The sequence below is a fragment of the uncultured Bacteroides sp. genome, assembly GCF_902491285.1.
Lineage (GTDB): Bacteria > Bacteroidota > Bacteroidia > Bacteroidales > Bacteroidaceae > Bacteroides.
Genome location: NZ_CABUHK010000029.1, coordinates 1 through 55,212 on the forward strand (window position 1 = coordinate 1; position 55,212 = coordinate 55,212).

The following is a 55,212-nucleotide window of genomic DNA, read 5'->3' on the forward strand; positions in this document are numbered from 1 at the left end:
CTCCCTACGTATTGAAAGCTGATGGCCTTTGTGCCGGAAAAGGAGTTCTCATCCTTCCTACGCTCGATGAAGCCAAGAAAGAACTGAAAGAAATGCTCGGCGGCATGTTCGGTTCCGCATCGGCAACCGTTGTGATTGAAGAGTTCTTGAGCGGCATCGAATGCTCTGTATTCGTACTGACAGACGGAGAAAACTATAAAGTCCTCCCCGTAGCCAAAGACTACAAACGTATCGGTGAAGGCGACAAAGGCCTCAACACAGGCGGTATGGGTAGCGTGACTCCGGTTCCGTTTGCTGACGAAGTGTTTATGGAGAAAGTACGCACACGCATCATCGAACCGACCATCCATGGTCTGAAAGAAGAAAAGATCACCTACAAAGGTTTCATTTTCCTTGGTCTTATCAAGGTGAAAGATGAACCGATGGTTATCGAATACAACGTCCGCATGGGCGACCCGGAAACAGAAAGCGTGATGCTCCGCATCCAGAGCGACCTCGTCGAACTGCTTGAAGGCACAGCCGCAGGTAACCTAAACGAGAAAACACTGGTGATGGACCCGCGTTCGGCCGGTTGCGTCATTCTTGTCAGCGGCGGTTATCCCGAAGCATACGAAAAAGGATTCCCTATCAGTGGACTGGAACAGGCTGCCGCTACGGACAGCATCATCTTCCATGCCGGAACAGCCCTGAAAGACGGTGAGGTAGTCACAAACGGCGGACGTGTCATTGCCGTCTGCTCTTACGGCGCAACGAAAGAAGAAGCGCTGGCACAGAGTTACAAAGTGGCGGACATGATTGATTTCGACAAGAAATACTTCCGTCGTGACATCGGGTTCGATTTGTAAGAAGCAAAATAATTAAGCACGGATTACACGGATTTCACAGTTGTTTTATGGCAACCATTGTTCCAACCGGTGTAATCCGCGTAATCCGTGCCTAAATTTAGTATAATTTCATGAGAAATAAAAAGCTGCAAAACCAAGTAACGGCAGGACGGCTCACCCTACCTGTTGTTGTCCTTATCTGCACCCTCTGCTGGGTGTCGACCTACTTTTTATTTCCCAACCTCATAACCGCTGCCACACAAGAAAGTTTATCCTCGTTCTGGCAATCTGCCCGTGACTTCCTGTTCGCAGACTGGACAGAGCGAATCGTCAGCTTTTTTGTGTACGCCATCATCGGTTATTTCCTGATAGAGCTCAACAACCAGTTCGGCATTATCCGCATGAGGGCCTCCATGCAGACAGCCATTTACTTTCTGCTGGTCACCGCCTGTCCGGAGATGCACCTGTTATATGCAGGTGACATTGCTGCCTTGGCTTTCCTCATTTCCATTTATTTCTTATTCAAAAGCTATCAGCAATCACACTCGGCAGGTTATCTGTTCTATTCCTTCCTCTTCATCGGGGCGGGAAGCATCCTTTTCCCCCAGCTCACCGTTTTATCGGTGCTTTGGCTGCTCGAAGCCTACCGGTTTCAGGCACTTACACCACGCAGCTTCTGCGGCGCGCTGGTAGGATGGACACTCCCCTACTGGATGCTGTTCGGACACGCCTTCTTCTACAATGAAATGGAACTGTTCTACCGTCCTTTCATCGAACTGACAACCTTTGGCGAAGTCTTTAACTTACAGACTCTTCAGCCCTGGGAACTGGCGGTACTCGGTTATCTGTTCGTACTGTTCATTGTCAGCGCCGTTCATTGTATCGCTGCCGGTTTTGAGGACAAGATACGTACACGCGCCTATCTGCAATTCCTGATAGACCTCACCATCTTCCTCTTCCTGCTGATAGCCATCCAGCCGAACTATTGCAGCGATTTGCTGCCGCTGCTTATGATAAGTTGCAGCATCCTGATCGGGCACTTTTTCGTACTGACCAACAGTAAAAGCTCCAATGTGTTTTTCATTGTCTCACTGGTCAGTCTCATCCTCTTATTTGCATTTAATATATGGACGCTTTTATAGATTCGATAGTACAACTCCTCATAGAGTGGGGACTTCCGGGATTATTCATCTCGGCATTGCTGGCAGGAAGCATCGTGCCTTTCAGTTCCGAACTGGTGCTGGTGGCATTGGTGAAACTCGGCCTTCCCCCCGTCGCCTGCCTGCTGTCCGCCACCTTAGGCAACACGGCAGGTGGAATGACCTGTTATTATATGGGGCGTCTGGGCAAAATAAGCTGGATTGAAAAATATTTCAAAGTAAAGAAAGAAAAAGTCGACAAAATGGTGAACTTCCTGCAAGGAAAGGGAGCATTGATGGCATTCTTCGCCTTTCTTCCCGCCATTGGAGAAGTAATCGCCATCGCACTGGGCTTTATGCGAAGCAATACATGGCTTACCGTAGGCTCCATGTTTGTCGGCAAGTTAGTACGCTATATCCTTCTTCTGTATGTGCTCGAAAGCGCCTGGGATGCAGTAGCAGGATAAAGTTTCTTTCAAGTAATAGGTATAAAGTATTAGATATCAAATATTATCAGGTATCAGAGATTGCGTAATGGAAAGAATTATTGAGAAAACCGAAGACGGGAGTGCCACCCTGTTTGTACCGGAATTGAATGAACATTATCATTCAACGAAGGGAGCACGCACGGAATCCCAACATATCTTCATTGATATGGGGCTGAAAGCATCTGCCGCCACTTCTCCACGTGTCCTTGAGATAGGCTTCGGAACAGGACTAAACGCCTGGCTCACACTCGAAGAAGCAGAAAGAAGCGGACGAAACGTACACTATACAGGACTGGAACTGTATCCTTTGGAATGGCAGATGATAGAGCAACTGAACTACGTCACAAACGATGAACAAGTAACGGTGAACGGCGGACAGCAAACAGCTATCGAACTGTTTAAACAGTTCCACACGTCTCCCTGGGAAGAAGAAATACACTTAACCCCGCACTTCACTCTACGGAAAGTACAGGCGGACTTTAATAAACTGAGGATAGAGAATGGAGAGTTGAAAGAGAACATTACCAATGACAGCGCAGCCATTTCTCAATTCTCAATTCTCAACTCTCAATTTAACCTCGTCTACTTCGACGCTTTCGCCCCGGAAAAGCAGCCGGAAATGTGGTCGCAAGAACTATTCAACCGCCTTTATGTTTTATTAGCTAAAGACGGTATCCTCACCACCTACTGTGCCAAAGGCATTGTACGACGAATGTTGCAGACAGCCGGATTCATCGTAGAACGTCTTCCGGGGCCTCCGGGTGGTAAACGGGAGATTTTACGCGCCCGTAAACAAGAGTAAAAACAAGAATAAGATAAAAAGAAACCCTCGAAATAAAAGAAAAACCATGAGAAAGCAACTAAAAGATATAAGAACGCTCCTTTTCCTCGGTTCCTGCCTGCTATTGGCAGCCTGCACAGGACGTGCGTCCAAAAATAATAACGGGGATGAAGAAAAGCCGGTGATTACCGTCACACTCGAACCCCAACGTTATTTCACCGAAGCCATCGCAGGAGACAAGTTCAAGGTAGTCAGCATGGTGCCCAAAGGTTCCAGCCCAGAGACATACGACCCTGTCCCCCAGCAGCTTGTTTCCCTGGGAGATAGTAAAGCATATTTCCGTATCGGATACATCGGCTTCGAACAGACCTGGATGGAACGTTTGATGAACAACACACCCCACATTCAAGTATTTGACACTTCTAAAGGCATCGACCTTATTCTGAATAATGGCAACCATGACCACAACCACGGACATGGCACTCACGATGGTCATATCCACGCCGTAGAGCCGCATGTATGGAATTCTACCGCCAATGCATTAATCATCGCCGGAAACACCTACAAAGCCCTCAGCCAACTGGATAAAGCCAATGACGCTTACTATATGGCGCGTTACGACTCTCTCTGCCAACGTATCCAGCATACCGACAGTCTGATTCGCCAACAGCTCTCCGCACCGGAAGCTGCCAAATCCTTTATGATTTATCACCCCGCCCTCTCCTACTTCGCCCGCGACTACGGATTGCATCAGATTTCTATTGAAGAAGGCGGAAAAGAGCCTTCTCCCGCCCATCTGAAAAAGCTGATAGACCTCTGTAAAGCGGAAGATGTGCGTGTAATCTTCGTCCAACCCGAATTTGACAAACGCAATGCGGAAACCATCGCGCAGCAGACCGGAACGAAGGTTGTCCCCATCAATCCGCTCAGCTACGACTGGGAAGAAGAGATGCTGGATGTAGCCAAAGCCCTCGCTCCTGCCGGAACCCCCAAATAAACGATTAGAAAATACTATCAGAGAAAGCCCAATGACAAAGCCAATTATCGAAATAAAGAATCTTTCTGCCGGATACGACGGCCGTAACGTTCTCCATGACATTAACCTTACTGTCTACGAACGGGATTTTCTGGGTATTATCGGCCCGAACGGCGGTGGAAAGACAACGCTTATAAAATGTATCCTGGGACTGCTAAAGCCCACCGGCGGGGAGATTGCATTCAATTGCAAGCCTTCACTGGGCTATCTGCCCCAATACAGCACCATCGACCGGAAGTTTCCCATCTCGGTAGAAGAAGTTATCCTCTCCGGACTGAGCATACAGAAGTCACTGGCATCCCGATTCACACCCGAACAGAGGGAGAAAGGCGGACAAGTCATCGCCCGCATGGGACTCGAAGGGCTCGAACACCGTGCCATCGGACAATTAAGCGGCGGACAGTTGCAACGTGCCCTCTTAGGACGCGCCATTATCTCCGACCCCTCAGTGCTTATTCTGGATGAGCCCAGCACATATATCGACAAGCGTTTTGAAGCACGTCTCTATGAGTTACTGGCTGAAATCAATAAAGAGTGTGCCATTATCCTCGTCAGCCACGATATCGGCACCGTGCTGCAACAAGTGAAATCTATCGCCTGTGTCAACGAAACACTGGATTACCATCCGGACACCGGTGTCACTACGGAATGGTTGGAAAGGAACTTCAACTGCCCAATCGAACTGCTCGGACACGGGACATTGCCACACCGTATCTTGGGAGAGCATCACCATCATAAAGGATGCAATACCTGACAACCTTATCGGTTAATACCTGTCGGAAGATTTAGATTTATTATCACCCAAAGCGTCTCCTTATACTTAATAAATCTTACTTTCTTCTGCATTATGCAGTTAAATCATTATCTTTGCGCCCGTATAACGCGTTTTTAACGAATAAACTACCATAGTGCTAATGAAACAGTACAGAACCGTAAACAACCTCATGGGTTGGCTTACATTCATCATTGCGGCAACGGTTTATTGCCTGACAATAGAACCGACTGCAAGTTTCTGGGATTGCCCCGAGTTTATAACTACCGGCTACAAACTGGAAGTCGGTCACCCGCCCGGCGCACCTTTTTTCATGCTGATGGCGAACTTGTTTACCCAATTTGCTTCCGATGTGACCACCGTAGCGAAAATGGTAAACTATATGAGTGCCCTGATGAGCGGTGCCTGTATCCTGTTCCTCTTCTGGAGCATCACCCACCTGGTTCGCAAACTGATTATCACCGATGAAAATAACATCACCAAAGGACAGCTTGTCACCATCATGGGCAGCGGACTGGTCGGTGCACTGGTCTACACGTTCAGTGACACATTCTGGTTCTCGGCTGTAGAGGGTGAAGTATATGCCTTCTCCTCCCTGTTCACCGCAGTCGTTTTCTGGCTGATTCTGAAGTGGGAAGACGTAGCCGACCAGCCTCATAGCGACCGCTGGATCATCCTCATTGCCTACCTTACCGGATTGAGTATCGGTGTGCACTTGCTAAACTTGCTTTGTCTGCCCGCCATCGTGCTGGTTTACTATTATAAGAAAACTCCGAACGCCACTGCGAAAGGCTCGCTGCTGGCACTCATCGGTTCCGGCGTATTGGTAGCCGCCGTTCTCTACGGCATCGTGCCGGGCATTGTGAAGGTAGGCGGCTGGTTCGAGCTGCTGTTTGTCAACGGACTCGGCATGTCATTCAACTCCGGCGTAGTAGTTTATATCTTCCTCCTTGCAGCCGCCCTTATCTGGGGTGTGTACGAAAGCTACACCGAGAAGAACAAGATGCGCATGGCTATCTCCTTTATCGTGACAATCGCCCTGCTCGGTATCCCGTTCTACGGTCACGGAGCAAGCAGCATCGTTATCGGTATTCTGGTTATTGCCGCATTGGGACTTTATCTTGCTCCGGGCGTACAGGCCAAGATTAAAGAGAAATGGCGCATTTCCGCCCGCACCATGAATACGGCCCTGCTGTGCACCATGATGATTGTCATCGGATATTCTTCTTACGCACTAATCGTCATCCGTTCCACCGCCAACACTCCGATGGATCAGAACTCACCGGAAGATATATTCACGCTGGGTGAATACCTCGGTCGTGAACAATATGGAACCCGTCCGCTTTTCTACGGCCCCGCCTTCTCCTCGAAAGTGGCACTCGACGTAAAAGACGGTTATTGCATCCCGCGCCAATCGGAAACGGGAAGCAAGTACGTCCGCAAGGAAAAGACTTCGCCGGACGAAAAGGACTCTTATATCGAACTCCCCGGACGTATCGAATACGAATACGCACAGAATATGCTTTTCCCGCGTATGTACAGCTCGTCACATGCCCCGCTCTACAAGCAATGGGTGGACATCAAAGGCTATAACGTGCCTTACGACCAGTGCGGGGAAATGGTGATGGTAAATATGCCTACCCAATGGGAGAATATCAAGTTCTTCTTCTCCTACCAGTTGAATTTTATGTACTGGCGTTACTTCATGTGGAACTTTGCCGGACGGCAGAACGACATACAAAGCACTGGGGAGATAGAACATGGCAACTGGATTACCGGTATTCCGTTCATCGACAACCTGCTGGTAGGTAATCAGGAACTGCTTCCACAGGATCTCAAGAATAACAAGGGACACAACGTGTTCTACTGTCTGCCGTTGATTCTCGGTCTGATAGGGCTCTTCTGGCAGGCTTATCACAGCCAGCGGGGTATCCAGCAATTCTGGGTGGTATTCTTCCTGTTCTTCATGACGGGTATCGCCATCGTGCTCTACCTCAACCAGACGCCTGCACAGCCGCGTGAGCGAGACTACGCGTATGCCGGCTCGTTCTATGCCTTTGCCATCTGGGTAGGTATGGGAGTGGCAGGCATCATCCGCATGCTGCGTGAATACTGCAAAATGCAGGAACTTCCGGCAGCCGCCCTGGCATCTGTCCTCTGTCTGCTTGTCCCCATCCAAATGGCGGGACAAACCTGGGACGACCACGACCGCAGCGGACGTTTCGTAGCCCGTGACTTCGGTCAGAACTACCTGATGACTTTGCAGGAAGAGGGCAACCCGATTATCTACACCAACGGTGACAACGATACCTTCCCCTTGTGGTACAACCAGGAAACGGAAGGTTTCCGTACGGATGCCCGCACCTGTAACCTGAGCTACCTGCAAACCGACTGGTATATCGACCAGATGAAGCGTCCGGCTTACGACTCTCCGTCGCTGCCTATCACCTGGGACCGCGTACAGTACGTGGAAGGACAGAATGAGTATATCTCTATCCGTCCGGAAATGAAAACCCTTATCGACAGCTACTTCAAGCAGGCAAATGAACTGGCTGCACAGGGAGACACGACCATACTGTCGCTCGTCCACTCCATCTTCGGCGAGAACCCTTATGAACTGAAGGAAATCATCAACCGCTGGATGCTTGGCAAGAACGACCAGTTGAAGGAGCTTCTCAAGAAGTCCGGCAAGGATATACAATTACCGCTTATCCCTACGGACAGCATCGTAATGAAGATAGACAAGGAAGCCGTACGCCGCTCCGGCATGAAGATACCGGAAGCATTGGGCGACTCCATCCCCGAATACATGACTATCACCCTGAGAGACGCCAACGGCAACCCGAAACGCGCCCTCTACAAGAGTGAGTTGATGATGCTCGAAATGCTTGCCAACGCTAACTGGGAACGTCCTATCTATATGGCAATCACCGTAGGCAGCGAGAATCATCTCGGCATGGGCAACCACTTCACGCAGGAAGGTCTTGCCTACCGCTTCACTCCGTTCGATACGGACAAGCTCGACAGCAAGATAGACAGCGAAAAGATGTACGACAACCTGATGAACAAGTTCAAGTTCGGCGGCATCGACAAACCGGGTATCTACATTGACGAGAACGTGATGCGTATGTGCTACACGCACCGTCGTATCTTCACACAGCTTGTAGGGCAGCTCATCAAGGAAGGCAAAAAGGACAAGGCGCTTGCCGCACTGGACTATGCCGAAAAGATGATTCCGGCCTACAACGTACCGTACGACTGGGCAAACGGCGCCTTCCAGATGGCAGAGTCTTACTACCAACTGGGAGAAAACGAGAAAGCCAACAAGATTATCGACGAGCTTGCCAACAAGTCGCTTGAGTACATGCTCTGGTATCTCAGTCTGAGTGACAACCAGCTTTCCATCGCCGGCGAGAATTTCGTATATAACGCCAGCCTGCTTGACGCTGAAATCCGCCTGATGGAGAAATATAAATCAGAAGAACTCGCAAAACACTACTCCGAACAGCTCGACCAATTATATAACGAGTATGTGACGAGAATGAAAGGGAGTAAGTAGTGACTAACCACTAACCGCTACACAAAATGTTTATAGAACAACCACCCTGGCTTTTACGGGCGTTGTATCCACAGGCTATTTTCCGGATGGACCCGAACGAACGGGCAGTCTATCTGACTTTTGACGACGGTCCTATCCCCGAAGTAACTCCTTGGGTACTGGATGTACTGGAAAAGCATGCTATCAAGGCCACCTTCTTCATGGTAGGCGACAATATACGGAAACATCCGGACGAATACCGGATGGTGGTAGAGCACGGACACCGCATCGGCAACCATACTTTCAACCACATCCGCGGATTTGAATATTCCAACCCGGATTATCTGGCAAATGCCAGAAAGGTGGACGAAATTATTCACTCGAATCTCTTCCGCCCACCACACGGACATATGGGATTCCGGCAGTATTATACGCTGCGTAATCATTACCGCATCATCATGTGGGATCTTGTCACCCGTGACTACAGTAAGCGGATGCGTCCGGAACAGGTGCTGAACAACGTAAAGCGGTATGTACGCAACGGTTCTATCATCACTTTCCACGACTCGTTGAAGTCCTGGAACAACGGGAACCTGCAATATGCACTTCCCCGTTCCATCGAGTTCCTGAAAGCGGAAGGGTATGAGTTTAAAGTATTGTAGCCTATAAGAATAAAGACTTACCCGAAGAAGAAATTTCGAGAAAATATAAAGGGGATGTGTCAAAATGCTGACACACCCTCTTTTTCATATTTTATAGTCCTGGTATATTCTCTTTTTTCTATGCCGCGTTTTTTTGATTCATTTGGTAACAAGTTGCTATATTCCAATTGTCCTTTGTTACCAATAGCCCAATAAACATAAATTTACCAGCTTTGATGAGCCGCTTTCCTTCTTTTATCAGTTTAGCACACATCTTTTTGATATTAAAAGCTATAGCAAAGAATGCCAAGTCCATTGTAACCATTTCTTCTCCAATATGCCGGAACCGGCGGTATGCCATGTTGTATTTCATTTGTCCAAACACAGCTTCGGGCTCTATACACCTCCTGCCTCTATGCTTGAGACCTTCTTCTGAGAGCAATCTTTCCCGTGCCTGCTGTTTATATTGGTTTAATCTGTAGTTGACTTCTATAATACGATTCCCCCGTGCTTTAAAGCAACTACCGCGCAAAGGACATCCTTGACATCTTTGTGCTTTATACCGGCCGCTTTCTGTGATGTATCCGCTTGCAGTTTTGTCATGTTTGGTCCCTATACGGTTCATATGCTGCCCATAGGGCAAACGTAATAATCCTCTTCTGCATTGTAATAGAGACTTTCCGCATGGAACGGGTTGGGAGTATAACGGGGACGCTGTTCTTTATGGAAGAAGTTGTACTTAACAAAAGCTTCTATCCCGTTCTCCTGCATGAACCGGTAATTTTCTTCCGAACCGTAACCGGAGTCTGCCACACAGATATTCGGTAAACGGTTATAGCGGTACTGGAAAGAGTGGAAAAAAGGTATGAGGGTCAGTGTATCGGTAGGGTTGGGAAACAGACGGAAGTCTGTGATGAATTGGTTTTCAGTACCTATTTGCAGATTATATCCGGGTTTGGTCTGCCCGTTCTTCATGGCATCTTCTTTCATGCGCATGAATGTGGCACCAGGATCGGTCTTGGAATAGGAGTTACGTTCTCCAAGGGTATCAAGGTGATTGTCGTATTCTATCAGCTTGTCACGATACCCTTCAAGTTCCATGACCTGCTTCTTCTTTTTGCGCAGGGCTTTCTTTTCTTCCTTATCCTTTGTTGCAGGCTGGCGTTCCAGGGCTTCTTTAAGTTCATCCACTATGTCAGAGAGCCTGCAGGGAGTAAACTCCACGGATGTGTCTTTTATAGAGTTCTCCTGTGCAATGGCTTCATCCACCTGTTCCAAGAGAATACGGATTTTATCCATTAGTCTCGTACGGTTCCGTTCGACTGTCTTGCGCCAGACAAAAGTATATTTGTTGGCTTTGGATTCAATCTTGGTGCCGTCGATATACTCCACATCAAGGCTGATGAAACCTTTATCGGCAAGGACAAGAACCAACTGGGTAAATACATTATTTATTTCCTCCTTTACACGGTTACGAAAACGGTTGATCGTGATAAAATCCGGATGCTCATTACCGGCAAGCCAAATATAATGAATGTCACGAAGGAGGTGCTTCTCTATTTTACGGCAAGAATAGATATTATTCATGTAGGCGTAGATTATCACCTTAAGCATCATTTTAGGATGATAAGGACAACGGCCCGTTTCCTTATAAAGCTTCTTGAAACTCTCAAGATTGAGATTGTCAATAACAGCATTCACGATGCGGACCGGGTCGGTCGCAGCTATGTTTTCATCAATTCTTTGTGGAAAAAGAACGGTTTGGTTGGGAATGTAAGGACGAAAATGTAACTTTGCCATAACGAAAAACTTTATACCTAAAGATACGAAAACTTTGGGTAATAACAAAGCCCGGGCTTGAGAAAGTCTGGGCTTTGCGCATAAAAAAAGGTTGTGTCAGCATTTTGACACAACCCCTTTCTTCATTTAAAGCCACTTTCCGGCTCAAAATCGGCAGTTTTCTTTATAGTCTATCATTTGGGTATTGCAAGACAGATTTGCCCGATAAAGGGCAAAAAACAACTTAAACAGTATATTCCAGAAAGTTTATTGCTCATTATTACCATCGTCAAACTTATTTTTATAATTTTGCAACGGACTCTTCCGCAGAAAGCCTTCGGGTGTTGGTGGAGAGATCTGTTTATATTGAGAAGACGTTTACAAGCGTTTGTCATTCGTATTCAAAACTTCGCACACTTTGACCCCGGAATGATGAACAGCAACCAAGACGTCCTCCTGATGTGTATTTATATACATCCGTGCCCCGCTTTGACCAAACAAAGAGGGGCTGCGGATGTTGTACATATCGGCGTGGGCTTTCTGCGTTGCTCGTTCTCGGGGTAGGGCATTGCGAAGGCCTTGAATTCGGAGCGAGCGAAGGTGAGAGATTTCCCACGCCTTTTCTATATATCCCTATCATCTATAGCAACCACGTCCGTCAAGGGAAATCAAAGGGACGAATATAGCAAAGACAGACATGATTCATGCGGGACAACTTATCGAACGCACACTTCACGAGCAAGGACGTACAGTGACTTGGTTCGCTACCCAGCTATGCTGTACACGTCCCAACGTCTATAAAATATTCAAAAAAGAAAATATTGACATTCATCTGCTCTGGCGTATCTCCTGCATACTTCATCACAATTTTTTTCAGGATATTTCCGACACAATAGGAGCAAAAGAAAAGCCCTAAATCAACTATTAGAAATTAAGCCGCTTACTTATTTGCAACATTACTGTTGCCAAAAACGATACACATTCGTAAAACATCCGGAACTATCGTTCAACGAACCCACCCTGCTTATTTACATATCTTTGCAAACAAAAATATATCACAATGAGAAAACTATTAACTACAGTATTGCTGCTCTTGCTAACAATTAGCATAGAAGCCTCCAAGAAACCCAAATTTGATTATTCGCTTGTCGTCGTTCCCGAAGAAGGAGGTATCAAGTTTGAAAGAATCACAGAAGACGCTGATGGAATATTCTCAGAGTTTTTAGTAGGTAAGAACTCAAGTTTTCTGGGTTCAATGAAAAAATCAACTTTAGATTGGTGGGTCAACCCACAGATAGCCATTTCACCGGACGGCAAGAAAATCGGTTATATTAATTACAAAAACAAGACTTCGAATATCATGATTAAAAGTGCCTCAAAAGGTGGGTCAAGCGTTCAACGTACTTTTCGAACCAACGTAGAAGACTTCACATGGAGCCATGATGGAAAAACTCTATGCTTCACAGAAATTCGCGGCGGGCATCACGGCATCTACCTTGTGAATGCAGATCAGGGATCCGTTGTACAACAAATCTCCAATGGAAACGAAAATGATTTGGGAGGAGTACTCAGCAGAGATGGAAAAACAATATTTTTTCATCGCGGAGAAGGTCTGGCCAGTTACACTTTATGGAGCTACGACAGAGACAGCAATCTATTTTCGAACTACTCACGCGGCATGACTCCGTGTCTGATACCTGACAATCCCCACACCATATATTGCGGCAGATTTACCGACAAGAAAGAAAGTGAAATCTGGCGAATCAACTTCGAGACAGGCGTAGAAGAAGTGATACTTGCCCAACCCGGTAAAAGCTTTACTACACCACAACTCTCGCCCGACGGAAAGTGGCTCCTTTGTACCGGCAGTAGCATATCTGAAAAAGAACAAATAAACAACACTGACATTTTTGTGATACGTACAGACGGAACCGGTTTCACGCAACTGACTTATCATCCTGGAAATGACTTGTCCGCCATTTGGGCACCTGACGGGAAAAGCATTCTTTTCCTTTCACAACGTGGTTCGGCAGATAGAATATACAATGTTTGGAAAATGAACTTCAACTTACAATAGTTGCAACCTTGATTTCTTTTAGTAATAATATAAAGTGCAAAAACAATGAAAAAGATTTTATTTATTTTAGTATGCATAGTATGTGCATTCACTGCCTCTGCACAAAGAGCAAGCAGTTCTTCCACCACCTTCTTCTCCACAGAAAAGGCTGAGCAGAGCGTAACATTCGGAATTCGTGTCGGCATGAACTCTTCAAACATGAAATTCTCCGGAGAGGATGACAGTGATTCCCCTGATAACAAAATAGGATTTAACGCAGGCGTCAGTGTAGATATCCCAATGTTGCAAAGTTTATATCTGCAAACCGGCTTATATTACACCACCAAAGGTTACAAAGTCGAAGAAAATGACGGAGATGAAAAATATACCACAAAAGCAACTCCTTCATATCTTGAAATCCCAGTTATGGCATCGTATCGCTATGACTTCAGCGACAATGCGCAATTACAAGTAAACTTCGGTCCTTACTTTGCTTACGGCATAGGTGGCAAGTACAAGGAAGAATGGAGCTATAAGGGAGAAAAAGAAGAAGAAAAAGAAGACTTGTTCGGTAAAGATAAATACCTCAACAGATTTGATGCCGGCCTTGGCATAGGCGCAGGATTCACCTATAGTAAGTTCTTCTTTGGTCTGAATTATCAATTCGGCCTGTCAAACATTCTCCAAGACGCAAAAGACGGTTATTCTGTAAAGAACAAGAATCTATCTATCAGCATAGGATATAACTTCTAGCAAACATGTCCAGACGCATCATTCTGGTATCTGTGAATCAGTAGAAGAATAAAATCAAACCTTTTCAATATCATTCATGCGGTGTCTATGTTTTCAGATTTTATAGAATAAACATAGATACCGCTTCTCTGGATGATGATTAAAATAATATTAATGATATGAAAACAATCTGGAAACTAGCTACTTGTGTAGCTATCGCATTGACATCATTGTCTTTTTACTCCTGTGGAGATGACGACGAAGACTCCATAGGCTCAGTAGACGAGTTGACAGGTATGTGGGAAGTCATCGAACATACCGGATATGAAATAGAAGACGGAGTACGTGAAGATGACAATTCATCATACAACGTCGGCAAACGATACGAACTCAAATCCGACATGACTTTCAACATCTACTCCAAAGGAGCAAGTACTCCCGGTGAAACAGGTAAATGGGAATTGAAAAATGGTGCCGTCCACCTCATCTTTTATTATCCTAATGATGGGGGATACGATTATGAAGACCCCGATATCATGAAAATCCTAGAGATTTCTTCCGCCACACTTGTATGGGAATACCACTGGAAAGAGCCTGGATGGGAATTATACGAAAAAGACTCTCTAAAAAAAATCACTCAATAAGCAATTCACTATAATCCCCATAATTTATATCAGTCAGAGGGTACCACAATCAATATGGTACCCTCAACCCAGCATTCATTTCCAAGCTGGCAACACACGAATCAGCATATCCTGTTCTTTCCACTCGGCCTCTGTCTCCATTGTGACAATAACGAGTTCCTGACAATTTGTCGCCCGGGCAGCTTCCAATAACCCGTCTATTTCCCTCTTGCGGGTTTCCTCATCACCCATCTGATAACTTACTTGTATCAATCGCGTCACTTTATCAAATTCTGTAACCACAAAATCACACTCCTTTTTGCCTTTATAATAATGCAACTCTTCCTGAATCCGTAACGTTCTTCTCAAATAAAGGAAAACAGCATTTTCCAACAATTTTCCATTATCCTCACTCTGTGGGGAACGCAAACCATTATCAATGCAATAATACTTCTTATCTCCTGTATTCTCTTTTACAAGCGACGGTTCATATTTAGTTAAAGAGAAAAAAAGGTAAATAGACTCAGTCTGTACAATCACATCATACAACGTATTCTTTCCAATGCTGACTCCCTGCGACTTCAATTCATTATAAATATGCCTGCATTCCTGTTCATAAACCCTCCGTACAAAAGGCTGCCAATCATCTGCCATTTGTACTTCATCAAAGAACATATATACTTCTTTCAAGGGAATCGCAGGATAAAGTTCCCGATAGGCCTGGAGAATCTCATCCAAATTATCTGCATTCAGTTGCAAACGTTCATCATCAAAGTTGAGGAACAGTACCTGTTCCTTCGTTACAATCCGTTCACGAATAAGCTGGTTTATTTACAATAAAAAGAGAGAAGACTTACCACACCGTCTCACGCCGGGCACGGTTATAATCTTCCCGCTATCGACAGGTAAAAAGAGTTCACGAGGATAAACCTCCACCGGCAATGATGCTTGAAATCCAACAATCAGTTGTTTTAGCAATTCTTTCTTTCCCATAAAGACAATAATTAGAAAAACTTTCTTTCTTACAAAGAAATAGACAATTAATCTGTAAGAAAAAGAAGTATAAACCATTGATGACTTACCATATTCGATATACACAAATAAGAATAGCCGTCTTATCACAAGACAGCCATTCTACTTAATTAATGTAAGCCAAATCTCCTTTAAGGGGACTTATGATTCAGCTTGTTTGAAGCGCGCTCGCTTACACATATTCAAAACATATTATTCCATACAAATTACTTTATATACCTATTCGTCCTCAACCTTTAGCCAAACCAAATCGGTAACAGCAGCAATTCCACTTCCGGTTGTCGTTCCACCGTTTTCTAATAAATCAGTAAACAATCCATAATAAAAGCCGTCTACTTTCTGCCCGCTCCACGTACCATTGTCCTCAAATACGAGAAACATCTGCCCATTAGAGTACACAGCGTCTAAGGGAGCAACATATTCAATAGATGTATTCCAAGAGAGCCGTCCTGCTTTATCATAAGAACATAAATAAACGCAAGGGAAAGATGCGTTGGAAGAAACTCCCAAATATTGACCGAAGTAGATAACAAACTGTCCGTTCCTGCATTTTGCATAATATGGAGCATCGTATGCGCTTCCGGTAGGAGTTATCTTGTAGAGAAAATCTGTTTCTGTCTCCTCAATCAGACAAGTTCCATAGCCACCGCTTCCGCCATTAATATAGCAAGCATATTTACCTGCCATATTAACCTGTGTAAACGTAACAGGGAATTCATGTGTGCCTGATTTCACCTTTACCGTATTCACTCGATACTTACCGCCTTCCGTCAAAGGAAGAGCTTTAACGGTCACTTGTTCATCCTCTGCCGAATAAGTACAAGTAATCCATGTTTCATCAACCTCTTCAAAACTGACATTCCAATTGGACTTCACACTGAAAGTCAACTCACCACCATTTGCGGTAAAGTCAGTACTCTTCATATCCGTATCAAAAATATCACCCAACTGATAAACCGGCACTCGTGCCTCTTCCTCCCCCGCACGGATAACAACCATTGCCGAACGACTTCCAATCAGCAGATTAGGGGATATTGTCATATCAACGACGTTCTCTTTCACTGACAGTTGGCACCATTCCTCAGAAGCACTGGCACTGATTGCTAAAGAAGACTCAACACGTATGCTGCCTGTACCACCCTTACAATCAAAAGACACATCGGAAGAGACAACTCTCAACAATTGCACTCCGGCATTACCATCGTCATCCGAACACCCTACAAACAAGATGCAAAGCATCAATGTCATTATAGCATATATATTTTTCATAATCCTTGTGCTTTTAAATTATTCATTTCTTTATGAAGACTATATTTTGGAATCTGGTATCACCTCCATACCCTCTATATTCTCCGGAAGCACTCCACAAGATGATTGCGCGAGCAATATAGGTACCCCACACACCGTTATCAACAAACTCATAGACATTATCCGTATCTTCCTTCAACTGACCGATCATTCCAAGACCTGCTCCCCAACTCAAATTACCGTTTCCTATAACCTCCCACATGGCAACGTTGCATTGTCCTGTACTATAAGTAAGAATCTCCATACAATCTTTTTCCACATTATAGAATATAACCAGCGGGAACGGCAACCCTTCTACTTCATATGTTTTTTCAGATGCCGAATATTTCAGAGATTTCAAGTTAACGGGCACTTCTCTTGGCGTATTACCATAATTGTATTTCATGGTATACTCTCCCAAGAACCGCTCGTATTTGGTATAAGCCGGATCGGGCACAGAAACAAACGGACCATCATCCGACACATATGTCTGTCCGGTTTCCGACCACTGCAAAGAGCTGACTTCCTTCCCTCCTACCATCACCGACTGATAGAACCGGATCCCATTGGCAGTATACATAAAACCTGTCGTAGTCAATGATTCTCCGCCTATTTGAATATTCATCCGGCGATCAGCAGGAATTGATATAGATACATCTTGCCCGTTCAGTTTGCCGGTATATCCCAATATTCCCACAATGGATGCTATCTTCGCTTCGGTAGCCATTACAGAAGCTAGATAATCCTCACTCGGTTCTGTGAGACGGGTCATCTTCATGATATTCTTTGTTTTTTTTCCTTTCAGGACGATTTCGTTTTCCGAACGTGACTGAATGATAAACTCATAATCACCCTCATACCCTTTACCCAAACCTGCACCGGCTGAATTATCAGGGTCAGCAAAGAAGTGCAAGATTGGGTTGTAAGTATCAAAATTCAATGTGGGTCCCATGTCCGATTTCAGGGAATAAAGACTGGACATCGTAACGGCTGGATCACCAGTTATTTCAGAAGCTGCCGTCACATGAGTCTCATCAAACTTGACGGTCATGGCGTAGCCGCCATAACTTTGTTTAGCAGAAGGATAATAGTCGAGTTTCCACCCTAGTTCGGAACTGGCAAGAAGCTCCCTGCAAGCCTTGACTTCTTCATTCATTCGTTGCTGTGCCGAGCTGTCAAAAAGGTCGTCCACTTCATTGGTGCAAGATTGCAATAATCCTGCGATGATTAAACACGTTATATATATAATATTTCTTCTCATAATGATTCGTATTTGTTATATGTAAACTAATCGGGAAGTTCTGTCAAATCCATCGTTTGCAGTTCTGTACATCTCCTGTCAATAGTAGAACGAAGATTATCCATATCAATGCCATAATTATCTTTCATATACTTCTTCATGATGGTAATCTTCTGCTGAATAATGCTCCAACCTTCATTACCGGCTCCTGCTTTCAATTGAGTCCATTGCTCCGGAGTCCATGTCAAGTAACAAGCCGTCACTTCGGCAATGTCTTCTCCCGGCTCACTGCTTCCATAAGCAGTGACGAAGCCGAATGGCGCATAATCAGCCATATTATGGCGATTATTCCAACCGGAAGGTGAATAATGTCCTTCACTTAGGCTATTATATTCCGTCGGATAATTCTTCGTCTGATGAAGAATATGGGCAAACTCATGGTGCATGGTCTTGAAGTACATCTCGTTCATATCAGGAATATCAGTGGGATCGAGCCAGTTGCCACCTACGAGCGTAACTTTCAGTCCGCCTTCGGCATATCCCAAAGTAATAGTCCCATTGGGATTCCACTGCCTTGAACCGATGAGATGAATCACCTTCGGAGCATACATACGTGTGAAACTAATGCCTCCGATTTCATCATATGCCTCAAACCAGACATGTTTTACTATCCGCGCCATCTGAATAGCCAAATCATAATCTATCGGCACCAGATTATTACTCAAAGAAGACTCTATATCTTCCATCCTGTATTTAAAGTCAAGATTATAAGGATACAGGTAATTTTTCTCTATCCAGATATCAAGTGCATTCTTTTCAGTCTCCAGACCATCATCGAAGATACTGGTACTATTCAAGTCGTCTTCCTGACAAGAAACAAACAGACCGGTAAAGAACAGCCATAAGAAAAACAGATATGTATATTTCATAATAGTTATATTTTACTTTGTTAATGAATTTATCTCGGATTAGGAGTCATATTGCCCGGAGCAGCCAGAACCTGAGAAGGAATCTGAATGGCTTTGCGATAATCACCTGATTCCAGAACAATGGGCGAACTACCATAAATAATATGCTTGATAGCTATGCCATACCGTTTTATATCTAACCAACGTACTCCTTCATGGATACCTTCCACTCTACGAGCATGCAATACAGCATACAACATATTCGTTTGCTTCTCATCATAAGCAACACCAGTATTCAACGGTTTGGCATTCGTTTCAGCACTGCTTGCCTTATAAAAATCGGCAATCTCGTCAGCAGTACACCCCGATACGCCTTTCTTCTTATACCAATACGACAAATCAGTAGCCGCAGCATCGTATTCCTTCTTCAAGATATAAGCCTCAGCACGGCACAACAGCGTTTCGTCCGTGGTAAATGCAGGTACAACCACATGAGGCTGACCTGTCTGAGCCACTTGGTTAGTCACTTCAAAGATCTCCTGCATCTTAGGTACCAAATAAGACACATAATCATAATGGAATACTGTATTATATACTTTGAGTTGTGTGTTGCCTGGGAAATTTGACCAAACCAGTTGCGAACGCATGATGGCGTTCGTTATCCCATATCTTTTATTATGGACACGGCCGAAAAAAGAACGGTTGGTTATCAATAGCAGATTAGCAGGTTCATCTTTATTAATATAGCCGTATGTCCACTCCTTACCGGTAGTAAACTTATCATAACCATTCAAATCTCTCAACACGGAGGTAGGGTCAGTACCAATAGCCTGTGTAGCAAGACGAATCACTTTATCATAATCTTTGCCATAAAACAAATTGAAACGGGCGGCAAACGCATAGGCAGCTTTCGCATTAAAATGGTAAACCGGAACATCAAACCTCGCGGCTTCTATCAATGGCAAAGCTTCTTCAATATCCGCGTTTATCTTCTCATATACCTCTTTCAACGTCCCCCTGTCATATACAACTCCCACTTCTTTCTCAGGAGAAGTTATATAAGGAATGCCCAGTTCAGTAGCGGCTGTTTGTTCATTGTATGCCATACAAAAGGTGTTAGCCAACTGAAAATGCCCGTATGCACGACACAACAGAGCCTCGCCTTTATAAGCACGGCATGATTCGGGATCTCCTAATTCATCAATAGATTCCAATACTTGATTGGCAGCGGCAATAGCTTTATAATTTGCATCCCAAACCTCCTGTGGCGAATCCCAGTCAGATTCTATGGCATCTTTCCAATAATAAGATTCTTCAACCAGATTATTAGTGTTACTATATCCATCTCCATTATCCTCATAGTTATCGGACATAAACTCGAACATGAGTGTCGGATGAAGAGTGGGATATGCAGACAGCAGCAAATCCCTCACTTTATCAGAAGTATCCACATCAGTCCGCTGATCCGGCATTGTATCAAGAAAACTGTCACAAGAAGATAGACTCCCCAGCGCTATTGTAAGCAGAAATGATAATAATATATTTTTTGTTCGCATAATTATTCACTGTTTTTTATTAGAAACTTGCTCTTACCGTAAATGTAAACTGCTTAGGCACAGGCGCAGCCACACCGCCCGAATTAAAGAACTCCGGATCTTGTCCGTTCAACTTGGAATCTGAATAAATCAAAAACAAGTTAGTACCTTGTACTTTCAGCGAAAGAGCCTTGACCAACTTCTGATTGCCCAGCATTGACTGCGGAAAATCATAGGATAAAGAAATCTCCTTCATGCGGACAAACCCACCATCGGCAATGCGTGCATCCGAATAATTATAAGCATTGTATCCCACCTTCAAGTTGCTATATTTATTATTATCACGTGCATTCGGTATCACCGGAACATTCGTCACATTCTCATCACCCGGTATCATCCAGCGATTCTTGAAATCTTTCGGAGTAGCATCCAAGTCATCATATTTATTAGAGAATTGTGGTTCCAGACGAACTTTATTTCCCGCCGAGTAAGTAATGAAAACATTTAGCTTAAAATTCTTGAAAGCAAACACATTTCCAAAACTACCGGTTATCGTAGGGTCTCTGGGACCTTCGTATTTCAGGAAATCCACATCTTCCACCTGTTGGAAGTTAATATCGCCATAATTTGTCTTATTAATCAACTTGCCATTCCACATATAAGTGGGATATCCGTCGGCATCCAGTCCGGCAAACGGGATAGAGAAGATACTTCCCCAATCATAGCCTTCACGCTGACCATAACCGGTGACAAGGTTAAACACATTTGTCTGCGATTTCAAGTCTGTAATCTCGGTTTTACTATAACCGAAAATAAAATCCGTTGTCCATTGGAAATCTTTCGTCACGATATTACGTGTGGAAAGTGAAAACTCGAAACCATGAGATTTCATAGAGGCAAGGTTGGCGTTACGACGGGTCTCCCCTCCTACTCCTTGTGTTAACACAGCACCTATCAGGTCATAATTGTCACGTTTGTACCATGCCAGTTCTGCATTGATACGATTATCCAAAAAGCCTAAATCAACTCCGACATTCAATTCATGTTTCTTTTCATAAGTCAGCCCACCGTTCTCCAGCTCAACGATTTTCAGTCCCGATTCACCGACAGATGCGCTTGGCCGCCACGGGGTGAAACTATTAATGTTGACATACGAGTTGGTTACATCCGTAGGACCTGCATCAGCCGTAAGGCTGTAAGACGCCTTGAGTGTGAAATGCGAAAATGCCGGTTGCAGCTTTTTGAAGAATCTTTCCTCATGGGCATTCCATGCTCCTCCTACGTTCCACGTGGGCAACCAACGCGCTGAACGGGCTTTCCCCAAACGGTTGGAGCCGTCATAACGGAATGTTCCGGTTATGCTATAACGTCCTTGATAAGAATAAGTACCATTGGCAAAATAACCAACAGTCCTGCTTTTTGTATTCTTCAGGTTATAATAGTTTGAATTTCCCTCACGCATCTTTTTAAACGCATGGTAGTCAAAATAAGGGATTTCACCGTTCTCATATTGCATTCCCCAACCTTGGAAATCATTATTGGAACGATCCTGCGCTTTCGCCTCCAAACCGGCAAAAAGACTCAGGATATGGTCATCATTAAAAACCTTGTTCCAAGTGGCGGATGCACGAAAATCATAGCTGAACATACGATAATCAGTCTTGTTATAAAAACCTCCCTTTGGCAATACACTGAAAGGAAGAGAGTTCAAAACATCTGGGTCTGTATACAGCCAATTATTAGCATCACGCATCGTAGCATCATCCATAGCCCGATAGGCCATCGCCTGGTTTGAACTTTCACGTATCTTATGCTCCTGTGACGAAGAATTGTATTTAACAGCCCCCAAAGCACTCAACTCCAAGCCCATCACAGGTTTCCAGCGCAACTCTCCCTGAAACTTCATATCAACTACGTTCAAATTGATGCTATTCGTCTGCAACTCATTAAATATATTAAAATCAGCATAATTGCGTGTGTAATATTCGTCAGGATCCAATGTTCTTGAAGTATTCAGCGCATAGGAATAAGGGTTGATATCAAATCCGCGGGACACTTCACCGGATACAGCGTCACGGGTCTGTCCAATAGTTCCGGGAGCTTTCTGCTTACGATAAGACGCGTTTCCGATTACTGTCAAAGCAAGATCCTTATTGATATTGTAAGTTGAATTCAGGTTCGCAGTAAAGCGTTGAACATTGGTACCTTTCATCCAACCCGGATCTGTCATGGCACTTACGGATATATAGGAGTTTGATTTCTCCGTACCGGTTGACAAGCTGACAGAATGGTTCATCATGATGGAATTGCTGAACAACAAATCAAACCAGTCAGTATTACGATATTCAGCCTGACGCAGATAAGCATTTCTAGCCAATGGAGTATTCATCAGGCCAAACTGCCCGGTAGCAGGATCATAAGTATTGATTAAATGATACATCTTACCATATACCCCGCTATTGGCAGCACGATAAGTACTCGACAGGTTCAACCAACCCTTATCCTGCAATTCTTTATAAATACCCATCTGATCTTGAGAATTCATGATATTGAAAGTACTGTAAGAAGGTTTCAGACGAGTAGTAAACTCACCTGTATAATTGAGCGAACTCTTCCCTGCCTGACCTTTTTTGGTTGTTACGACGATAACCCCCGCCATAGCTCGCGCGCCATAGATAGAAGTGGCAGAACCGTCTTTTAATATCTGGAAACTTTCAATATCGTCCGAATTTAAACCTGCAATAGCGGAACTTATCAACGTGGTGGCATCACCTGAAGAAAGATCATTGGCACCGATTTCTACCACATCGTCCATAATAACACCATCCACCACCCATAAAGGTTTTGAATTACCATATATGGAAGTAGCACCACGCACACGGATTTTAGGAGCTGTACCAAACGTTCCTGATACATTCTGTACAGAAACACCTGCCGAACGCCCTTCCAAACCTCGACTTATATCAGCCATACCGTCCAGTTTCACATTGGCTGCTTTCAGTTGATCCGCCGCACCGGTAAAAAGACGTTTATCGACTTTTGTCATACCCGTTACAACCACTTCCTGCAAAACTTCCGAATCTGATTTTAAAACAATCTTCATTATACCCGATTTGATGGGTACTTCTTCGGTTTTCATACCGATGTAGCTAATTTTCAAAGTTCTTGCAGAACTTAATATTAAAGAATGTTTATTTTACAGATTCGGGAATAATTGTCAATATAATACTCCTAATACAAAACTGTCAAAATGATACTCACGACTCTCTATTTTGCAAATATTTCAGATAGATGCAGGATATACGCAGGGGGGAGAGACAGAGAAATGCACCATGCATGCTAGATGCCAATTATTATATCAATAAATATAGAAAAGTCCCTTTTGTGTGTGATAAGGATATGTGAATTCTTTAATACTCGGTTTATTTGTTAGTTCTATCTTGTTTGTCTAAATATAGCCACTAGGAAAAAGAGGAACTTTATACACCAAGTAGTTATTTCTCATCCTCATTTACCCTTTATGCAATCTATCAAATCTTAACTCCTATAAAAATATCATATGCCTAGTTTTCATATAATTAAACTTCTTTTTTTACAGGTTTGAAATTCTTTCACTTCCCCAAAAGTAGCAATACACCTTATTAATAATAGCAATATGCTATTAAATACACATTATATAGTCTCTTTAGAAAAACGTATCAAACAGATATCCTTTCAAATTATCCCGCAAATAAATTTGATATTTTTTTGTTGTTTTGCTTTGTTTTTAATAAAATGTGCTTATTTTTGCAAAAACCTACAGACAAATAGACAACTATTGTATTAACCAAATATTTAGGGAGCGTATGAAAAGAAGATTTGTGTTGTTATTAGCCTGCTTATTGGCAGGAATCGGTCTGGCAATTGCCCAAACACCTAAAGAAATCACAGGTGTTGTCATTTCGGAAGAAGACAACCAGCCTGTTGTAGGGGCATCCGTACTAGTGAAAGGCACGACTATAGGAACTACCACCAATCTGGATGGAAAGTTCACTATCAGTAATGCACCAAGTTCTGCAAGAACTAAATAACCACATCAAACACTTCCATAACAAATACAGACTAAATTATCCGCCAGTAATCAGCCGATAGCCGACAGGTTATTTCTACTAAAAAACAATGGGAACTCCCATATAATTACAGGAATCCCCACTTTTCAACTATTTCTAATCCTCAAACTGGATACTAATATGCTACCGAAAGCGGAGCACGTAATTTTTGAGCATACTCAGCCATATATTTATTCCATACATCAGCCGTCTTAATAGCCGCCTTATCCCAGGCAGAACCCCAGTAATAAGTATATTCAGAACCCGGTTCATATTCGCTGATAGCCAACACATGACCGTCGGCTCCTCCGCGTTCTTTCTTTTCCTTTTCCGAGAAAAGAACCGCTTTAGCTTCTTTTACCTGTGCAGGGAATGCGGCACCGACAAATATCTTGCCGTTCGCACCGCTACGGTCGGTTGTCGGGTCAACGTAAGTGATATAACCGTTTGCGGCATCTGCTACAACTGCACCGTCCGGTTCACGCAAGACGAGTCCGGTAGTCACAGGCATTGCCTCTTTCAGATTAGTATATGAGATAACTGCCTTATTGAGGTATGAGCCTGCATCCAAAGAGATGACACGTGTTTCTATCACGTTAGAATCACCACGAACCACAAGCGGGTTGAATTCCAGTTTTACAGTAAAGCGTAACGGGCCGTTATCGAGGATTTCCTGAGTACGATAGCAGTAAGGATAGATAATCGTATCGCCAGCCATCAAAGCAGCCGTACCGCCGCCCAATGTAGGGCCTACGGCGTAGCAGTCCATTCCGTAACCATGGTCAACATGGTAAGAGATGGCACGCCCCAGTTCGGCAGCCGCTTTCGGGTCTGTCTTTTTCAGTTCAGCTATCTTGGCACGCTTCTCCTTATTCAGTTCTTCAGCATACATACTTTCCAGGACAGGCTCGGTAGTATTATACTTCGTGAAGATATCGTAACCAAAGCCACGCTCGTTTCTAGCCTGTAAAGCAGGGCCATAGGCACGGAAACCTACGAGATCGTTCTCCCAGGCAACGTCATCCAGGCGTTCGGGGTAATATTTACCACAGGCAATTACGTTGAAAGGTTCCGGAGTACCCGGTTGGATGGTATAAGTAGCTGTACCGTTTGCTTTTACCGTAGCAGGGAAAACGACTTTCTCGTCATATGTCACCTGGTAAGGCACTTGCTGACCGTCAGCGTCAAGTACTATAATCTGTGCCGTGTCTGCCAGTTGCAACTTTGCAACTACATCACCCATCGGTACTTCAACCATTTCCCCTACACGTTCCAAAGCCAGGGGATTGGTCACTGTGACCGTCATTGTCTGTTTACTGTCGGCACAGGAAGCAAAAGCCGTCAAAGCAACAGCAAGCAGAAAAAATATCTTTTTCATGATTGATTCTTATTAAATAAAAAATAAGGTGACAGATGAAAAGAGGATGCTCTTTGCCATTCTATCACCTTACGGATTAACTTTCTATCTTGTATTATTTCGGTTGTTTTCCGATATAAGCGAGGATACCACCGTCTACATAAAGAACGTGACCGTTGACAGCGTTAGATGCTTCAGAAGCAAGGAATACGGCAGGGCCTGTCAGCTCTTCCGGATCCAACCAACGACCGGCCGGAGTCTTGGCGCAGATGAATGAATCGAACGGGTGACGGCTTCCGTCTGCTTGCGGCTCACGAAGAGGAGCAGTCTGCGGAGTAGCGATATAACCCGGGCCGATACCATTACATTGGATGTTGTATTCACCATATTCAGAGCAGATGTTGCGAGTCAGCATCTTCAGACCACCCTTAGCGGCAGCGTAAGCAGATACAGTTTCACGACCCAGTTCAGACATCATAGAGCAGATGTTGATGATTTTACCGGCACGTTTTTCCATCATAGCGGGAAGAACAGCCTTAGCAACGATAAACGGAGCGTTCAAGTCGATGTCGATTACACGACGGAAATCAGCAGCATCCATCTCGTGCATAGGAACACGACGGATGATACCTGCATTATTTACAAGAATATCAATTGTACCTACTTCTTTAGCGATAGTAGCAACCATAGCCTGTACAGCCGGTTCGTCTGTTACGTCACATACATAACCGTGAGCCTTGATACCCTTTTCTGCATAAGCAGCCATACCTTTGTCTACCAACTCCTGATTGATGTCGTTAAAACAAACAGTAGCACCTTGTTCTGCAAAAGCAGATGCGATAGCAAAACCGATACCGTAAGAAGCACCTGTAACGAGAGCTACTTTACCTTTCAAAGAAAAATTCAAATACTGATTCATAATTTTTTGTTATTAAATTAAGAAAACTTATTGTAGTTGTTTATTTCAAGTCTGTTATTAATGAGAAGTCCTGGTCGCCGTAGTCGAGGTTCTCGCCGCCCATACCCCAGATAAAGGTATAGTTGTGAGTAGCGGCAGCCGAGTGGATAGACCATTCGGGCGAAAGAACCGCCTGGTCGCCTTTCATCCAGATGTGACGCGTTTCGTCCACTTCACCCATGAAATGGCAGATAGCATGGTCTTCAGGAATTTCGAAGTAGAAATAAGCTTCCATACGACGGCTGTGTACGTGAGCCGGCATCGTGTTCCATACGCTTCCCGGAGCCAGTTCCGTCATACCCATCTGGAGTTGGCAGGTAGGCAATACCTGATTTACCAGCATCTTATTGATGTTACGATGGTTGGAACCTTCCAAAGAACCCATTTCAGCCACTACTGCATCGGCTTTCGTCACCTTGCGGTCGGGATAGTTGCGGTGTGCAGTCAGCGAGTTGAAGTAGAACTTGGCGGGATGCGCAGCATCCTTGCTTTCAAAAGTCACTTCACGGTCGCCCGAACCCAAATAAAGGGCTTCTTTATAATCAAGTTCAAATTCAGCGTCGCCTGCTTTCACGATACCGGGGCCGCCCACATTGTAAATACCCATCTCGCGGCGGGTCAGGAAGAACGGGGCTTTCAGCGGGTCAATCGCTTCGAGCGTCAACACCTCTCCTACCGGAAGAGCTCCACCCACAACCATACGGTCATACATGGAATACACCATATTCACTTCATTGGGGACAAATATCTTTTCGATTAAGAAATCTCTGCGGATTCTTGTAGTATCATAACTTTTTGCATCCTCAGGATGCGCAGCATAGCGAATTTCATAGTTCGTTTTCATACCTTATCTATTTATAGTTATTGAATAAGTTCTCTTTCTACGTGCACGTCGTTTACGTACACGGTGCAAAAATAGCAAAAGAAAACGGGTTAACCTTGCAATTTTGTTCCAATTATCCACCAAAAATGTCCATAATTGTTGCAATGTACACTTTTTTAACGAACTATAATACGATTGGAAGGAGATTTTCACCTATATGAAAGAAAAAGCGCGAAAGCTTTACTTTTTTTAGTATTCCGGAACAAAGTCATCAAACAGGAGGTAAACCAGATGTCCGACCTCTTTCGTAACATCGCCATGAACCGTTCACAATTACCGTCCGCCTAGGATCATACTTTGGCGGATGAAAAGAGACAGGAAGATATATTCAAGATACAAACCACACATTATCAACCGATTATTCATCTGTGTAGTATAGAAATAGTAGTCCGATTCTCCATTTTTTCATCCTGACGTATTCGATACGATGCCCGGAATTTGAGTGAATAACAAGAAAAGCTTTACTTTGCCCCAAAATAAAAAAGCTATGAATCACTCCTTACTCAAAAAAACAGTATTCAGTCTCCTGTTGGCGTGTGTCACATATATATCGGGATATGCCGCGCCTGTCCGGGCGACCGCCACATTCTCCTACCATCCCGATTCGGTACGTGCGATATTAGAAGAAGAGCAACGTGCCGCATTCAATCATTTCTGGCAATTCGCCAATAAACAGACCGGTATGATTCACGCAGGCACAAACGTCAATAACAAGAACCTGACCACCGGTGGCAGCGGCTTCGGCGTCATGGTGATACTGACGGGAATAGAACGGGGATGGATTACCCGCAAAGAGGGGGCAAAGCGTATTCTCACACTTGTACGCTACCTGGATAAAGCCGAACGCATAAAAGGGGCATGGTCGCACTGGATGAATGTAGAGGGGAAGCCTGTCAAGTTCGGCAAACAGATAGAATCCGGCGACCTGGTAGAAACGTCTTTTATGATGATGGGGCTTTATGCAGCCCAGGCTTATCTGACGGAGAACAACGCTGTAGAAAAAGAGATACGGAAAACAGTGGACAGTTTCCGTAAAACGATACAATGGAATGAGTTCGTGCACAACGGAGAACTTTACTGGCTATGGGAACGTACCAACGAAACGTTTACATTGCCGCTACGCGGATACAACGAAGCATTGATTACCTATATCCTCGCCATGGGTGCCCCTGACAAGTATGCTGTCGATGCGGATGTATACAAAAACGGATGGCAGCAGAACGGCAAGATATTCAAGCCCCGGCAGGCGCACTACGGTTACCCTTTTGTTATGGGAACCCATCTGAGCGGCCCGCTCTTCCTGTCACACTATTCGTTTTTGGGGATGAATCCCAAGACAATACAGGACAAATACGCAGACTACCAGCAATATGGCACATACCACGCCATGATACACAGGCATTATTGTATGGAAGAAGCGCCCGGAGAATATCAATACGATGCGTTCAACTGGGGACTAAGTGCAGGTTCAGGCCCCAACCAGCCTGTCAAGAAGGGGTACAAGCCGCGCACTCCGAAACGCGATGACGGCGTGATAGCTCCTACCGCTGCCCTTTCGTCCATGCCTTACACACCTTTCTACTCCATACAGATGTTGCTCAACCTGCATTACAACTGCCCGCAGCTACGCACTCCGGGGGGATTCGGCGACGGTTACAGCCTTGTGGACAACTGGTACTTCAAAGGTAGAATCGCCATCGACCAGGCACCGGTTGTTATTATGATAGAGAACTACCGCAGCGGCTTCCTGTGGAAACTGCTAGCCAATCATCCCGACATCCGGAAAGGAATAGAAAAGGCAGACATACATCTTCCCGTCCATCCCACAGGCTTCCCGTATGCGATTGCGGATACGCGCACAGGCTATTACGATATGCTCCGTCACCCGGACAGGAAAATGTACGAACTGGATTTTTATCTGGAAGAAGCAGGTACAGCCTCTTTCCAGATTGCAAACGAAACCGGTACGCAAGTTCTTTCGGAAATCCGGGCGGAAGAGTATCCGCGAGGTCTCAACCTGCTCTCTTTCGACCGCAGCGGGTTGAAAGATACAAAACGCTGCATCATCCGTCTGCTGAAGGATGGCAAAGTGAAAGCAGAAATAAAAGTCCAACTCAACTAATCCCCTTATCGAATATGAAACTTCAACCGATACTCTGTCTCTTCCTGCTGGCTGCCGCCTGTTCGTGCAGTTGCTCGGACGAACCGGTCTTCCACTCGGACGAACAGCCGGAGCTACCGTCTCTCCCAGCCATTACCGAAGGGAGCTATTTTGCCGATTCACTGGAATATACGCCGGAGAAACAAAGACAGACACTGACCGACATACAGCAAGGTTATTTCCGTTTCTTCTATGAAGACTATCAGAAAGATAGCAAGATGGCGCTTATCGGTACGGAACGTCCCGCAATAAACGTGGCGTTAGCCGGGTCGGCTTATGCCGCCACCGCCATTCCCGTAGCCGTAGAACGCGGATGGATAAGCAGGAAGGAAGGAGCACAGCGCTTCTTGGATATGTGTACTTTCCTCAACAGAGCCGAGCGTTATCACGGTGCATGGTCGCACTGGATGAACGGAAAGACGGGAGCAGGCTCGCCTTTCAACCCCAAACAGCAGTCGGCAGGCGATTTGGTAGAGACTGCCTTTATGATGATGGGGTTATTCATCTGTTCGGAGTACTTTGACTCGGAAGACGCAACGGAAACCAATGCAAGGGAACTTGTGGCAAAGTTCCACAACGAAATAGACTGGAACTTCTACACCAACGGCGAGCAAACCCTCTATTGGGCATGGGACAAGAACCTGGGCTTCGCCCCATTGAAAATAACCGGTCCGTGCGAAGCTCTCCCCGCCTACTTATTGGCATTATCCGCCCCCGAAGAGTTTGCCATTACAGAAGATGTATATACTCACGGATGGCGCGGGAAGAAGTTCTTCAACGAGGGACGTACTACCTACGGATACACGTTCGAACTGGGTGGAGAAGAAAAAGGCGGCCCGCTCTTCACCACACAACACCCGTTCTTATGGATAAACCCTTTCATCTATCAGGATAACTATGCAGATTATTGGGAGTTCTGCACCAACCACGCACTGATAAACCGGCAATACTGCCTGAATGACGCCCCGAAAGAGTATCTGTACGACGAGCGGAACTGGGGGCTGAGCGCTTGTTACGGCCCGGCACCGCTAGGTTACAAAGGTCGTTCACCCGCGCAGGGACGCGATGACGGCACTATTTGCGCCACAGGAGCCATGGGAACCGTCACGGTCACTCCATTCTATGCCCTGCAAGTCATTAACTCGCTCTACCAAACACCCGGCATGAAAGGAACTTACGGCATTACAGACGCGTACAATACAAGCCTGGCTTGGGCAGACTCCCGATATTTATCCATCTCCGTAATGCCCATCGTGTCCATTATCGAAAATTACCGTACCGGACTAATCTGGAAACTGGCTTGGCAAAGCGAACCTATCCGCAAGGGACTTGAACTGGCAGGATTCAGGGAATCCGCCTATACGGAAGGATTCTGCCAGAACCCCGTCAATCTTCAGACAGGGGCGGCCGATTTGACCGCACACCCCGATACGGAGAAGTACATGATACGATACTGGAGCGATACAGCCTCAGCGAATATCCATTTCACCCTTAGCTGCGGAGACACGGTGCGCAAGGTTATCCCCGACACAGTAGACAAAGGCATCAACACCCTGCTGCTTCCCTACGGCCAATGGAGCAAGCGCGCATACCGCCTGAACATGTATAAAGACAATAAATTAACAGACACTTTAAACATTAACCTAAGATGAAAACCCCATTCCTTCAAAAGGGCATCAGCACGGCAGCCCTCTCTCTGGGCGCCGTAGTCGCCTTTGCCGCAGAAGACCGCCCGAACATACTTTACATCATGTCCGACGACCATTCTTTCCAGACCATCGGCGTATATGCGTCGGTACTGAAAGACTACGTGAAAACTCCGAATATCGACCGTATCGCGCACGAAGGGGTCAGGATGGACAACTGTTTTGTCACCAACTCCATCAGCACCCCCAGCCGGGCAGCTATCCTGACGGGACAATACAGCCACCACAACCAGGTATATACCCTCGCCGACGAACTTCCCGCCGGACACCCTTCCATGGCAAAGGAACTCCAAAAGAACGGTTATCAGACCGCCATCATCGGCAAGTGGCACATCGGCACACAGCCCGAAGGGTTCGACTTTTACAGCGTCATGCCCGGACAAGGCAAATATGAAAATCCCGGTTTCATGGAGAGCGGACTTCCTTTCGACGTGAAACATGCCGTACGCACCCAAGGCTACTGCACGGATGTCATCACGGACAAATGCATCGACTGGATGGAGAAAGCGGACAAAAACAAGCCCTTTTTCCTGATGTGCCACTTCAAAGCCCCACACACGCCTTTTACCCCGGCGGAACGTCACAAAGACCTGTACAAAGACGTCGTATTCCCCGAACCGGACAACCTGTACGAGAACCTCGACAACCGTCCCATACTGAAATCCGTACACAACAAGATTTCCGGCGGACGCTTTGCCGACAAGACATTGCCCAAGGAAGACAGGGTGAAAGATGCCTATCAGGAATATATCCGCACTTACCTCTCTTGCATTGCCGGAATAGACGAGAACGTAGGACGCCTGCTCGAATGCCTCGAAAAGAACGGGCAACTGGACAACACCATCATTGTCTACACTTCCGACCAAGGCTTCTACATGGGCGAACACGGGCTTGTAGACAAACGGCTGATGTACGAAGAAGCACTGCGTATGCCCCTGGTCATCCGCTACCCCCGGAAAATACGGGCAAATACCACTTGTCAAACTTTCGTGCAGAACATTGACTTTGCCCCGACACTCCTTGAATATGCAGGTATCCGGACTCCCGGTTATATGGACGGCAGAAGTTTCTGCGCCTCTCTCACCGGGAAAAAGGCCCCCGACGCACGAAAAACAGCCTATTACCGTTACTGGATGAACTTCAAGGGCTACAACATCCCCGCTCACTACGGGCTGCGTACCGACCGTTACAAACTGATTTATTTCTACGGCAAATCCTGCGGAACGAAAGGTTCCATCGACAAGCCCGGCTTCCAGCCTGTATGGGAGTTCTACGACTTACAGGAAGACCCGCACGAAATGACCAACCAGTACGGGAACAAGAAGTACGAGAAAGTGATAAACGAATTGAAAGAAACACTCCGGCAGACTCAGGAAGAAGTCGGAGACAAGCAATAATCAACAACCTATAAATTCACCAATATGAGAAATACTATTTTTATCCAATGTGCCATCGCACTCGCCACCACGTTATTCATCGGCGGATGTTCCGACGACGATGACGCTGCACAGGGCGGAAACAAGCAAGGCATCACCACCACCGAAGCCGTCATCCCGGAACCTCTGCAATGGAATACGGATAATACCATTGCCTTATACGCGAAGAAGGCGGACGCTGAAAAGACACTCTTCTACACCGAAGAATCGCAAGTGAACCGGGCTACGTTTGAAGCGGTCAAGAAAGCGTTTCCCACCCCGCAGGAAGGTGACTATATACGTGCATTCTATCCCGCAGGAAAAGCCAAAGAGAAAGCAAACGTGACAGGTACTCTCCTGCCCGCCCCCGGTACCGACCCTACCGATACTCAATACATACTTACCCAAAAAGGAAATGCCACAACAGGGCATCTTTCTGCTTTCTACTATATGTATGGTGTCAGCACTTATGAAGAGGGTATCATCCAACCGATTGAATTTCAGCCGCAGATGTCCGTACTGACATTCAAAATCACATTGCCCGAAGCACTCATCCCTTCGACATTGGAAATCAGCACCGGCGGCAAGGATTTTATCAAGTCGGTCAATTGCAACAATTATCCGGCCGATGCCGCAAACTTCAAACTGACAACCAACGAAAGCACTAACAAGGTAACGTTGAACCTGAAAGATTGCGGCACCTTGCAGAAGTTGGAAGCTAATCTGTTAATCGTCCCTGTCGACTTGAGCGGCAAGCAATTCACCGTATCCGTTACAGATGCAAATAATGAAGTCTACACCGCTACCCTGGAAGGTATCACCTTCGAAAAAGGAAAGCAGCACACGTTTGAAATAGCCGTAGCCAAAGACGAAGAACCGGAGCCGGAACCAAATGATGACTACACCCAAACGGGAGAAGGTACAGCAGAAAGTCCCTGGATTATCACAACTGCCGGACAACTGCGTGCTATCAGCCGCGACTCGCACGAAGGCGATGCTATCACAGACTTTGCCGGAAAATATTTCAAACTGGATGCCGATATTTCCCTTGACGGAGAAAACTGGGAACCTGTTGGAAGCAATACACTTCCCTTTGCCGGTATATTGGACGGTAATAGTAAAACAATCAGCGGAATGAAGATTTCCAGAACAAACACATCAAAAGGTATCGGATTCTTCGCCCATACCAAAGCCGCTAAAATCATGAATCTGACTATTGCCGGCTCCATCAATATCACAGCAACGGATGCCACTCAGACGGGAGGATTGATAGGACAAGCTACAAACAACACCATATTATCCGGTAATATTCGTTCGGAAGTCGACATAACTGTAGAAGCTACTGTGAAAGGAGATATAAAAACCGGAGGAATAATCGGTGAATTAGCAAGTACTTCATCGGTGGAAGGCTGTAACTTATCCTACAAAGGAAATATCAAAGTGGATAATCAGGGAACACAAAATGCCCACACAGGAGGAATCATCGGCGGGATGGTATCAGTCCCTGCCATTAACGGTATGGCTGATGCAATATGTACTGTTGAAAAGGGTACTACCATCTCTACTGAATCCCAGACAGGAACCGTATGGCTCGGAGGATTCTTGGGCAATTCCGCTCCCGGCTTACTAGCAAAACTTCCTGCCACGACTTCCCAGATGCTAGGAATATTATCAGCCAAGGCAAATGGAACCAAAGATGCCATCATTTGCTACATGGTAGGATGGAGCCAAAACGCAGCAACTACCAAAGGCTTTAGCGAGGTTTTCAAAAACAATGCCAACTATACTCTGGAAGGCTCTACCGTAACTTCGGCAAACGGTAAGGCATATAAAAACGGAGAAGAAGTAGTTGTACCGTAAGAATGAGCATATTCCCGGCTTATGCCTATATATGGGTACTACAGTGTCCATATATAGGCAAAGCCGTGTCAATGTATCGGTATCATAGTGTCTATATACAGGCACAACCGCATATAAGTAAGAATAAGTTTTCATATCTCCCTTTGTACCGTTGCCAAAGTTTTGTATTTTTGCAATGAACTTCCTATACGATGTTGCAACTATGAAATACATTTGTGCGCTCATTACCATATTATTTGCCACAGCTACCGCTTTGGCAGCTTCCATCCCTTTCGTCAAGAACTTCACGAACAAGGAAGTGATGTGTCAGAACTGGGACATCGGACAAGACAGTAAAGGCATTATCTATATTGCCAACCGCTACGGCCTGGTATGCTACGACGGAAAGACATGGCAGACCTATACCACCAACGAAAACCGGACTATCCGTTCCCTGCATATCGCACCGGACGACCGTATCTACATCGGCAGCTATGAAGAATTCGGCTACTTCGAAAGAAACGAATACGGCAGGCTGGTCTACTCTTCCATCTCCTCTTTGTTCCGTCACAAGGAATTGAAGAACAAGGACATATGGAGCATCGAGCAGGAAGAGAACCTGATTTATTTCCAATCTTTTGCCGGATACTTTTCTTTTGATACCCAATCGAGGAAAGTAGCTTTCTACCCGGTAAAGAACATGATGCAACGCCTGTATAAGGTAGAGAACAAAATCTATGCGGTAGTCCAGGACGAACTTTACCGGCTGGAGAAGAACACCCTTACCAAACTGCCCGCCACCAGTTCTCCCCTTCAAAGCCCCGTACGTAGCATATTGCCCTACGACGGCAACCGCCTGCTCATCCAAACGGAAAACCAGGGATTCTGGATTTACGACCAGGGACAATATACCCCGCAGGCAACCATCAACAAAACCCCGAACATCTCCGGAAACAATGAAGCGCTCTATGCCGGAAACGGCAACCTGCTGGCAGGAACGCGCAGCAACGGGCTGCTCTGTTTCGACCCGCAAGGTAGCCTGCTCTACAAACTCGACTATCAGACCAAATTACAGCATAACACCGTCCTGTCCCTCTTCAAGGACAAATCCAACAACATCTGGATTGGACTGGAAAAAGGGCTCTCACTTGCCTTTACCAACGACTCTTTCTCCTTCCACTATCTGAAAGAGAACAATATCGGCTCTATCTTCGACGTCGCCTTGTGGAATGATTATCTCTATATCGCCTCTAACCAAGGCCTGTGGCGGATAAAAGCCGGCACGTTCATGTCTCAGGAACAAAACTTCTCCCCGGAACGGGTGAACCTGCCGGGCGGCTTCGTACAGAAACTACTGAAAACCAACGAAGGGCTTATCATCGGGCACAGCAAAGCCACCTACCTGCTGAACAGGCAGAACCAACTGTCCGAAATGTATCCCACCGGCGGGGCACTGGCAGGAACGGAGATTCATTACCCGCAGCAGCGCAAAGGCTTCCTGCTGGGCAGTTACAATTCTATAAATCTCTACGACATAGAGCCGTCCGGCAACTACTTATTCCGCCAACGGCTCACCAACTTCAACGGCTACCCGCGATACATGGAATTCGACAATAACGGAAACCTTTGGGTGGCTCACACGCGAAAAGGTATATACAAGCTGAAAATGGACAGGAACCGGACTGAATTTACCGGAAATGAATTTATCTCCTGCATCGGAGATTCAAGCCGCACGCAGATAGGCGTATTCAACGTCGGCGGAAGAATTGTATTCACTGACGGAAAGCAGTTCCATACCTACAATGACCTCTCGGACTCTATCGTTCCTTACGACCGCCTGAACACTCATTTGGAATTTATCACCCACACCAGGCATATCGTAAAGGTGGACAACACCTATTATTGGTTTATCACGGACACGGGAGTCGCACTGGTCAATATGGCGGCTTCCGACACTCCGGTGATAGAAAAAGTACTCTTGTTCGACAACTACAACCTGCGGATGCACAAGGACTTCGAAAGCATCGTGCCCGTCACGCCCGAATATTCCATCCTTTGTGCGGAGAATGTGCTCGTAGTCATCCCCAACAAACCGGAAGCCGCCCCGTCTTCCCCCAACCAGGAATTGATTTTCAACCATATCATCTCCTACAATATATTGAAAGACGAGCAACAGAGCCTTCCTGTCCGCACGGAAGATACCGTCTGCCGGCTGACGTCCGATTTTAACAGCTTGGACGTCCAGGTGGCATATCCTGCCTATAATGAGAACATCCATTTTCAGTTCAAGCTGGAAGAGAACGGCATAGAGAAACACTGGCAAGAGAAACAAAATGCGCCTTCCATCAATATCCAGCGGCTTCCGGCAGGCAACTACTACCTGAAATGCAGGGCTATCGACGAAAAAGGGACAGCCGTGGCTACCGCTTCTTTCTCGTTCAGCATATTGCCGCCATGGTATCTGAGCCCGTGGGCATATGCCGGCTACATCTTCCTTCTGGCGGTGATTCTTCTGGCTATTTATGCAGGTGTCCGCCGGAGAACGTTACGCCAGCAACGCCACATCATCAAAGAACGTGAACAGCAAATCATCGAGCTTGAAAACAAAAGGCTCAACGACGAAATCCTGTTCAAAGGCAAGGAGCTGACGCAATCTACCATGACTATCATCGAGAACAACAGGACACTGCTCGCCATCAAAGAGGAGATAGAGAACCACAAACGGATGCTGGGCAGCCAATACCCTAACAAATACTATCAGAAGCTGATAGACATGATAGACAATGCCACTTCAAAAGGGAAAGAGTGGGATCTGTTCCTGTCGAACTTCGACCTGATTCACGAACATTTCTTCAGGAATCTCCGGCAGCGTTTCCCCGAACTGACACCCAACGACCTGAAGTTATGCGCCCTGCTGCGCTTGAATATGAGCACGAAGGACATGGCGGATATGCTGAATATAGGAGTGCGTGCAGTAGAAACAGCCAGATATCGTTTAAGAAAAAAGATGGAACTGGATTCGAATGTCGATTTGGTACAGTTCCTCATTGATTTCTAAGTGTCCGGGGAGTTGTTTCCGTTTCATAATCCGGCGTATCACAATCTACTTATTATTAACTACTTAACAAGCATAAAAAGCAGAATGAAGTAGTGATGTAGTATCCGTTTTCCTAAGAAAATCCGAGCTGACGTAACCAAATGGCACTGTTTGTTTTTATGTCTCGCCAAACAATGTTTTTCTTTGCATCACAACGAAAAATTAATGCAATTTATGAAAACAGTCGCCAAGAACAAACTATTATTAGGAGCAGTGCTTCCCCTGCTCCCACTTACCGGAACTCATGCGCAGAATAAAGCCAAGGAGTCCGCACCCAACATTCTCTTTATCATGTCCGACGACCATGCCGAGAAAGCCATCAGTGCCTATGGTTCCGAATTCTCCCGCCTGGCTCCCACCCCGAACATCGACTGGATAGCCAACGAAGGAGCGCTTTTCGAAGCCAATTACTGCTGCAACTCCCTGTCGGGCCCCAGCCGCGCTTCCGTGATGTCCGGAAAACACAGCCATGCCAACGGCTTTATGCGAAACGGAAACAAGTTCGACGGTTCGCAGCTATTAGTGCAGAAAGTATTCCAGGCAAACGGATACCAGACTGCCCTCATCGGCAAATGGCACCTCGTCACGAAACCTACCGGATTTGACTACTGGACTATCCTGAACGACCAGGGTGAATATTACAACCCCGACTTTATCACCGAAAACGACACGGTGCGCGTAGACGGATACGTCACGGACATCATCACCGAGAAAACAATGGACTGGCTGGAACACCGCGACCGGAGCAAGCCTTTCTTCATGATGATGAACCACAAGGCCGTACACCGTAACTGGTGGCCTGCCGAACGCCATTATCACTTATATGACAATGTGGACTTCCCTGTTCCCGAAAACTACTTCGACGACTATGAAGGACGCGAAGCCGCCAAGAAGCAGAAGATGAACATCTATCGCGACATGTACGAAGGACACGACTTGAAGATGAACGTGGCCAAAGGAAGCGATTCCCTGCGGTTCGACCCGTGGAAACACCTGAACCGACGGATGACACCCGAACAATGGAAGCGGTTCAACGACAACTACCGTTCGAAAAACGACTCTTTCTGGGAGCAGAACCCGCAGGGGAAAGACCTCGCCATCTGGAAATACCAACGCTACGCACGTGAATACATGGCTACGATTGCCTCTCTTGACGAAAGCATAGGCAAAATGCTGGATTACCTGAAGAAAGAAGGGTTGCTCGACAACACCATCATCGTATATTGCAGCGACCAGGGATTCTATGTAGGCGAGCATGGATGGTTCGACAAGCGCTTCATGTATGAGGAGTCCATGAAAATGCCGATGATGATGCGTTTCCCCCCGAAAATCAAGGCAGGAACACATATCACGAAACTGACACAGAACATCGACTTCGCTCCCACTTTCCTGGAGATGTGCGGCATTGATGTCCCGAAGGAGATGCAGGGCGTGTCTTTCCTGCCACTGCTGGAAGGCAAAAAGACACCGGACTGGAGAAAGTATCTATATTATCATTTCTATGAGTTCCCCGGCTTCCACAGCGTGCACAAGCATTATGGAGTGAAGGGAGAGCGTTACAAGCTGATGTACTTCTATCAGGACAAAGTATGGGAACTCTACGACTTAAAGAATGACCCGACGGAAATGCATAATATCTACGGCCAGAAAGGTACGGAGAAAATAACGGCAAAGCTGAAAAAGGAACTGGCCAAGCTGCAACAGCAGTACGAAGTGCCTCAGCGTTGCATGGAATAATCATTTTATGACTCTTAAATTCAGAAAGATATGAAAAACAATATGTATGTCAAGCTTATGTGCAAGACGCTGTTCACGATTTGCCTGCTTATGATAGCGGGATTGTCGCAAGCGCAGAATATCGAAGTGAGCGGAGTGGTACTGGACGAAGCGGGGGAACCGCTCCCCGGAGTATCCATTCAGATAAAAGGAACCCAACGGGGCGCTACTTCAGGAATCGACGGAAGCTTTACTTTCAAAGCAGGGCCGAGGGCTACACTGGTCTTCTCATTCATCGGTTATGAGAAACGGGAAGTGGAACTGAAAGGACGGAGCAGGCTCCGTGTTCAAATGAACCCGACAGTCAATCAGTTAGACCAGGTAGAGATTGTAGTCGGCTACGGCTCGCAACGGAAAGAGGACTTGACCGGAGCCATCTCCACCCTTTCCGGAAAAGAACTGAGCGAAGTCCCGACCGTGAACCTGCTCGATGCCATCGGAAGCAAAATCCCCGGAATGCAGGTCTTAGGAACTTCCGAACCGGGTGAGACGGCTTCTGTCAGAATACGCGGCGTAGGCTCTTACAACGACTCGGAACCTATCTGCGTAGTGGACGGACAGTTTATGACACTGGAAGAGCTGAATGCCATCAATACAAGCGATATCCTCTCTATCACCGTGCTGAAAGATGCTTCCGCCACCGCCATCTACGGTTCGAGGGGAGCCAATGGAGTAATCCTTGCCACTACCCGGCAAGGCTCCGGCGAACAGGGAATCACCCGTGTGAACGCGTCCGTCAACTTCTCGCTGTCCGAAATGGAACGCTTGCTTCCATTGGCGAATACAAGCCAGTATCAACAGATACGTAACCTTGAATATCTGGCCAACAACTATCAGAACGCGGATGCCGCCAACTCCATTCCTTACCCCGAATGGCAGACGGCAGGCAAAGGTACTGACTGGCAAGACCTTGCCAACCGGACAGCACTGACGGGAAACTACCAGGTCAGTGTTTCGGGAAGCACGAAAAAAGCCAATTTCTATGCCGGACTGGGGTATCTGCACCAGGAAGGGGTGATAGAATACACCGACTACAAGCGCCTGAACGCAAAAATCAACGCCTCCTACCAGCTCTATAAAAACCTGAAAATCGGTGTGAACATGCTCTTTACCACCGACAACAAAGGCGGAGTGGAAAACAATGTTTTCTCCCTGACCGGAAAGCGGTTGCCGGACGCTCCCGTATATAACCTGAGCAGTGACAGCGACAGTGAGAACGACTTCAACGGAGGAGACAACAACCCGTATGCCCTGTTGCACTACACACACGACCGCTACCGGAAAATCAACAGGTTCAACAGTAACTATTTCCTGGAATGGAATATCATCAAGCCGTTGCAGTTCAGGACATCATTCTCCACGACTTACGCCAATACCGAGGAAAAGATATTCCTTCCGGCTTTCATGGAAAACGTGGAAGACTCCAACTCGCCTTACAAGATTTCAAGGCTGACTCACAACAGCGCCAACAACAACTCATGGCAACTGGAGAACACGCTGACCTACAACCTGCACAAGAAAGACCACCGGCTGACAGTTATGGGCGGCTTCACCATGCAATATTACCGTACGCAATATGCCAACCTGTTCGCCACCGGACTGCCGTGGGAAGCCTGGAAGAACCGTAACTTATGGTATGTAGGGCAAGGAACATCCGTGACCGGCGCCGACGGTGGTTCGGAAAAAAGCTATGTGTCCTACCTCGGACGTATCACTTACACTCTGAAAGGACGTTATAACGTGATAGCCACGGGACGCGTGGACGGTTCTTCTTCCTATCCCAAGAACAACCGCTACGGATTCTTCCCGTCATTAGGGCTCGGTTGGACAATGTCCGAAGAGAATTTCCTGAAAGGTGCCCGATGGATGGACAAGCTGAAACTCAGGGCGAGTTACGGCGTAGTGGGCAATGACAAGGGCGTAAGCAATGCACAGACACTTTATGCCAATAGCGTAAACATTGTCACAGGCCCCAACAATGATATTTATTCGACTGACGCGCTGAAATTAATGTACGACACCACCCTGTCTTGGGAAGAGATGAAATCTTTCAATCTCGGTGTTGATTTCGCCGCTTTCCGCAACCTCTTTTCCGTATCGGTAGACTGGTTCTACAAGGAGACGTCGAAAGTGATGATGCCGTTGCTGATTCAGCCGTCAAAGTTTAATGTGACAAGCAATATCGGAACCGTGACCAACAAAGGACTGGAATGGAACGTTGCTTATTCCCCCAAACTGGGGAATGTAAACAGTATGTTTACCTTGACAGGCTCTACCGTGAAAAACAACGTGAAAAAGATTAATGATAATATCGGCGGTATCAGCAATGCCCCCAACCGGACACTGGAAGGCTATCCTATCGGGAGCTTCTGGGGATACAACGCTATCGGAGTCTTTCAGAATGACGAACAGTTGGCAAGCCTGCCGCATATCAACGGAACACGTGTGGGAGAACTGATATTCGAGGACGTAAACGGTGACAAGGTGATAGACACCAACGACTATGTGTACCTGGGGGCTTATATCCCGAAAGTACAGCTCGGATTCAACGCGAAGTTCTCTTACAAGGGTTTTACACTGATGGCAGACCTTACCAGCGGACTGGGGCACAAGGTCTACAACCGGCACACCCAATACCGTCAGGATGCACAGAACTTTACGACTGCCATGCTGGATGCCTGGCACGGTGAAGGCACGTCCTATCACACGCCGCGCGTATTTGTCCGTGGAGACGCGTCATCCCTCGACAGCAGTTATTTCATTGAAGACGGAGACTATCTGAGCATAGCCAACGTGCAGCTCTCTTATGCTTTCCCCAGAAAACTGCTGAAAAAGATTCGCATGAACAACGCACGTATCTTCCTGTCGGGAGCCAACCTGCACACGTTCACCAAAGCAACCGGATACAAGACGCAAATCAGCTCCACCGGCAACGCCAACAGGGGCGGTATAGATGATTTCGGGCTCTATCCCGACAACCGTACTTTCACAATAGGTACTTCCTTTTCATTCTAAACTTAAAAAACAAGCATCATGAAGAACAAAAGAATCATTATAACTGCTGTCACAGCAGGTCTGCTTGCCGGATTCTTATCCTCTTGCATGGATAACTTTCTCGATAAACCGGCACACAACATGACTCCTTCCGTCTCCCTGAACGACCCCGTCAGGCTGAGTTCGTCCGTTTACAGTGCCATACTCACATTAGGCGAAGGACAAGGGGACGCTTTCAGCAGCATGGGGGAAATCGCTTCGGACAATGCGCTAAGAGGCTCTATACTAAGCGATGCGGGAAACGTGACGCACAACCGTATGTACAACCAGTTCCAGAACTTCTACGGGATTGCCCCTTCTTCCACCAATTTCATCAATGACATATGGACAGCGAGCTACAAGGGCATCGACCGCACCAATATCAATATCCGTGCACTGGACAGTTACTTTGACGAGTTTATGAGCAAGTACAAGAACGGGCTGATTGCCGAAAACAGGGTGGTGCGCGCTTTCTTCTATATGATGTTGGTCAATACATTCGGAGAGGTCGTCATCCTGCCCGAAGAGGGGGATATCACTCCCGCCGAATATGCCAGGCTGACCAATGACAAGTCCGTCACGCAACTCTATGATTATATCGTGGAAGATTTGCGCCAGGCTGTGAAGTACATTCCCACCAAACAGGAATGGGCGGAGCTATACGGCATCAACTGGCAGGGACATACTCACTTGGGCTCTGCACAAGGCTTATTGGCAAAAGCCCTGCTCTACCAAGCCGCCAACGAACTCTACTTCAACCATGACCAGGAGAAAGCGGAAAAGTGCTATCAGGAGATTGTGGAGATTGTCAAAGCAATGGAAGAAGAGTATCCGCTATACGGCAATTTTGAGGAAATATTCCGGAGAGCAGGCAATTATTGTTCGGAATCCCTTTTCGAGATAGGGACGGAATCTACTGCCAACGGCGACACCCGCTTTGCCGGATGGCGGCCTTCACAACCGAGGTCGTACAATGGATACGGGCGTGTTGCCCCTACGCTGAACCTCATCAACCAGTACGAGAAAAACAGCACGGGAGAGATTATTGACGCGCGTTATTTCGGAACGGTTCTGTTCGGCGTTACCAATCCGCTCAGCGGCATGGCGCATCCGGGCAACAACAGTCCGTTCCGAAAGATAAACGGTGACTTGATTAACGGGGTGGCATTCAACAATAAGAACCTGCTGGCTGCCGGATGGCCGAACCGCTATTCGAGAAAGGCAGCGCAGGAAAAACCGGTCAGTACGAGCAATACTCCGCAGACAAATCTGGGGGGAAGTAATCTGAAATTACTCCGCATGGGTGAAGTCTTGCTGATAGGAGCGGAAGCCGCATATCACGCCGGAGAGGACGGACTGGCTGTCAGATGGCTGAATCTCGTGCGGAAACGGGCGAATCTGGAAGATTCTCCGGCAACATCGGGTACAGCGCTACTGGAACAGATATGGAAGGATAAACGCCTCGAAATAGCCCTTGAATGGAGCAACCGCTATTATGAACTGGTGCGCATAGACAAACTGAATCCCGGCTATATGATGGCAGCTATGGATGCCAAAGTGAACGACGAGTTCAACGGCATCGAACAACACCTGAATAATACAAACGGGTGGAACGCCATCAACAAGCCTAATTTCCCGATTACCCAGGAGAATTTCAGGACACTGATTCCTCTTTGCAACAAGCTGGAAGTGCCGCGCAATTATACCATGCCCATTCCTACCGCCGTATTATCGGATATGCTGAATGTGAAACAAACTCAATATTACAGATAAAAACTCATGAAACGAAACTTTTTGTACATAGCTGTCTTTAGCCTGCTTACACTATCGTCGTGCGGAAACCGGCGTACGACAACGGATGACTCCGACCGTATAATCGCCCATAAAGTAGATTCTCTCTTGAAAAAGATGACATTGGGGGAGAAGTTGGGACAAATGATAATCTATCCCACCAAAGGCAATATAACAGGGCCTACGGGTTCGGTAGACAACATCGAGGAACTGATAAAGGAAGGGAAATGCGGCAATCTGTTCGGTGCACTCACTGCCTCGGAAGCCCACAGGCTGCAAAAGCTGGCGATGGAAAACACCCGCATGAAGATTCCTTTGTTATTGGGTTGTGATGTCATCCACGGATACAAGACTATCTTCCCCGTCAACCTAGGCATCTCAGCTTCATGGGACTTGGAAGAGATAGAGCGCTTCGCACGGATATCTGCGGAAGAGGCTTCTTCCGTCGGGCTGCACTGGACGTTCTCTCCGATGTGTGACATCAGCCGCGACCCACGCTGGGGACGTGTGTCCGAAGGTTCGGGCGAAGACCCTTATCTCGGCGGGCTTATCGCAGCGGCAATGGTACGGGGATATCAGGGGGAGGATTTGTCAAAAGACAATACCATTCTTTCTTGTGCCAAGCATTTTATCGCTTACGGTGCTGCGCAGGCAGGACGGGATTATCACACGGTGGACATCTCCGAACGGGAACTGCGGGACACCTATCTCCCACCCTTCAAGGCTGCCATTGATGCCGGAGCCGCCACCGTAATGAGCGCATTCAACGAATATGACGGTGTGCCCTGCACGGCAAACAGCTTTCTGATGCGTGACCTGTTAAGAAAGGAATTAGGCTTCAAAGGTTTCGTCGTATCGGATTATACGGCTGTAAAAGAGCTGATAGCACACGGTGTCGCCGATAATGACAAGGAAGCCGCCTGTCTGGGCATGAATGCAGGAGTGAATATGTGTATGGTGGATAATCTCTATCTTTTCCACGGCGAGAAGCTGGTGAAAGAAGGAGCGGTTAGCGAAGAGACTGTCAACGAGTTATGTGCCGAGATTCTGACAATAAAGTATAAATTGGGATTGTTCGACAATCCTTATCGTTACGGAAGTGAGGAAAAGGAAAAGAATACGCTGTTCAACGACAGTAACCTGTTCGCAGCCAAAGAACTGGCTAAGAAATCGATGGTATTGTTACAGAACAAGGATAACGTACTTCCCGTAAAAGAGGGAAAGAAAATTGCCCTTATCGGCCCCTTTGCCAACCACAAACGAGAAATGCTAGGTTCATGGGTGCTTGCTCCCGACCCGAAACGTACCGTCACTTTCCAGGAAGGCTTGGAAAGCAGGTACGGACAACAGAATGTCTACTTCGCTCCCGGCTGCCGGATACACGAAGAGATACCCGACGGTTTCAAGGATGCCATAGCCCAGGCGCAAAAAGCGGATGTGATTTTCTACACGATGGGACTATCCCAAAAGGAAAGCGGCGAAGCGTCAAGCATGACTTCATTAAAACTGCCGGAAGTGCAGATACAATTGCTTGAAAAGCTGAAAGCGACCGGAAAACCGATTGTTGTCCTGCTTGTGGCAGCCCGTCCCGTAGAGCTTAAAGAGGTGGCGGACAGGGCCTCCTCTCTCCTGCTCACCTGGAATCCCGGTACGATGGCAGGAACGGCACTAGGAGAAGTCGTGAGCGGTGATTACAATCCTTCCGGCAAGCTGACGATGACTTTCCCGCTAGTCACAGGTCAAGTCCCCCTCTACTATAACATGAAGAATACGGGTCGCCCGCTAGGTCTGAAATCCGTATCGAGCGAGAAGTACAAGTCACGCTATATCGACTGCCCGAATGAACCGCTTTACCCCTTCGGATATGGCTTGAGCTATGCCACATTCGAGTACTCGGATATTCAACCCTCTTCTGTCATTGCCGAAGAAGGAGACAAACTCCAATTCAGCGTGACCGTCACCAATACGGGCAAGGTAGACGGTGAAGAGGTGGTCCAGCTTTATGTATGCGATATGAAAGGTAGTGTAACACGCCCGGTAAGGGAGCTCAAAGGCTTTAAGAAGGTTCTAATCAAAGCCGGAGAGAGCCGGAAAGTCACATTCACCCTGTCGCCCGAAGACCTTTCCTTCACACGCAAGGACATGACTTGGGGACAGGAAAAAGGTGAATACAAACTATGGATAGGCGGAGACTCCAATGCAAAGCTAAAAGCTTCTTTCACCATTAAATAGCTCCAGCTATTGACTTTCCCCTTTTTATTTTGTATCTTTGAAGAACCCAAATAAGAGAAAAGCAGTATGAGTTATATAAAAATCAAGACATAATAGCACATTATCGAACATATATTTCCATATATGGAAGAACTACAACGGGAGAAAATCAGCACTGATTTTCTCCCGTTTTGTTTATATTATTCCTATAATATCCCGAAATTTCCAAAAAATAGTTTTTAATAAACTTGGATACCGTTTATAATAAACCCTCCAACTATTTATTAAAAACAGTATCCGGGTTTATTATAGAACTGTAAAGATATTATTGCTGACTAAACAGAGACTTATTCGCAAAAGAATAAAGCAATCATCAAAACAGTTAATATTATATACAAACAGTGCGTAATAGTTTTCTTACAACAGATAAACTATTACTGAAATCAAGATGATAAAGTTGAAATTATGCCGCTTTACAGGCAGCAATAAAGAATAGGAGAAAAAAGAAAAGCCCCGAAAGATTTCTCTTTCGGGGCTTTTCTTTAGTTGGACTACCAAGATTCGAACTTGGACAAACAGAACCAAAACCTGTTGTGCTACCATTACACCATAGTCCAAACTTATGTGCTTTCTGTTAAAAAGCGGTGCAAAGATAGAGGTTTGCAAGCAAACCTCCAAATATTTCATTCATTTTTTTACTTTGCTACCCAATAAATCGTGAATTATTACTTCGCAATCAGCAAATAATAGTTCTTTTTACCGCGTTGAACAAGCAGATATTTCTCATCGAGCAGGTCGGCAGTTGTTATAACCTGGTCAAAAGCAGCCAGCTTCTCTTTATTCAACGAAACGCCACCGCCTTGAACCAACTTACGCATTTCACCTTTCGAAGCAAATACAGCCGCATTATCCACGAACAGGTCTACCGCCTTCACTCCTTCTGCCAATGCATCACGGGAAATCTCAAATTGAGGTACTCCTTCGAATACAGCCAGCAAGGTATCTTCGTCCAATTTACGCAAAGCGTCGGAAGTGGCATTACCAAACAGAATGTTTGATGCATCTACCGCTGCGTTATAATCTTCTTCCGAATGAACCATCACTGTCACTTCTCTGGCAAGACGTTTCTGAAGGATACGCAAGTGCGGAGCTGCCTGATGTTCGGCAATCAATGCTTCAATTTCCTCTTTTTCGATAGAAGTGAAAATCTTGATATAACGTTCGGCATCAGAGTCGCTCACGTTCAACCAGAACTGATAGAACTTGTATGGAGAAGTGTAACGGGGATCCAACCAGATATTTCCGGATTCTGTCTTTCCGAACTTGCCACCGTCAGCCTTTGTTATCAGCGGGCAAGTCAGCGCAAAAACCTCTCCCCCATTGGTACGGCGAATCAATTCGGCACCGGTAGTGATGTTCCCCCATTGATCAGAACCACCCATCTGCAACTTACAGCCTTTTGTCTCATATAAGTGAAGAAAATCGTATCCTTGAAGCAACTGATAAGTAAATTCGGTAAATGACAGTCCGTCACGCGCCTCGCCATTCAGACGGCGCTTTACAGAGTCTTTTGCCATCATATAGTTCACAGTGATGTGCTTACCTACTTCGCGAACAAAATCAAGGAAGCTGAACTCTTTCATCCAGTCGTAGTTGTTCACCAGTTCGGCACGGTTGGGTACATCCGACTCGAAGTCGAGGAACTTGGCTAGTTGTTTTTTAATACATGCCTGATTGTGACGCAATGTCTCCTCATCCAGCAGGTTGCGTTCTGCCGACTTACCGGAAGGGTCACCAATCATACCTGTAGCGCCACCGATCAGTGCCAACGGTTTATGACCGCAGCGTTGGAAATGACGAAGGATCATCACTCCACAAAGGTGACCAATGTGTAGCGAATCGGCAGTCGGGTCGATACCCAAATAGGCAGTCACCTGCTCTTTGATTAACAACTCTTCCGTTCCCGGCATGATGTCCTGCAACATGCCACGCCATCTCAATTCTTCTACAAAATTCATCGTATTACTCTTTAATTATTAGTTTTTTTATTGTATTTCAATCCTGTATGCGACAAAAGTACGACTCTTTCTCGGAAGTTACAACTCCTACGCCTTAAAAAAGACATTTTGAATATTTCCGCAGACAGTCTCACGCAGCACCTCAGCTTCTACTCCACGCACTTCGGCGGCCCGACATAGAATTTCTTCAATATCAAGCGAACTCTCATCCGTCTCCAGGAACAAGCGGTCGTCAGGTATCAGTTTCATCGTTTCATCGGGATAATGTTCCCCCAAAGAGAGATAGAACCCTTGTTTCAGCAACTGCGCCGCCTGTTCAGGCTTTCCCCGGAAACCGTGCCATATCCAAGGTTGCTTGGGTTGAAACTGTTTTTTCGCTGCCAACAGTTGGTCCATCGCTTTTACACAATGGATTATCAACGGCAAACCGTATGTTTCCGACAATTGTATCTGCATTACAAATGCCAGTGTCTGAAGCGCCATCGAAGTATCTGTCAATCTATCCAATCCCGCCTCTCCTATGGCTACCACCCGCTTATCGGGTAATCGTTCAATAAGAAAATCCAATTGTTGGTCGAAATTAGCCACTGTCAGTTTCCAGGGATGGATGCCGACAGAATAATAACAGCCTTCCTGAAAGGACGAACCTTCCGACAACCAATAGTTAATGATGGATTTACACTCAGAACCGGCTTCCTGCTTATGGGCATGGATATCCAAAATAGCATTAATCATCTTGCCTTCCATATCTGATTCTTTATTTTATTAATTTCAAGGTACTGGGTCATAGCCGGATCCTCCCCAGGGATGACATCGCAGGATACGCCGCACGGTCAGATACAGCCCTTTCACAGGGCCGTGTTTCTTAATCGCTTCGACTGCATAAGCCGAGCAGGTTGGTGTAAACCGACACGAAGGAGGTGTCAGCGGCGAAATACAAATCCGGTAAAAATAGATGGGAATAAGTAGCAAGAGCGAAAATATCCATCTAAAAAATCCTTTTACAGATACCCATATAGCGGATATCCCGGAACCACGGGATTTCATGAGGACAGTTTTTCGGAGATGCGCGAAAGCGCTATTTTCATTTTCTCTTCCAATTCGGCAGTAGCAATAAGCTCGTCCGACAGATAGATAAAGGCGATAGCCAGACGCTTTTCCCGACGCTGCAGCTCACCTATCAGAAGTTCTTTGTTTTTCCGGTAGGCTTCTCGTATCTGACGTTTCACCCGGTTGCGCTTTACCGCCCGCTTAAACCGCCGTTTCGACACGCTGATAAGTATGGAAGCCGAAGCCTCGCCTTGTTCGACAGGCATATATACAACACGTATCGGAAAGATGGAAAACGACTTCGAAACGCCGCCCTCAAACATCTTTCCGATCTGTATTTTACTATTCAGCCTTTCGGCTTTGCACAAAGTATATATACCCACTCTGCTTATTTATTGTTTTCCTTGATAAACATGTCGAGTGCTGCCGTCATTGACGGAGCCTGCACCGTAGGCGCTTCAAGATCCAGACGAAGTCCGGCATCACGTACAGCCTGCGCGGTAGTAGAGCCGAAAGTTCCGATTTTAATCTCTTTCTGATTGAAATCTGGGAAGTTCTTCTTCAAAGAAGTCACCCCTGCCGGGCTGAAGAACACCAACATATCATAATCAAATTCTTCTTCTGATGTAAAGTCGTTGCTCACTGTGCGGTACATCACAGCTTCCGTATGCTGAATACCGTTCTTGTCGAGCAGGTTTTTCACATCATCATTGTGTACGTCCGACATCGGGACGAGGTATTTCTCAGTTTTATGCTTCACGATGGAAGGAATCAGGTCTTCAATCTTTCCAGTAGCCCCAAAGAAGATTTTACGCTTGCGGTATTGCACATACTTCTGAATATACAATGCCACTGCTTCCGTCACACAGAAATACTTCATTGTCTCGGGAATCGCAACACGCAGTTCTGTACACAAACTGAAAAAGTGGTCGATAGCATGACGCGAAGTGAATATAACGGCTGTGTGGTCGAGAATCGAAATTTTCTGTTGCCGAAATTCTTTCGCCGAAAGACTTTCAACCTTGATAAACGGCCGGAAATCTATTTTTACGCCATACTTCTCTGCAATGTCGTAATAGGGAGATTTCTCTGACGCAGGCTTAGGCTGCGACACTAGTACTTTTTTAATTTTCAACGTCCTAAAATTTTATTAGCAAAATATTGTTCACTTGAATCATACCCTGGTAGAGTAGCAGACAAGGTATGATTTCTAGAGCGCAAAAGTACACAATTAAAAGGAAAAGCTCGCTAAACTGATGAAAAAAAAGCTTTATCCACTTATAAAACATCAATATTTTAGCGAAAATTAGAATTATAGAACCAATTATAATCAAATTGGTAAGACTTAGGTCGAAATAAACTAGAAAAAGCACGAACGGGAAAAGGGCAAATCCGGCATAATATATGAGTGCAGAATAAGATTCCAGCCACATATTTGTCCTATTTTTATCAAAGAATACCCATCCCAAAAACATATAAAGCAACCATTTTAGTAAGAAATAAGCCAGGCAGAAACCCACATAAATTCCCAGCAGAAGGAGAGGGGATACATGGCTCATCAGGGCAGGAGAGATATCATGAAAATAATTGAAAAATGTGATTCCTGCCAACACGCAGGTCTGCAATACAAGTACAAGAAGATAACGCATGTCAGCCGCTGTGGAGCTATCAAAGATGCTTGCCCGTTCACGATGCAGCACAAAGTCTTTTACTTGTTGAGACAGAAATTTCTTTCCACGCGACAACGCGATGGAAGACAGGAAGAAGCAGACCAATAATGTCAACGAAATCGCATCATCCGTACGGGGAGAGTAGGGGATAGGGATTCCCTCAAAACCTGAACCAACTTCCTGCACGGCATGAGTCGCAGCCAATTGCAGGCTATCACTATCCGCCTTTGCCGAGACAAACCGCCCCTGTTTGAAAAGCAACAGAGTATCAGTTCGTTGAACGCCTATTGTACCGCCTATCATATAGCTGCAAATTTACGAATGGAAACATCCCACACCGGAGTCTCATAAAGGAGTTTTACGGCTTCCTCAGGCGTCCGGGCTACTTTCCATATATCTCCGTGCTGCTGGCGCATAAAATTCTCTTCAATAGCCTTTTCAAGCATCTCCAGCAACGGGTCAAAGAATCCGTTCACATTGATAATAATAATAGGATTGAGGTATAACCCCAATTGTTTCCAGGTAATAATCTCAAGCAGCTCTTCAAGTGTGCCGCATCCACCCGGCAAAGCAATGATACCATCACTCAGATTTGCCATCTTCTGTTTGCGTTCGTGCATGGATTCTACTTCTATCAGTTCCGTCAATCCTGTATGATGCCAGTTCTGCTCTACCATAAAATGAGGAATAACACCGGTCACTTCGCCACCATTTTTCAAGACCGCATCTGCTACGGAACACATCAGGCCAATACTTCCGGCTCCATTTATCAAGCGGATACGATGTTCGGCAAGCAAACGACCGAGTTCTTCGGCTGCTCTAAAGTAGACGGGATCTATTTTGGTACTGGAGGCACTATATACGCATACGGAATTTATTTGGTTCATCTTCATTACACTATCCATGGAGTTATATTATATCGTAGGCGCAAAATTACGAAAAAATTCCGTTATTCGTATTTATCTTAATCAGAGATAACAGTTATACCAGCTTTCTCTAATCGTCTATTATACTTACTAGTCTATATACTCAAAAAAAGTCTTGGACTTCTGTTTCGGAAGTCCAAGACTCTTTCTCACAGTGAATACATCTATTACAGATATCACATCTACAAACAGACGTATCGAATTGTTGCTAAATGAACTTTATTATTCGAATCACCAGTTCGCTCGAACACCCAACCAGTCTTCAGCAAGCCAATTCATAATAAGTGATTTAAACTTATTTTGTGTAATATACCTAATTACCACTAATACTTTTCGTAAGGTATATTAAGCCCACGAGTCAAAATCAACCGATTCTTTCCCCTTTCGGTCAACATCCAATCGCCATTTCAGCAATGCACTATATATTCAATAGCGGGGCTTTCAACCGTTAATAATTTGGGTCTATTATGTAATTGCAAATATTTAATCCAATTCAAATTCTCCAGTAAAGGTATTAGTTGGAAGTTGTATTTCCAAAACGTACTTACCTTTTTTCTCACCGATGAGATTGATATTAAGCTTTTCTACATTCAAATTAGTAGATGTATAAACCACTTCCTCTGTTTCTGCATCCTTTATGATGATTGTCACAGTATTAACAGGTGAAAGAAGATCAATGGATACCATCGGGCTTTCAACAAAAGCAATAGGGGAGATAGGGATAGAGCGATGCTCCACCTTAGTAGTATTACTTAGCTTAATTTGCCGCAAAGATTTCATCTCTCTTGCATAAGAAAACATATTCAACTGCAGTAAAACAGCCAACAATAAAAAAGGTAAGAATTTAGCTTTCATAATAAATGTATTTAAAATTTTGCCCCAAAAATACACAGATAGAGTTGAAAAAACGATTTTTATGTGGTAACAATGGTAACAGCCTTTCATTTAAAAATGAAACAAGTAAAAGCAACACTATTATATCCTACTGATTATCAACGCCAAACACACGTTCAAAAATTTGCGTATCCATTTTATTTTTTATACGGCTTTTACGTGTTTTAAGTGCATCAGATGTAGCTCCCATCAATTCCATTATGACAGATTTTGAGCAACAAAGCAATGAAAGGACACAATAAAAGACATCATCACCTGTTAAAGCCGGACAACGCCCTTGCAAATTCATCATCACATCAATAAACGAATTGGAAATAGCAGAACGCATTTCTTTTCTCAAGCTACGCATCTCTAATAATTGCTTAGGAGTTGCCTTCTCTAATGCTTCTAATTGCTCATAACAATCAGTAGTTTTAAGCATAGATATGCATAATTGAATTTGCTGCTCTGTTAATTCTGTTCGTTTCTTATCAATGGCTTCTTTATTAGACTCAGAAAATTCCTCTTTCAAAAGCATATTATCAACTCGTTTCTGGGTCAATTCATCTTGTAAAGCTATATAGCGTTTTTTTCTTTTCCTATCATTCCACATAAAATAAAAAACACATATAATCATTAAGAAAAAAAACGCAATAACCAAACCAACAACCAGCATTTTAGCACGCTCTGACAACATTCTTTTATGTTCCTCTAACTGATGCTTATCCATAAGTTTATTAAGCTCCTCATTATCGGTCATGATTTGGATAGAATCATAAAGTATCTTATACACATCCATATTCTCTGTTGCAGTCTTCCACTCACCCTTTTTCTTTGCTATCTGATACATCCCATCATAACAAACCACTTGACCATAAATATCAAGATGATCTATATTCTTACAATAAAAATAACTAGCAGAATCTAGCATATTTAAATTAAGCATAATTTCAGCCTTTAACAAACAGGCATTAGTAGCTTTATCCTCCCCCATTATCTCAATAGCCTTTGATACATATTCATCTGCCTGAGTATAATCTCCCTCCTCATTATAAATCATAGCAAAATCATGATAAATTGCACCTATAAAACTAGAGTCCTGGTCTGCTAATACACAATCAAGAGCCTGTTGATAATAACACAATGCACTATCTTTCTTATTTTGCATCAAAAATGCATGTGCAATGCCTCTCAACGGAAATGTTTGACCACTACTCCCTTTCAATATCTGATAAGCTACTCGATAATTCTCTATCGCTACATCATATAATCCGTCTTCTTTGTAACATTCCGCCAAATTATCATATATCATCGCTAAAAACTCATCTTTAACAGGCATCAACCGAATTGCCGCCAAATATTCTTCTACAGCAAAAGAAGTATATCCCCTATCCCGATAAGTAGCTCCCCAATAATAGTGGGCTTTTGCTGCACGCACACTCTTTTTTCTATCTCCATAGTATTCAACAGCCGTTTTTATCAACGAATCATCTTCTAAGGTAATATAGTTCTTATACCTTGCCTGCGTTAGTAAGAGCGCATAAAGCGCCCTGTCGGCACGCGGCAATTCCTGTGGAAAAGAAATTGATTCCAAAACAGACAAGGCACTATCAGGATATTCTTCCATTAATGAATCAGCACACAATAATAATGGATTCTTCACTGAGGAAGAACATGAGGACAGCGATATAGATGCCCCAATGCCACCTATGCAAATAAATAAACAACAAAGGACCAATAAATGGTGTCCGGAAAAGATATATTTTATTTTCATTTGGCAATTGTTCATTTCACAAAACAAAAATAGCAAATTTCACCAAGACGTACTTAGTATCCAAAATACATTTATTTAAATATAACTTATCATTACTGTCCCGTAAAAGTGGATAAATAGTTCTTTGAAATAATTGAAATATAGTCTATTAGATACTACTTTTTAGGCGCGACGA

General features: G+C 45.4%; 41 protein-coding genes, 1 tRNA gene and 1 pseudogene. 22 read left to right on the forward strand and 21 right to left on the reverse strand.

The annotated features are described in order from the left end of the window. From purD to RDN93_RS09695, 8 genes are all read left to right on the forward strand, one after another. Positions 1-845, forward strand: an 845-nt coding sequence (gene purD, locus RDN93_RS09660; RefSeq protein ID WP_308745319.1) for a phosphoribosylamine--glycine ligase, incomplete at its 5' end; no start/stop codon positions are given. 110 nt (positions 846-955) lie between these two features. Beyond that, positions 956-1,966 carry a hypothetical protein gene (locus tag RDN93_RS09665; RefSeq protein WP_308745320.1) on the forward strand — a complete coding sequence of 337 codons (1,011 nt, stop codon included), beginning with the start codon at positions 956-958 and terminating at the stop codon, positions 1,964-1,966. Next, on the forward strand, positions 1,951-2,430 hold the full coding sequence (locus tag RDN93_RS09670) for a YqaA family protein (RefSeq protein WP_308745321.1): 480 nt from the start codon (positions 1,951-1,953) through the stop codon (positions 2,428-2,430). Before RDN93_RS09665 ends, RDN93_RS09670 begins: the two co-directional genes overlap by 16 nt. A gap of 67 nt (positions 2,431-2,497) precedes the next feature. Then, positions 2,498-3,253 carry a tRNA (5-methylaminomethyl-2-thiouridine)(34)-methyltransferase MnmD gene (mnmD, locus tag RDN93_RS09675; RefSeq protein ID WP_308745322.1) on the forward strand — a complete coding sequence of 252 codons (756 nt, stop codon included), beginning with the start codon at positions 2,498-2,500 and terminating at the stop codon, positions 3,251-3,253. A 46-nt stretch (positions 3,254-3,299) separates the two neighbouring features. Beyond that, on the forward strand, positions 3,300-4,229 hold the full coding sequence (locus RDN93_RS09680; RefSeq protein WP_308745323.1) for a metal ABC transporter solute-binding protein, Zn/Mn family: 930 nt from the start codon (positions 3,300-3,302) through the stop codon (positions 4,227-4,229). A gap of 31 nt (positions 4,230-4,260) precedes the next feature. Then, positions 4,261-5,022, forward strand: coding sequence for a metal ABC transporter ATP-binding protein (locus tag RDN93_RS09685; protein ID WP_308745324.1), 762 nt, complete (start codon positions 4,261-4,263; stop codon positions 5,020-5,022). Between the two features lie 160 nt (positions 5,023-5,182). Beyond that, complete coding sequence (locus RDN93_RS09690; protein ID WP_308745325.1) at positions 5,183-8,599, forward strand: protein O-mannosyl-transferase family; 3,417 nt, start codon at positions 5,183-5,185, stop codon at positions 8,597-8,599. 26 nt (positions 8,600-8,625) lie between these two features. Then, positions 8,626-9,240 (forward strand): polysaccharide deacetylase family protein, encoded by a 615-nt coding sequence (locus RDN93_RS09695; protein ID WP_308745326.1) that lies wholly within the window; start codon positions 8,626-8,628, stop codon positions 9,238-9,240. A gap of 118 nt (positions 9,241-9,358) precedes the next feature. Here the strand turns inward: RDN93_RS09695 and RDN93_RS09700 are convergent. After that, positions 9,359-11,019: pseudogene (locus tag RDN93_RS09700) on the reverse strand (IS1182 family transposase). A gap of 676 nt (positions 11,020-11,695) precedes the next feature. Here RDN93_RS09700 and RDN93_RS09705 point away from each other — a divergent pair. The 4 genes from RDN93_RS09705 to RDN93_RS09720 all read left to right on the forward strand — a co-directional run bounded on the left by RDN93_RS09705 (position 11,696) and on the right by RDN93_RS09720 (position 14,430). Next, positions 11,696-11,914 (forward strand): hypothetical protein, encoded by a 219-nt coding sequence (locus RDN93_RS09705; RefSeq protein ID WP_277131837.1) that lies wholly within the window; start codon positions 11,696-11,698, stop codon positions 11,912-11,914. Between the two features lie 144 nt (positions 11,915-12,058). Continuing rightward, on the forward strand, positions 12,059-13,075 hold the full coding sequence (locus tag RDN93_RS09710; protein WP_308745327.1) for a hypothetical protein: 1,017 nt from the start codon (positions 12,059-12,061) through the stop codon (positions 13,073-13,075). A gap of 45 nt (positions 13,076-13,120) precedes the next feature. Continuing rightward, positions 13,121-13,807, forward strand: coding sequence for a porin family protein (locus RDN93_RS09715; protein WP_308745328.1), 687 nt, complete (start codon positions 13,121-13,123; stop codon positions 13,805-13,807). Positions 13,808-13,965: 158 nt separating this feature from the next. Further along, a complete protein-coding gene (locus tag RDN93_RS09720) occupies positions 13,966-14,430 on the forward strand; it encodes a lipocalin family protein (RefSeq protein ID WP_308745329.1) in 465 nt (154 codons plus the stop codon). A 75-nt stretch (positions 14,431-14,505) separates the two neighbouring features. Here the strand turns inward: RDN93_RS09720 and RDN93_RS09725 are convergent, their stop codons facing one another. From RDN93_RS09725 to RDN93_RS09755, 7 genes are all read right to left on the reverse strand, one after another. Then, positions 14,506-15,240, reverse strand: coding sequence for an AAA family ATPase (locus RDN93_RS09725; RefSeq protein ID WP_308745355.1), 735 nt, complete (start codon positions 15,238-15,240; stop codon positions 14,506-14,508). After that, positions 15,241-15,402, reverse strand: a complete 162-nt coding sequence (locus RDN93_RS09730) for a hypothetical protein (protein ID WP_308745330.1) — start codon at positions 15,400-15,402, stop codon at positions 15,241-15,243. A gap of 258 nt (positions 15,403-15,660) precedes the next feature. Then, positions 15,661-16,710 (reverse strand): BACON domain-containing protein, encoded by a 1,050-nt coding sequence (locus tag RDN93_RS09735; RefSeq protein WP_308745331.1) that lies wholly within the window; start codon positions 16,708-16,710, stop codon positions 15,661-15,663. Between the two features lie 22 nt (positions 16,711-16,732). Then, positions 16,733-17,989: a DUF4302 domain-containing protein gene (locus RDN93_RS09740; RefSeq protein WP_308745332.1), complete on the reverse strand. Its 1,257-nt coding sequence runs from the start codon at positions 17,987-17,989 to the stop codon at positions 16,733-16,735. A 26-nt stretch (positions 17,990-18,015) separates the two neighbouring features. Beyond that, positions 18,016-18,897, reverse strand: a complete 882-nt coding sequence (locus tag RDN93_RS09745) for a putative zinc-binding metallopeptidase (protein WP_308745333.1) — start codon at positions 18,895-18,897, stop codon at positions 18,016-18,018. 29 nt (positions 18,898-18,926) lie between these two features. Beyond that, the gene (locus RDN93_RS09750) at positions 18,927-20,432 is read right to left on the reverse strand and encodes a RagB/SusD family nutrient uptake outer membrane protein (protein WP_308745334.1); all 1,506 of its coding nucleotides are present in this window, start codon (positions 20,430-20,432) and stop codon (positions 18,927-18,929) included. Positions 20,433-20,451: 19 nt separating this feature from the next. After that, complete coding sequence (locus tag RDN93_RS09755; protein ID WP_308745356.1) at positions 20,452-23,592, reverse strand: SusC/RagA family TonB-linked outer membrane protein; 3,141 nt, start codon at positions 23,590-23,592, stop codon at positions 20,452-20,454. 664 nt (positions 23,593-24,256) lie between these two features. Here RDN93_RS09755 and RDN93_RS09760 point away from each other — a divergent pair. Next, complete coding sequence (locus tag RDN93_RS09760; protein WP_308745335.1) at positions 24,257-24,481, forward strand: carboxypeptidase-like regulatory domain-containing protein; 225 nt, start codon at positions 24,257-24,259, stop codon at positions 24,479-24,481. Between the two features lie 154 nt (positions 24,482-24,635). On the opposite strand, the gene RDN93_RS09765 is transcribed toward RDN93_RS09760, so the two are convergent. From RDN93_RS09765 to kduI, 3 genes are all read right to left on the reverse strand, one after another. Next, complete coding sequence (locus tag RDN93_RS09765; protein ID WP_308745336.1) at positions 24,636-25,877, reverse strand: DUF4861 domain-containing protein; 1,242 nt, start codon at positions 25,875-25,877, stop codon at positions 24,636-24,638. 94 nt (positions 25,878-25,971) lie between these two features. Further along, entirely contained in the window at positions 25,972-26,775 is an 804-nt protein-coding gene (locus RDN93_RS09770; RefSeq protein WP_294553844.1) for a gluconate 5-dehydrogenase, read from the reverse strand. Between the two features lie 40 nt (positions 26,776-26,815). After that, positions 26,816-27,658, reverse strand: a complete 843-nt coding sequence (kduI, locus tag RDN93_RS09775; protein WP_308745337.1) for a 5-dehydro-4-deoxy-D-glucuronate isomerase — start codon at positions 27,656-27,658, stop codon at positions 26,816-26,818. A 526-nt stretch (positions 27,659-28,184) separates the two neighbouring features. Here kduI and RDN93_RS09780 point away from each other — a divergent pair. The 9 genes from RDN93_RS09780 to bglX all read left to right on the forward strand — a co-directional run bounded on the left by RDN93_RS09780 (position 28,185) and on the right by bglX (position 46,747). Continuing rightward, positions 28,185-29,819 (forward strand): glucoamylase family protein, encoded by a 1,635-nt coding sequence (locus RDN93_RS09780; protein ID WP_308745338.1) that lies wholly within the window; start codon positions 28,185-28,187, stop codon positions 29,817-29,819. 14 nt (positions 29,820-29,833) lie between these two features. Next, positions 29,834-31,510, forward strand: coding sequence for a glucoamylase family protein (locus RDN93_RS09785; RefSeq protein WP_308745339.1), 1,677 nt, complete (start codon positions 29,834-29,836; stop codon positions 31,508-31,510). Next, on the forward strand, positions 31,507-32,961 hold the full coding sequence (locus RDN93_RS09790; RefSeq protein WP_308745340.1) for a sulfatase: 1,455 nt from the start codon (positions 31,507-31,509) through the stop codon (positions 32,959-32,961). The genes RDN93_RS09785 and RDN93_RS09790 overlap by 4 nt, the downstream gene beginning before the upstream one ends. A gap of 24 nt (positions 32,962-32,985) precedes the next feature. Beyond that, positions 32,986-34,839: a fimbrillin family protein gene (locus RDN93_RS09795; protein WP_308745341.1), complete on the forward strand. Its 1,854-nt coding sequence runs from the start codon at positions 32,986-32,988 to the stop codon at positions 34,837-34,839. 202 nt (positions 34,840-35,041) lie between these two features. Then, on the forward strand, positions 35,042-37,876 hold the full coding sequence (locus RDN93_RS09800) for a triple tyrosine motif-containing protein (RefSeq protein WP_308745342.1): 2,835 nt from the start codon (positions 35,042-35,044) through the stop codon (positions 37,874-37,876). Between the two features lie 213 nt (positions 37,877-38,089). Then, a complete protein-coding gene (locus RDN93_RS09805) occupies positions 38,090-39,652 on the forward strand; it encodes a sulfatase (RefSeq protein ID WP_308745343.1) in 1,563 nt (520 codons plus the stop codon). A 30-nt stretch (positions 39,653-39,682) separates the two neighbouring features. Continuing rightward, a complete protein-coding gene (locus tag RDN93_RS09810; RefSeq protein WP_308745344.1) occupies positions 39,683-42,706 on the forward strand; it encodes a TonB-dependent receptor in 3,024 nt (1,007 codons plus the stop codon). Positions 42,707-42,724: 18 nt separating this feature from the next. Next, positions 42,725-44,497 (forward strand): RagB/SusD family nutrient uptake outer membrane protein, encoded by a 1,773-nt coding sequence (locus RDN93_RS09815; protein WP_308745345.1) that lies wholly within the window; start codon positions 42,725-42,727, stop codon positions 44,495-44,497. Between the two features lie 6 nt (positions 44,498-44,503). After that, positions 44,504-46,747: a beta-glucosidase BglX gene (bglX, locus tag RDN93_RS09820; RefSeq protein ID WP_308745346.1), complete on the forward strand. Its 2,244-nt coding sequence runs from the start codon at positions 44,504-44,506 to the stop codon at positions 46,745-46,747. 525 nt (positions 46,748-47,272) lie between these two features. Here bglX and RDN93_RS09825 read toward each other — a convergent pair. The 10 genes from RDN93_RS09825 to RDN93_RS09870 form a co-directional block, all read right to left on the reverse strand. Continuing rightward, positions 47,273-47,343 (reverse strand) — tRNA-Gln (locus RDN93_RS09825). A gap of 108 nt (positions 47,344-47,451) precedes the next feature. Continuing rightward, positions 47,452-48,744 carry a tyrosine--tRNA ligase gene (tyrS, locus tag RDN93_RS09830; protein WP_308745347.1) on the reverse strand — a complete coding sequence of 431 codons (1,293 nt, stop codon included), beginning with the start codon at positions 48,742-48,744 and terminating at the stop codon, positions 47,452-47,454. Between the two features lie 87 nt (positions 48,745-48,831). Further along, positions 48,832-49,491, reverse strand: a complete 660-nt coding sequence (locus RDN93_RS09835; RefSeq protein ID WP_308745348.1) for a TatD family hydrolase — start codon at positions 49,489-49,491, stop codon at positions 48,832-48,834. Positions 49,492-49,515: 24 nt separating this feature from the next. Beyond that, a complete protein-coding gene (yidD, locus tag RDN93_RS09840) occupies positions 49,516-49,791 on the reverse strand; it encodes a membrane protein insertion efficiency factor YidD (RefSeq protein ID WP_308745349.1) in 276 nt (91 codons plus the stop codon). Then, positions 49,788-50,177, reverse strand: a complete 390-nt coding sequence (rnpA, locus tag RDN93_RS09845) for a ribonuclease P protein component (RefSeq protein WP_308745350.1) — start codon at positions 50,175-50,177, stop codon at positions 49,788-49,790. Before rnpA ends, yidD begins: the two co-directional genes overlap by 4 nt. 5 nt (positions 50,178-50,182) lie before the next feature. After that, on the reverse strand, positions 50,183-50,929 hold the full coding sequence (locus tag RDN93_RS09850; RefSeq protein WP_308745351.1) for a uroporphyrinogen-III synthase: 747 nt from the start codon (positions 50,927-50,929) through the stop codon (positions 50,183-50,185). Positions 50,930-50,933: 4 nt separating this feature from the next. After that, positions 50,934-51,767, reverse strand: a complete 834-nt coding sequence (locus RDN93_RS09855) for a DUF4271 domain-containing protein (protein WP_308745352.1) — start codon at positions 51,765-51,767, stop codon at positions 50,934-50,936. Beyond that, positions 51,764-52,351, reverse strand: a complete 588-nt coding sequence (locus RDN93_RS09860; RefSeq protein WP_308745357.1) for a TIGR00730 family Rossman fold protein — start codon at positions 52,349-52,351, stop codon at positions 51,764-51,766. Before RDN93_RS09860 ends, RDN93_RS09855 begins: the two co-directional genes overlap by 4 nt. A gap of 522 nt (positions 52,352-52,873) precedes the next feature. Continuing rightward, positions 52,874-53,245, reverse strand: coding sequence for a DUF3244 domain-containing protein (locus tag RDN93_RS09865; RefSeq protein ID WP_308745353.1), 372 nt, complete (start codon positions 53,243-53,245; stop codon positions 52,874-52,876). Positions 53,246-53,372: 127 nt separating this feature from the next. Next, a complete protein-coding gene (locus tag RDN93_RS09870; RefSeq protein WP_374047393.1) occupies positions 53,373-54,890 on the reverse strand; it encodes a tetratricopeptide repeat protein in 1,518 nt (505 codons plus the stop codon). Positions 54,891-55,212 lie beyond the last annotated feature (322 nt).

Bases quoted from the DNA above. Each gene is read 5' to 3' on its own strand.
- RDN93_RS09720 (WP_308745329.1), top strand. From the start codon at position 13,966: ATGAAAACAATCTGGAAACTAGCTACTTGTGTAGCTATCGCATTGACA.
- RDN93_RS09810 (WP_308745344.1), top strand. From the start codon at position 39,683: ATGAAAAACAATATGTATGTCAAGCTTATGTGCAAGACGCTGTTCACG.
- RDN93_RS09665 (WP_308745320.1), top strand. From the start codon at position 956: ATGAGAAATAAAAAGCTGCAAAACCAAGTAACGGCAGGACGGCTCACC.
- RDN93_RS09800 (WP_308745342.1), top strand. From the start codon at position 35,042: ATGAAATACATTTGTGCGCTCATTACCATATTATTTGCCACAGCTACC.
- RDN93_RS09865 (WP_308745353.1), bottom strand. From the start codon at position 53,245: ATGAAAGCTAAATTCTTACCTTTTTTATTGTTGGCTGTTTTACTGCAG.
- RDN93_RS09860 (WP_308745357.1), bottom strand. From the start codon at position 52,351: ATGAACCAAATAAATTCCGTATGCGTATATAGTGCCTCCAGTACCAAA.
- bglX (WP_308745346.1), top strand. From the start codon at position 44,504: ATGAAACGAAACTTTTTGTACATAGCTGTCTTTAGCCTGCTTACACTA.
- RDN93_RS09805 (WP_308745343.1), top strand. From the start codon at position 38,090: ATGAAAACAGTCGCCAAGAACAAACTATTATTAGGAGCAGTGCTTCCC.
- RDN93_RS09770 (WP_294553844.1), bottom strand. From the start codon at position 26,775: ATGAATCAGTATTTGAATTTTTCTTTGAAAGGTAAAGTAGCTCTCGTT.
- RDN93_RS09710 (WP_308745327.1), top strand. From the start codon at position 12,059: ATGAGAAAACTATTAACTACAGTATTGCTGCTCTTGCTAACAATTAGC.
- yidD (WP_308745349.1), bottom strand. From the start codon at position 49,791: ATGAAATCCCGTGGTTCCGGGATATCCGCTATATGGGTATCTGTAAAA.
- RDN93_RS09735 (WP_308745331.1), bottom strand. From the start codon at position 16,710: ATGAAAAATATATATGCTATAATGACATTGATGCTTTGCATCTTGTTT.
- RDN93_RS09670 (WP_308745321.1), top strand. From the start codon at position 1,951: ATGGACGCTTTTATAGATTCGATAGTACAACTCCTCATAGAGTGGGGA.
- RDN93_RS09680 (WP_308745323.1), top strand. From the start codon at position 3,300: ATGAGAAAGCAACTAAAAGATATAAGAACGCTCCTTTTCCTCGGTTCC.
- RDN93_RS09685 (WP_308745324.1), top strand. From the start codon at position 4,261: ATGACAAAGCCAATTATCGAAATAAAGAATCTTTCTGCCGGATACGAC.
- kduI (WP_308745337.1), bottom strand. From the start codon at position 27,658: ATGAAAACGAACTATGAAATTCGCTATGCTGCGCATCCTGAGGATGCA.
- RDN93_RS09705 (WP_277131837.1), top strand. From the start codon at position 11,696: ATGATTCATGCGGGACAACTTATCGAACGCACACTTCACGAGCAAGGA.
- mnmD (WP_308745322.1), top strand. From the start codon at position 2,498: ATGGAAAGAATTATTGAGAAAACCGAAGACGGGAGTGCCACCCTGTTT.
- RDN93_RS09730 (WP_308745330.1), bottom strand. From the start codon at position 15,402: ATGGGAAAGAAAGAATTGCTAAAACAACTGATTGTTGGATTTCAAGCA.
- RDN93_RS09855 (WP_308745352.1), bottom strand. From the start codon at position 51,767: ATGATAGGCGGTACAATAGGCGTTCAACGAACTGATACTCTGTTGCTT.
- RDN93_RS09750 (WP_308745334.1), bottom strand. From the start codon at position 20,432: ATGCGAACAAAAAATATATTATTATCATTTCTGCTTACAATAGCGCTG.
- RDN93_RS09780 (WP_308745338.1), top strand. From the start codon at position 28,185: ATGAATCACTCCTTACTCAAAAAAACAGTATTCAGTCTCCTGTTGGCG.
- RDN93_RS09795 (WP_308745341.1), top strand. From the start codon at position 32,986: ATGAGAAATACTATTTTTATCCAATGTGCCATCGCACTCGCCACCACG.
- RDN93_RS09790 (WP_308745340.1), top strand. From the start codon at position 31,507: ATGAAAACCCCATTCCTTCAAAAGGGCATCAGCACGGCAGCCCTCTCT.
- RDN93_RS09785 (WP_308745339.1), top strand. From the start codon at position 29,834: ATGAAACTTCAACCGATACTCTGTCTCTTCCTGCTGGCTGCCGCCTGT.
- RDN93_RS09835 (WP_308745348.1), bottom strand. From the start codon at position 49,491: ATGGAAGGCAAGATGATTAATGCTATTTTGGATATCCATGCCCATAAG.
- RDN93_RS09765 (WP_308745336.1), bottom strand. From the start codon at position 25,877: ATGAAAAAGATATTTTTTCTGCTTGCTGTTGCTTTGACGGCTTTTGCT.
- RDN93_RS09870 (WP_374047393.1), bottom strand. From the start codon at position 54,890: ATGGAAGAATATCCTGATAGTGCCTTGTCTGTTTTGGAATCAATTTCT.
- tyrS (WP_308745347.1), bottom strand. From the start codon at position 48,744: ATGAATTTTGTAGAAGAATTGAGATGGCGTGGCATGTTGCAGGACATC.
- RDN93_RS09715 (WP_308745328.1), top strand. From the start codon at position 13,121: ATGAAAAAGATTTTATTTATTTTAGTATGCATAGTATGTGCATTCACT.
- RDN93_RS09760 (WP_308745335.1), top strand. From the start codon at position 24,257: ATGAAAAGAAGATTTGTGTTGTTATTAGCCTGCTTATTGGCAGGAATC.
- RDN93_RS09695 (WP_308745326.1), top strand. From the start codon at position 8,626: ATGTTTATAGAACAACCACCCTGGCTTTTACGGGCGTTGTATCCACAG.
- RDN93_RS09740 (WP_308745332.1), bottom strand. From the start codon at position 17,989: ATGAGAAGAAATATTATATATATAACGTGTTTAATCATCGCAGGATTA.
- RDN93_RS09745 (WP_308745333.1), bottom strand. From the start codon at position 18,897: ATGAAATATACATATCTGTTTTTCTTATGGCTGTTCTTTACCGGTCTG.
- RDN93_RS09815 (WP_308745345.1), top strand. From the start codon at position 42,725: ATGAAGAACAAAAGAATCATTATAACTGCTGTCACAGCAGGTCTGCTT.
- RDN93_RS09690 (WP_308745325.1), top strand. From the start codon at position 5,183: ATGAAACAGTACAGAACCGTAAACAACCTCATGGGTTGGCTTACATTC.